We start from the raw sequence: 57671 nt of genomic DNA on the forward strand, positions 1-57671 counted from the left end.
TCCGCGCGCCTGCCCCTCGATACGGCGCAGCCGCTTGAGGTACAGATCCTTCTCGGCGATGTACCCGTGATGGTGAGCGTCGCCGTCGCACGTGCAGTCGGCCGGGTCGGCACTGACGGGCTCGGTGGTCGGTTGGCTGGTCATGATTCTCCTGTCGCCGTCGGCGATACCCCCCTATGGTATCGCCGATTGGTCACTGCGGCCGCTGGCGAAGCGCGATCGCCAAGTTCTCGAGCGCCGCCGAGAGGTCCACCAGTGCCACCACCACCGGATCGGACTCGTCCAAACCCCGCAGGCCGCCAGCCGATGCGGGGGCCTGGGCCTGGGCGCTCGGCCTGGCGGACTCGGCCACCCTACGGGGCTCGGGTGCGGCCGGCGGCGGCTCGGGTGCCGGCGCGGCCGTGGGCCCGTCCGTGCCGCGGGTCTCGACGACGGACACGTCGACGATCGCGGCGTCGACGATGCCGGGGTCGTCGACGCTCGAGACGTCGACGACGGGTGCATGGGTCAGGTGTACGCCGTTCACCGCGCGTCGCACGGCCGGCCCGGTTCCCGGCCGACCGGTGGCCGCCGACGGCACCGACTCCGGGGCCGCATAGAAGTGCAGGCCGCCGTGACCGGCGAAGAGACCGCAGCCGACCCCGGAGGCGTTGCGCATCGGGCACGGATCACCGCCGACGACGCGATGGCGCCCCGACGACGAGTTGTCCCAGAACAGCCAATTGCGGCGCAGGCCGAATTGTCCGGAGCCGCCGTCAGTCGCGTGCTCGCCCATGTGGCCGTCGGAGAGGCGGCACGTCACGATCCAGTTCGCACCGGGACCGAGGCCCAAGGCGACGCGCTCCGATTCGGTACTGACCGCCGTCGACCAGCACGCACCCGTCATCTCACCCATCCTTAGCCCCGCCGATCCTCTGCGAGGGTAGTCGGGATCGACCGCGAGAGCGAGACCGTGTTTTACAGGGCGAGACTGCGCTCGACCGGTTCCCCGTCGCGCTCGAAGCGAAGGTCGTCCGCGTCGCCGGCCATCCGCAGGCCGACCGAGCGGGCCTGCGCGGCATCCGTCTCCGGGTGATCCGCCCGATGATGTGCACCGCGCGATTCGGTGCGCCCCAGCGCCGCACTCGTCACCGCCGCCGCGACCAGGGTGAGGGCCGCGTCCTCGTAGTCGGCGCGGCCGCGTAGCTCGCGGATGGGAGCGGCCGCCAGCGCGGCCAAGGTCGCACGCAACCCCTCGTCGTCGCGTTGCAACGCGACCTCGTGGCTCATCAGGTTCTGCAGTTCGGTGCGCGGGAGGACTCTCGCTCGAGTCGAGTGGTCGCGACGAGGGGACAGCTGGCTCGAAACCCCGCGGTTTGCGACAGACCCGACACGTGAATCCTGTGGGGTTTGTCGCGAAGTGCCGGGTTTGGGAGCCGCTCGCCGGATCGCCTCCGCCGCGGCGCGCCCGCCCATGACGAGGCCCTCGAGAAGACTGTTCGACGCGAGCCGGTTGGCACCGTGCAGCCCGGTGCGCGCGACCTCGCCGGCGGCCAGCAACCCCGTGACGGTGGTGTTGGCGTGCTCGTCGGTGACCACGCCGCCACACAGGTAGTGCGCGCCCGGGACGATCGGGATGCGCCCGTCGGAGATGTCGACCCCGGCCGCCTCGATGCCCGCCCGCACGGTCGGGAAACGGGTCGCGAAATCGGGCATGCCGCTGATATCGAGGTAGGCACAATCGGCGCCGGTGCGCTCGATGGCCGCCTCCACCGCGCGGGCCACCACGTCGCGCGGCGCCAGATCGCCCATCGGGTGGACGCCCTCGGTGACCGAGTTCCCCTCGGCGTCGACCAGCCGCGCACCCTCGCCGCGCAGCGCCTCGCTCACCAGTGAACGCCGGCCACGGGCACCCGGGACGTACAGCATCGTCGGGTGGAATTGGATGAACTCGAGGTCGGCCACCTGCGCGCCCGCGCGCAGTGCCAGCGCGATGCCGTCGCCGGTCGCGCCGCCCGGATTGGTCGTCGCCGCATACAGATGCCCCGCGCCCCCGGTGGCGACGAGCACGGTCGGGGCGGTGATCGTGCCGTTGCCCGTCGACTCCCCGTCGTCGACGAGGTAGGTCACGCCGGTGACCTCCCCTTCCGCCGACTGCAGAATCTGCGTCGCCATCGCATGGTCGACGCACCGGATGTCGCACCCCTCGGCGATGGCGGCCGTGGTCGCCCGTTCCAGGCTGCGCTGGACGTGCGCACCCGTGGCATCTCCACCGGCGTGGATGATCCGCCGCACGCTGTGCCCGCCCTCGCGGGTGCGCAGCAGCCGACCATCGGCGTCACGGTCGAACTCGGCACCGTCGTCGATGAGCGCCGACACCGCATCCCATCCGTCGGCGACGATGAGTTCGGTCGGCTCCGGCACCACCAGTCCGGCGCCGGCCGCCAAGGTGTCGGCGACGTGGAGCCCGATCGAGTCCTCCGCGTTGTCGGGGAGGACGACGGCGATCCCGCCTTGCGCGTAGAAGGTCGACGACGGGCGTTCGGCCGCACCGGAATCGGCACCGGCACCCTTGTTCAGGACGACGACGCTCAAACCACCGCGCGCGGCGCGCAGGGCAGCGGTCAACCCCGCCACCCCGGCGCCGACGATGACCAGATCGGCCCGGGTGGGCACTTCGGCGATGACTGCCATGATCGCCCCTCTCGAAGTTTTCGACTGTTAATCGAAAACTCTACTCCTCCGCGCGCGATAGCCGCGGTGCCCACTCGGTGTGCTTGAGGTGCCCACTCGGCAGGGTTTGGGTGCCCACTCGGCGCATGTGGGTGGTCGAGTGCCGTAGATGGTGGTCGAGTGCCGGCGAGGCGCTAGCCGAGTCGGTGTATCGAGACCGCGCTAGACGCGTTGGTCGAGTGCCGCAGACGGTGGTCGAGTGCCGGCGAGCCGCTAGGTGTACTTCCCCGACACGTTGTGAACGGGTGAGGTGAGGCGAAGACCTCCGGGCAGGATGTGGGTTACCACACTCACCATCTCGCCACGGAGGTCTTCATGACCCACGCTAATGCACCTCTGACTCCTACGGGCCGTCGACGTCTGGCTGTGCTGGTTGTTGATCAGGGGTGGTCGTTGCGGCGTGCTGCTGAACGGTTTCAGTGCTCACCGGCAACGGCCAAACGCTGGTCTGACCGCTACCGGGCGGGGTTGCCGTTGACCGATCGCAGCTCCCGACCCCAGTCCTCACCGCGGCGGCTGGCACGCAAGGTCGAACAACGAATCATCGGTCTGCGGTTCACCCGCCGGTGGGGGCCACATCGGATCGCCTATCACCTGGGCCTGAACAGATCGACCGTCGAGCAGGTCCTCAAGCGGTACCGCATGCCGTTGCTGGCCCATCTCGATCAAGCCACCGGACTCCCGGTGCGCCGCCCGGCCCCGGTCCGATACGAAGTCGACCGGCCCGGGCGGCTGGTGCACATCGACATCAAGAAGCAAGGTCGAATCCCCGATGGCGGTGGTTGGCGCGCCCATGGCCGAGGCTCGATACAAGACCGGGCCGCAGACACCGCCCGGGAAAGAGCCTGCCGCGCGGGGGCGAAAAGCTCGCGCGGCTACCGCTATCTGCATCACGCCGTCGACGACTACTCGCGGTCGCCTATTCCGAGATCCTCGACGACGAACGTAAAGAGACCGCCGCAGGGTTCTGGTTACGGGCCAGCGAGTTCTTCGCAGGTATCGGCGTCACGGTCACCGCGGTGATGACCGACAACGGTGCCTGCTACCGCTCCCACGCCTTCGCCGACGCCCTGGGACCCACGATCAAGCACAAGTGGACCCGCCCGTATCGACCGCAAACCAACGGGAAAGTCGAACGATTCAACCGCACCCTGGCCGCCGAATGGGCCTACGCCCGGCCCTACGCCAACGAAACCGAACGCGACGCCGCCTACACCGCCTGGCTACACCACTACAATCACCACCGACCCCACACCGGCATCGACGGCCAAGTCCCCTCAGCCCGCGTTCACAACCTCACAGGGAAGTACAGCTAGGCGAGTCGGTGTATCGAGACCAGGCGAGCCGAGAAGGTGTATCGAGACCAGGCAAAGTCAGCGGAGAAAGGCGGCGGCGCGGTCGCCCCAGGTCGCGAGTTCGGCGGGGGTGTTGGCGACGACGAGCTCGGCGTTGGGCAACGCGGCCGCCAGGGCTTCACCCGACGACACCGGGTGCGTACCGTCGCCGGTCCAGCTCATGACCAGCACCGGCAGCGCCAGGCCGGCCAACTTCTCCCGCGGCGGGAAATCGGTCTGCGCCGAGCCGCGGAACACTGCGGGCAGTCGTCGCGCCGAGACCCGGATCGGATTGATATACCGCTTCGCGTCGACCAGCGCCGGGGAGGCGGGCGCGTCGACGCTCAACGCCTCGAGTGCGGCCACCCCCTTGTCCTGCACCAGTTGCGCCGAGCCCAGCCGCATCCCGTTGGCGGCCGGACGCGTCTCCCAGCAGGTGGGCGGGGTGGTCAGCACCAGCCGGGAGAACCGCTCGGGCCGGTCCAGCGCGGCATACAGGATCGACGCCGTGCCCATCGACGACCCGATCGCGCCGACCTTCTGCGCGCTGGTCGAGTGCGGTGTATCGAGACCCGGCGAGAGCGGCGGCCTCACCGCGTCGAGCAGGCCGAGCAGATCCTTGCCGAGTTCCGGCCAGGTGTACTCGACGGGATCCGTGCCACCCGTCGAACGCCCGTGGCCGCGCGCGTCGTAGCGGATCAGACGGTGCTCCGCAGAGACCGGGCGCCAATCGAAGTTCCCGGCTCGTTCCTGGGTGTAGGTGGCCGACGTCATGCCGTGTGCCCACACCACCGGCGAGCCTTTGCCGGTCGAGTTGTAGGCCAGTTTCGCGCCGCGCACCTCGGCGAACTGGAATGCCGGAGTCATGTGGCGCAGCATACGGGATTCGAAATGGTGCATCAGTCCTCGTAGAATCACCTCCGGTGAGCACTACGAACAGCAAGAACAACAAGCGCGCCGTCCCGACACGACGTCGCGCCACGCTGCCGTCGGTATCACCGCTGAACGAGGTGGGCCGCGCCGGTGTCACCGCGGCGGCCGCCGCGGCCGGTGTCGGACGGTTCCTCGTCCACACCGCGACCGACGCGCTGCGCCTGCGCCTGCCGACGCGCGGCAGCATCGCCCACGAGGTCCGCACCACCTTCGAGCACCTCGGTCCCACCTACGTGAAACTCGGCCAGCTCATCGCGTCGAGTCCCGGCGTCTTCACCGAGGAACTCTCCGCCGAGTTCGAGTCGCTTCTCGACCGCGTGCCCCCGGCCGACCCCAAGGCCATCACCGACCTGTTCGTCGAGGAGTTCGGCGCCAAGCCCGACGAGGTGTTCGCCGCCTTCGACCCCGAGCCCATCGCCTCGGCGTCCATCGCCCAGGTCCACACCGCGACGCTGCACACCGGCGAAGACGTCGTCGTCAAGATCCAGCGTCCGGGGATCGCGCAGGCCCTCGCCCCCGACGTCGCGATCTTGGAACGCGCCGCCGGCCTGGTCGAGATCAGCGAATACGGCCGCATGCTCTCGGCCCGCCACATCGTCGAGGACTTCGCCAACGGTCTCGACGACGAGCTGGACTTCCGCAACGAGGCCGCCGCGATGCGCGAGTGGTACGCCTGCCTCCAGCCCAGCAAATACGGCAGCCAGGTCCGCGTGCCCACCGTCTACGACGACTTCACCACGCAGCGCGTCCTCACCATGGAGCGCATCTACGCGACCCGTATCGACGACGCCGATGCGGTGAACGCAGCCGGGCACGACGGCGTGCAGCTGTGCCGCACCCTGTTCCTCTCGCTGCTGGAATCCGCCTTCCACGGCGGCCTCTTCCACGGCGACCTGCACGCGGGCAACGTCCTCGTCGACGACGACGGGAAGCTGGTCCTGCTCGACTTCGGCATCGTCGGCCGCTTCACCCCCAGGACGCGCCGCATCCTGCGCCAACTCGTCGTCGACCTGATCGTCCGCAAGGACTACGAGTCGGCCGGGCGCGCCATCTTCCTCCTCGGCGCCGTTCACAAACCGGGATCCTCGGCCAAGGGCGGTGCCGACATCAAGCAGGTCGCCATGCCGCTGACCGGAACCGAACTCGGCGAGATGTCCTACACCGACCTGGGACGGCAGATGGCCGCCGTCGCGAAGGCCCACGACGCCCGGCTCCCGCGCGAACTCGTCCTCGTCGGCAAACAGCTGCTCTACGTGGAGAAGTACATCAAGCTGCTCGCCCCGCGCTGGAAGGCGATGGCCGACCCGGAAATCTTCGGGTACATGGCGTCGATCATGAAAGAGGCCGAGCGCGACCGTCGCGCCGACAACGCCACCAACGGCTGAGCCGTCGCAGGGCGTGATCCCGTTAAGCTGGTCCGCATGAGACGAATCGTCCTCGGTGCGCTGGCCATCCTCGGCTTCGCGTGCCTGACCGCCGCCGTCGGGACCAAGCTGTTCCTGGTGCCGCAGCTGCGCGTCGTCCCGCTCGACCTCGACATCACCACCGTGGCGACCACCGTCGCACCCGAGGGCCAGGCCGGCGACCGCTTCCCGGCGACGCTCTTCGACCGCTGCTCGATCAAGGAGCGCACCGCCAAGACCTTCGGCGCCCATCTGACCCAGCAGCGCCGGTCGCGGATCATCGAGCCCTCCGACCGTCGCCAGGCCACCATCCAGTCGGCGCAGACGGTCCGTATCGACCACATCCGGGAGAAGGACGGCAAGGTCGTCGACCCGGCGATGGCGAAGGCCGGCGAAGAGCGCACCTGCAACGACGCCCTGCTGACCGCGAGCATCGACCGCGTATCGGTGAGTCGGAAGACGTCGGTGCCCAACGGCGCGGTCAACTCGATCCAGACCGAGGCGGTCGCCGACGGCGACAAGGTCAGCGACGCTTCCGTCGTCGCCAAGCGCCAGGGCTTCCAGTACAAGTTCGGCTTCAACGTCAAGAAGCGGGACTACCTCTACTACGACCTCACGACCCGCGAGGACACCCGCGTGAAGTTCGTCGACGAGAAGGTCATCAACGGGGTGAAGACCTACCACTTCGTCACCGAGGTGCCCGAGACCGACCTCTCCACCCTTGAGACGCCGTCTGGCGACGCCGCGTTGGGCACGATGCTCACGATGCCGGCCCACTGGTGGGGGATCACCGGCAAGGGGGTGAAGCCGGGGGACAAGATCTCGATGCACCGGTACGCCAGCTCCACCCGACACGTGTGGGTGGAGCCGCAGACCGGAACGATCGTCGACGGGCGCGAGGACCAGAACCAGTACTTCAAGTCGCCCGACCAGAGTGAGGACACGCCCAAGCCGGTCCGCGACTTCACGCTGACCTCGTTGAAGGCGACGTTCCAGTGGACGCCCGACACCGTGTCGGCCCAGGCTGGACGCGCGCAGAAGTACCTGAACCAGCTGCGGTTCGGTCAGGATGTGCTCCCGCTGATCCTCGGCGGCGCTGGGATCGTCCTGCTGCTCGCCTGGCTCGGCGGGGTCTTCCTCACCGGACGAGGCGGCGGCTCCCCGTCGCGGCACTCCGTCGACGGTGCCGGTGTCGGCGCGGGCGTCGGGTCCGGTGTTGGCGAGGGACCCGCCGAAGCTCCCGCGACTGCGGCGACGACCGTCCTGACCACCGAGCCACCCGCACCCCCGTACGGGTCGCCCGGATACGGCGCGACCGATCCGACGGTGCCCGAACCCGCGTGGCGCGAGGTCGACTCGCCGTGGCATTACAACGCGCAGGGTCAGTACGTGGCCGACGAGAACGATCCGTCGATCCGACCGACCGACAGCTGACTCAGCGTCGCGAAATCTCGTGCTCGGCGGGCTGCGCCTGCTGGACGGGCAACGGTGATCGGTCACGTAGAGCGGGGTCACGTGGAGCGCGGTCACGTCGAGCGCGGTCACGTCGAATCACCACCGCGCCGGCGACCAGCAGCGCGCCGGCAATCACGACGGTGACGAAGACGAGTTCGGCGCTGGCGCCATCCAGGCCGGACCAGAGCAGCCACACCGCGAATCCGAAGAACAGTGCCGCGGCACCCCGACTGATGACCTTCGGCGGCAGGTGGCGCACCACCGCGGACCCGAGCACGATCGCCAGCGCGTCGGCGGCGACCATGCCCAGGGTCGAGCCGATCCAGACCCCGAGCCAGTTGTTGTCAGTCGCCAGGGCGATCGTCGTGAACATCGTCTTGTCGCCCAGCTCGGCCAGGAAGAACACGCTGGTGACGGCGAAGAAGGCCGAGGCCCCGACACGCGCCGGCCCTGCCAAACCCCCGTCGACGGTGTCGCCGCGGATCGTCCATAGTCCGAAGACGATCATCGCGAGACCGGCCACGACCGACGTCAGATGCATGGGGATCGACGCGCCGAGGTAGTGACCGACGGCGACGGAGAACAGGTGGATTCCGGCTGTCGCCGTGGTGATCGCGGCGATGACCATCCACGACCGGTAGCGCATCGCGAACATCATCGCCATGAGCTGCGAACGATCACCCAGTTCGGCGACGAATACCACGCCGAAACTCAGGACCAGGGCAGAGAGCATGGGATCGACGCTAGATCGCCCCACTGAGTGCGCGCAACAGATGGGCTGGCCGTATTTCCGCAGGTAGGGGGCATAAAACTGTGCTTTCGGCGGCCCCTAAACAAGGACTGGGGACACCGGTCAAAGGAGAGCGGGAATGGCCAACAAAAGACTCGGGGCCACCGGCTCTCGCCGATGACCCCGAGTCTTAGTCAAGCTGTCGGATTAGCTGCCGCTACCCGTACTGCCGAGGCTGCCGTTACCCGCACCGGCGGGCTGGAGGCTCGGGCCGCCGAAGAAGGCGGGCTTGTAGGTGGAGTACCAGGACTCCTTGAAGCGGCGCTGCCAGTAGTCCCACCAGTGTCCGCCGTCGGGCGAGATGTGCGTGGTGAGGTGGACCGGCAGGGTGCGCAGACGGGCGATGTACATCTGGCTGCTGATCGACGCGGCGGTCTCCAGCGGAACCATCTGGACGAAGCGGGTCGGGTCGAAGTTCGGGCTACCCGGGTTGATCGCGCTGTCGTACTTGCTGGTGATGCCGGTACCCGCCGAGACGTACACGTACTTACCCGCGAGGTTGCCCGCGGAGAGGAACGGGTCGTTGGCGAACCACTCGCCGGCCGGGTAGACCCCCCACATGTTGTTGGGGTTACCGCCGACCTGACCGACCGACACCTGGATGCCCTGGGTGAAGCCGGGCATGGTCACCGTCGGGTAGCCGCTGTAGGAGGCAACCGCCTTGTACATGCGCGGGTGGCGCGACGCGATGTTCAGCGCCGAGGTGCCCGACATCGACAGACCGCCGATGGCGTTGCGACGACCGTCGGCGCGGTACTTGGACTTCATGTAGCGCGGGAGCTCACGGGTGAGGAAGGTCTCCCACCGGTTCAGACCCAGCTTCGGGTCGCGCTTCTCCCAGTTGGTGTAGAAGCTGCCGGCACCGCCGAAGGGGAGGACCACGTTGACGCCCTTGCCGCGCATGAAGCGGGCGACGTCGGTGTTGATCAGCCAACCGGTGTCGTTGTTCGGCGCGCGCAGACCGTCCAGCAGGTAGATGGTCGGTGCGTTCGGCCGATTGGCCGACACCACATACACCGGGATGCTCCGGTGCATGGCGGGCGAGTAGACGCGGTCGGTCGCCGCACGGGCCTCAGCCGACGGGGCGGTGACGGCGGTAGCCAGTCCCGCGCCGACCATCAGCGTCATGGCACCAGCGAGGAGCCGCGAGCTTGCTCGGTTCAACATTCGTTGTAGTCCTTTGATTGGTCAGCCAGCGTTCCTGACGGATGAACCGGGCTGCTTCGTCTTCTGGAATGGAACGGAACCCGCGTCATGAGACAGGGTTCCAATCGCAATCAAGTGTAACGGCTCGATAACGAGCGGGCAAAAGCTCGCGGCCCCCAACGAGCCCGATGAGCACACAACGGTTCACTCGCTCACCGTATGACATGCGGATATGCGCCCCACATCGGACTGATCACAGATTCGCCACAACGAAACTCTGGGCACATTGGCACCAGATGTCACCCGGTGCCACCCCGCACTTCCTGCCGGGTCGCCCATGCGGTTGGATTGAGCGCGACGCAGGGCCCCGGCGATCCCGGGGCCATCGACTCAGCAGGGAGCAGCACAATGAAGAAGGTCGGAGTTATCGGCGGCGGCACGATGGGCGCCGGAATCGCCGAGGTCGTGGCGCGCGCCGGTTCGACGGTGCGCGTGGTCGAGCGCGAGGAGGCCATCGAGGCCGCCCAGCAGCGGATCGAGAAGAGCCTGGCCCGCGCGGTCAAGTCCGGCCGCCTGAGCGAGGACGACGCGAAGGCCGCCCTCGACCGGATCACGATCACCGCCGACCTCTCGACCTTCGCCGACTCCGAACTGGTCATCGAGGCGATGCCCGAGATCGAGGAACTCAAGGTCGAGTACTTCACCAAGCTCGACGAGATCGTCTCGCCGGACGCGATCCTGGCGACCAACACCTCGTCGATCCCGGTCATCCGCATCGCCAACGCCACCAAGCACCCCGAGCGCGTGCTGGGCATGCACTTCTTCAACCCGGTGCCGGTCATGGCCCTGGTCGAGATCGTGACCACCCTCAAGTCCGACCGCGCCATCGTCGACAAGGTCGCCGCCTACGCCCGCGACGACCTCGGCAAGAAGACGATCGAGTCGAAGGACCAGGCCGGCTTCATCGTCAACGCGCTGCTCATCCCGTATCTCACCCACGCGATCCGCATGTTCGAGTCCGGCTTCGCCAGTGCGGAGGACATCGACGAGGGCATGGTCAGCGGCTGTGGCCACCCGATGGGCCCGCTGCGCCTGTGCGACACCGTCGGCCTCGACATCTGCCTGGCGGTCGCCGAGTCGCTCTACGCCGAGTTCGGCGAGGCGCACTACGCCCCGCCGGTGCTGCTGCGCCGCATGGTCGATGCCGGCTACCTGGGCCGCAAGACCGGCCGGGGCTTCTACACCTACTGATCCCGCCGCTCGACCCCGAGTGGGCACCCCAACACCGCCGAGTGGGCACCCAAAACGCACCGAGTGGGCAGCCGGCGCTAGCGCGTGACCCGTCGAACGAAGGCGATCGACTCGTTCAGCGCCCTCTGCCCGGCCGACGTGCCGAGTTCGAACTGGAACTCGTGGCCGAGTTGCTCGGGAGTGCTCGCGTCGTAGATCAGCGTCGAGACGTCGACCCCCCGTTGTCGCAAGGCGGACGCGAAGGGCACGCTTTGCGTCGCGGTCAGCGGGTCGACGTTGCCCGCCCCGATCCACGTCGGCGGGTAGGTGGCGGTCAGGTGGCGGATCGTCGACATCTGGTCCCGACCCAACGACGGCGACCGCCGCTGCCCGGTATAGGCCCAGAGCGTGTTGTCGACGCCCCAGCTGAGCAACCGGGTCACGGTGCTGCGCGGCTGGTCCTGGGGTTTGAGCGCATAGGCGTCGTACACCCCGCAGTTCAGCAGTGCGCCGCGCAGTTGCGACGGTGAGAGGGCCGGCACGACGCCGACCTCCCCGGCGAACGCTGGGTTGCTGATGATCGCCGACAGCTGCGACGCGAGGTTGGCGCCGGCCGAATCCCCGGCGAGCACCAGTCGGGCGGGGTCGATGCCGTATTCGCCGGCATGCGCGACGAGGAAGCGCAGGGCCTCGTTGAGTTGCCCGATCGCCAACGGGTAGCGGCGTTCGGGCGCGAGCGAATAGTTCAGCGACACGACGGTGAACCCGGCCCCGGCCAGGCGGCTCAAGTAGTGCGCCGGATCGGCCTTGTCACCCGACACCCATCCGCCGCCGTGGATCCACACGATCGTCGGCGCCGGGAGCGGGCTCGACTGCTGCGGCGACGGCGGGCGGTACACGTCGAACTCGGTGTCGCTCGGCGATTTCCCGGCGAGCGGCGACCCGACCGGGAGGTATCCGACGTCGCGAGTGACCCGGACGGCCGGGTCGGCGAACTGCGCGTTGCGCGCCCGCATGGCAACCGCCCCGTCGTCGAAGACCCGACGCGTGAGAAGCGCGCCCGGCGTCGGGGTGACGTGGAGGACGAACAGTGCCGCCACCAGGAGGAACACGACGAGAGACGCGAACCACCACAACCATCCGCTCCGCAGTATTCGACGCATGGCGTCTAGCTTGCCGCACTACGGCAAATCCCGGGTCGCGCCCATCGCAATTCGAGGCAGTGCCGCGATATGGTCGAGGACATGGATTCCTCGCAGGATTTCGCCGCCGACGCCATCGTCGTCGGGTCCGGCCTCGCCGGTCTCGTCGCCACGTATGAGCTGCAGAAGGCTGGCAAGAAAGTGTTGGTCGTCGACCAGGAGAACCGGAAAAACCTTGGCGGCCAAGCATTTTGGTCGTTGGGCGGACTGTTCATGGTCGACACGCCGGAGCAGCGCCGTCTCGGCATCCACGATTCCGAAGAGTTGGCGCTGAACGATTGGATGGGGTCGGCCGGCTTCGACCGCGACGACGAGGACTACTGGGGTCGCCAGTGGGCGCGCGCCTACGTCCACTTCGCCGCGACGGAGAAGCGCGGCTATCTGCACGACCTGGGCCTGCGGATCACCCCCATCGTCGGCTGGGCCGAACGCGGCGGCGGCAGCGCCGACGGGCACGGCAATTCCGTCCCCCGCTTCCACCTGACCTGGGGAACCGGGCCGGAGGTGACGCGCATATTCGTCGAACCCGTGCTGGACGCCGAGCGGCGCGGCCTCGTCAAATTTGCCTTCCGCCACCGCGTCGACGACCTGGTCGTCGACGCCGGGACGGTCGTCGGGGTGCGCGGCTCGGTGCTGGCGCCCAGTGACACCGAGCGGGGCGTCGAATCGTCGCGAGAGGTGGTGGGGGACTTCGAGTTCCGCGCGCCGCAGACGATCGTGACCACCGGTGGCATCGGCCACAACCACGAGTTGGTGCGCGCCAACTGGCCGGTGGACCGGCTCGGTCCGGTGCCCGAGCACATGATCGCCGGGGTGCCCGCCTACGTCGACGGTCGCATGCTGGGCATCGCCGAGGCGGCGGGAGCCAATCTCGTCAACCGCGACCGCATGTGGCACTACACCGAGGGGATCCACAACTGGGACCCGATCTGGCCCGACCACGCCATCCGCATCATCCCCGGCCCGTCGTCGCTGTGGCTCGACGCGAACGGCGAGAGGCTCGCGGCGCCGAACTTCCCCGGATTCGACACGAACTCGACGATGAAGGCGATCCTCGCCACCGGGTACGACTATTCGTGGTTCATCCTGACCCAGTCGATCATCGAGAAGGAGTTCGCGCTCTCCGGCTCGGAGCAGAACCCGGATATCACCGAGAAAGACCTCAAGGTCACCGCGAAGAGCCGGCTGGCCAAGGGTGCCCCGGGCCCAATCCAGGCCTTCCTCGACCACGGCGAGGACTTCGTCACCGCGCCGACGCTGGCCGGGCTCGTCGCGAAGATGAACGCGATCAGCCGCGGCCCGACCCTCGACCTGACCCAGATCGAGCGGGTGGTCTCGGCGCGCGACGCACAGCTGGACAACAAATTCTCCAAAGACGCCCAGCTCATGGCCGTGACCAACGCGCGTCAATACCTCGGCGACAAGATCGTGCGCGTCGCGAAGCCGCATCGGCTCACCGACCCGAAGCACGGGCCGATGATCGCGGTGCGCCTCAACATCCTCACCCGCAAGACGCTCGGCGGCATCCAGACGAACCTGGATTCGCAGGTGATCGGCGCCGGCGGCTCGCCCGTCCCGGGACTGTATGCGGCCGGTGAGGTCGCCGGCTTCGGCGGCGGCGGGGTCCACGGCTACAACGCGCTCGAGGGCACCTTCCTCGGCGGCTGCATCTTCTCCGGCCGGGCCGCCGGCCGGGCGGCGGCGCGTCAGGCCTGAGGTCGTACGGCCCGAGCCGAGTCCACTGTCCGACCCGGGCGCTACCGTGCGGGGCATGGACGACTTAATGGCCAAGCTGGGGGCCGCGCTCACCGCCGCCCCGGAGGAACGCAAACCCGCGCTCACCGCGCTGTGGGCCGAGATCGACGAGCACGACCACGCCGCGCGGTGCATCGCCGCGCACTACATCGCCGATGCGCAGGACGATCTCGGCGCCGAGGTGGCCTGGGACGAGACGGCGCTGGCCGAGGTCGCCCACGTGTCCGATGCCGAGCTCCAGGCGATCCACCCGACCTTGACGGTGGCCGGATTCCTCCCCTCGCTGCACCTCAACCTGGCCGACGGGTATCGGCGCCAGGGCCGCTTCACCGAGGCGGCCGACCGGCTCCAGACGAGCCGCGAATTCGACTTCGCACTCGAGGGCGCCGCCGACCCGGCCTACGCCGCGGGGATCCGCGACGCCCTGGAAGGGGTCGCCGCGAAGATCGCCGCGGGCGACCCGACCTGAGCAGTCACGCGACGGGGCGGCGAGCCGGGACTTTCTGCCCGGTAACCCTCATCACCCTTCTGCCCAGACGACGGCGCGCCGGGGCCTGTTCCACTAGCCTTGGAAGACGTGGCCACGCCGCAGATCATCCTCACCCGCAAGCATCAGCATGCCTTCTTCCTGGTCCTGACGCTCTCATCCGACGCCGACCTCAGCGAGGTCTCCGACGCCATCTCCGGATTCACCGGCCGGGTTCGGTCGGTTGCCTCTCGGGCGCCGGCGGCGAATCTCGTCGGCATCATCGGGTTCGGCTCGCAGGCATGGGACCGTCTCTTCAGCGGCCCACGGCCCACCGAGCTCCACCCGTTCATCGCGTTGCAGGGCAAGCACACCGCCCCGTCGACCCCCGGTGACATCCTGTTGCACCTCAAGGCCGACACGACCGACCTCTGCTACGAGTTGGCCACCATCGTCCTGGGCGATTTCGGCGCCAACGTCACGGTTGTCGACGAGGTACACGGGTTCCGCTATTTCGACATGCGCGACCTCATCGGCTTCGTCGACGGCACCGAGAACCCCGCGGGAGCCCAGGCGGTCGAAACGATCACCTGCTACGACGAGGCACCCACGCTGGCCGACGGCAGCTATGTGACGGTGCAGCGCTACGTCACCGACATGGTCAAGTGGAATGCGCTGGCCGTCGACGCGCAGGAGGATGCCATCGGCCGGTCGAAGTCGGAGAACATCGAGATGTCCGACGACGCCAAGCCGGCCAACGCGCACATCGCGCTCAACGTCGTCTACGACGACGAGGGCAATCAGTTGCAGATCTTCCGCGACAACATGCCGTGGGGTTCGGCCGAGGGCGAGCGCGGAACCTATTTCATCGCCTACTCCTCGTCGCCGGCGATCACCGAGCGCATGCTGGAGAACATGTTCATCGGCGATCCCGTCGGCAATACCGACCGGCTGCTCGACTTCACCACCGCGGTCACCGGTAGCCAGTTCTACGTGCCGCCGGTCGAGTTCGTCGACGATCCGCCACCGGTGCCGGATGTCATCGAGCGCACCGACGGTGACGACGACGAGGCTGCCCCGGCACAACCGATCACCTCGTCGGACGGATCCCTCGGCATCGGTTCACTGCACTAGTCGCCCGGCACCAATCGACCCATCCCGTTCAGGAGGACACCATGAACAACCTGCACCGCCACCTCGCCCCCATCTCCGACGCGGCGTGGGAGGAGATCGAAGCCGAGGCATCGCGCTCGTTCAAGCGCAACGTGGCCGGGCGGCGCCTCGTCGACGTGACGGGTCCGCTCGGGTTGACCACCGCCTCGGTCGATACAGGTCACCTGACGAAGATCGACGCACCCGACGCGAAGATCTCGGCCTCGCTGCGCCAGTCGCAACCCCTCGTCGAACTCAAAGTGCCGTTCACCCTGAACCGCGCGGACATCGACGACGTCGACCGCGGTTCGAAGGACTCCGACTGGGACCCCGTCATCGACGCGGCGCGTGAACTCGCCCTGGCCGAGGACCGCGCCATCTTCGAGGGCTACGCGGCGGCCGGGATCGACGGTCTGACCAAGAACGCGCTGGGACCGATCAAGCTGCCCGACAACGTCGCCGACTACCCCACCGCGCTCGCCGAAGCGCTCAGCGCGCTGAAGATGGAGTCGATCGACCACCCGTATTCGGTCGCGGTCTCGGCCGACCTCTACAACGCGATCAGCGAGACCTCCGACCACGGCTATCCGGTGCGCGAGCATCTGCAGCGCCAGCTGGTCAACGGCGAGATCTTCTGGGCGCCCGCGATCTCCGGCGCGTACGTCGTGTCGCAGCGCGGCGGCGATTTCGAGCTGGTGCTCGGCCAGGACGTGTCGATCGGCTACGACTCGCACGACGCCGACGTGGTGAACCTGTACTTCATCGAGTCCTTCACCTTCCTCGTCTACACCCCCGAGGCTGCCGTCGCACTGAGGTAGGCGCCTCCTCCCGCACAAATCCGTTCCTCCCGCAGAAGCTTCGTCGGGAAGAACCAAAAAGTGCGGGAGGAACCGGGACCGAACAATCGCGTGGCATCTGCGCCGCCGGACAAGTACCGTCGATGCGGTGCTGACCAGCCTTCTGCGCATCTACCTCTCCCGATACAAGAGCCATCTGGTGCTCGTCGTCCTGCTGCAGCTGGTGGCGACGGCGGCGATGCTGTACCTGCCGACGCTCAACGCCGACATCATCGACAAGGGCGTCGCCAAGGGCGATACCTCCTACATCCTGCACACCGGCGGAATCATGCTGGTGATCACGTTGGCGCAGGTGATCGGCAGCGTCGTCGCGATGTACTTCGGCGCCCGTGCGGCGATGGGCGCCGGCCGGGACATCCGCCACGACCTCGCGCACCGGGTCAATTCCTTCTCCCAGCGCGAGGTCGGGAGGTTCGGCGCACCGTCGCTCATCACCCGCACCACCAACGACGTGCAGCAGGTCCAGATGCTCGCGGTGATGAGCGTCAGCCTCGTCATCATGGCGCCGATCATGTGCGTCGGCGGCCTCATCATGGGCATCAAGGTGGCCCCCGGCATGTGGTGGGTCCTGGCCATCGCGGTACCGCTCCTGGGCATCTTCATGGCGCTGATCATCAGCCGGATGATCCCCGGGTTCCGAGCGATGCAGGAGCGCATCGACGGGGTCAACCGCGTGCTGCGCGAGCAGATCACCGGCATCCGCGTGGTGCGCGCCTTCGTCCGCGAGCCGGAGGAGATCGCCCGCTTCGGCGTCGCCAACACCGACCTGGCGCAAACCTCGCTGCGCGTCGGCCGCGTCTTCGCCCTCATGTTCCCGACGGTCATGGGGATCACCAACATCACGATGGTCGCGATCATCTGGGTCGGCGGCCACCAGATCGTCGACGGCCACATGGAGATCGGCGCCCTCTCGGCGATGATGAGCTACGTCATGCAGATCATGATGGCGGTCATGATGGCCTCCTTCCTCGCGATGATGGCACCGCGCGCCGCCGTCTGCGCCGAACGCATCATGGAGGTTCTCCAGACCGACACCAGCGTCACCCCGCCCGCCGATCCGGTGGCGTTCCGATCCGGTCCCGCGACCGTCGCCTTCGAATCCGCCGAGTTCTCCTACCCCGGCGCCGACGAGCCGGTCCTCGCCGACCTCACCTTCGATTGCACGCCGGGCACCACCACCGCGATCGTCGGCTCCACGGGCTGCGGCAAGTCGACGCTGCTCTCGCTGATCCCCCGCCTCATCGACACGACGGCCGGCGCGGTCACCGTGGGCGGAACCGCCGTCGATGAACTCGATCCCGACCTGCTGCGCTCGGTCATCGGATTCGTCCCGCAGCGGCCCTATCTGTTCTCCGGCACGGTCGCGTCGAACCTCCGCTTCGGCAACGCCCGGGCCACCGACGACGAGCTGTGGGAGGCGTTGCGCATCGCGCAGGCCGAGGACTTCGTCTCGGCGATGCCCGAGAAGCTCGACGCCGAGATAGCGCAGGGCGGCACCACGGTCTCCGGCGGGCAGCGCCAGCGCCTCGCGATCGCCCGCGCCCTGGTGCGCAAACCGTCGATCTATCTGTTCGACGACTCGTTCTCCGCGCTCGACGTCGCCACCGACGCCCGGCTGCGCGCCGCGCTGCGACCGGCGACCGCCGACGCGACGGTGATCATCGTGGCGCAGCGCATCTCGACGATCGTCGACGCCGATCAGATCATCGTCTTGGACCGCGGGCGGATCGTCGGCCGAGGACGCCACGACGACCTGCTGACCACCTGTCCGACCTACGCCGAGATAGCCGAGTCGCAACTGGCGGTCAACGCCTCGAGCGCGGAAGGGAGTGCCTCATGACCGGCCCGCGCGGCGGAATGATGGGGGCGAGCGGACCCGAATCGAAGGCCCGCGACTTCGGTCCGTCCATCAAGCGGCTCATCGGCCTGCTGGCGAACTACCGGATCGCCATGATCGTCGTCTTGACGGCGATCGTCGGATCCGTCGCCGCGACGGCGGTCGCGCCCCGAATCCTCGGGCACGCCACCGACCTCATCTTCAACGGGATCATCGGCTCGCGCCTACCCAAGGGCGCCACCAAGGAGCAGGTCGTCGAGGGTCTGCGTGCCCGCGGCCAGGGCACCTTCGCCGACATGGTCTCCTCGATGAACCTCACCCCCGGCGTCGGCGTCGACTTCTCCGCCGTCGGCCACGTGCTGGTCATCGTGTTGGTGCTGTACCTGGCGTCGGCCTTCCTCACCTGGCTGTCGGCGTATCTGCTCAACATCGTCGTCGTGGGCACGGTGACCCGGCTGCGCTCCGACGTCGAGGACAAGGTCCACCGCCTGCCGCTGCGGTACTACGACGAGGAGCAGCGCGGCGACCTGCTCAGCCGTGTCACCAACGACCTGGACAACCTGTCGCAGACGCTGCAGCAGACCATCATGCAGTTCCTCAACTCGGTGCTGATGGTGATCGGCATTCTGATCATGATGCTGTGGATCTCCCCGCTGCTCTCGATCATCGCCCTGCTGACCATCCCCGCGGCGGGTATCGCGACGGCCGTCATCGCCAAGCGCTCCAAGCCCCACTTCACCAAGCAGTGGTCGTCGACCGGCAAGCTCAACGCGCAGATCGAGGAGGCGTTCACCGGCCATGAGCTGGTGACCGTGTTCGGTCGCCAACGCGAGGTGATGGAGTCCTTCGACACTCGCAACGAGAAGCTCTACGACTCAAGCTGGCGGGCCCAGTTCATCTCCGGGATCATCATGCCGACGATCATGTTCCTGGGGAATGTGAACTACGTCGTCGTCGCCGTCGTCGGCGGGCTGCGCGTCGCGTCGGGGTCGTTGAGCCTGGGCGAGGTGCAGGCCTTCATCCAGTACTCGCGCCAGTTCACCCAGCCGCTCACGCAGATCGGGTCGATGTTCAACCTCATGCAGTCCGGCGTCGCGTCGGCCGAGCGGATCTTCGACATCCTCGACGCCCCCGAGGAGACGCCCGACCCGTCGGCGCCGGATACCCCCGACGTCGATCGCGGCCGCATCGCCTTCGACGACGTCTCCTTCCGCTACCTGCCCGACGTCCCGCTGATCGAGGACCTCTCGCTGGTCGCCGAACCCGGGCACCTCGTCGCCATCGTCGGCCCGACCGGCGCTGGTAAGACGACGCTGGTCAACCTCATCATGCGGTTCTACGACATCGACGAGGGCACCATCTCGCTCGACGGGGTGGACACCCGCGCGATGTCGCGGCGCGACCTGCGGTCCCGGACCGGCATGGTGCTGCAGGATTCGTGGCTGTTCGGCGGCTCGATCTACGACAACATCGCCTACGGGAATCCGGCGGCGAGCCGCGAAGAGGTCATCGAGGCGGCCAAGGCCAGCCACGTCGACCACTTCGTGCGCACCCTGCCCGACGGCTACGACACGATCATCGACGAGGAGGGCGGCGGCGTCAGCGCCGGCGAGCGCCAGCTCATCACGATCGCCCGGGCCTTCCTGGCCAAGCCGACGATCCTGATCCTCGACGAGGCGACGAGTTCGGTCGATACCCGCACCGAGCTGCTGATCCAGCAGGCGATGGCGGCGCTGCGCAGCGACCGCACCTGCTTCGTCATCGCCCACCGGCTCTCGACGATCCGCGACGCCGACACCATCGTCGTGATGGAGCACGGTCGCATCGTCGAGCAGGGCACCCACGACGAGCTGCTCGACGCCCAGGGCGCCTACTACCGGCTGTACCAAAGCCAGTTCAGCGCCGCCCTGGACTGAGGCGACTAGACCTCGTCACCGCTGTGTGAGATCAGGCGATCTCGGGTCATCTCGACGAGGCTGTGTTGGTCGAGATACTCGACAATCCCTTCGAGATGCTGTGCGAGTCCCCAACAACAGGTGCGAATCGCGAAAGTCGCGATCCTTGGTGACGACGACGCGCCCAGCCGAGTCTGCTTCGTCGCAAATCACCGAGTCCGTGGTTCGATTTCCAGCAGCAAGCGAGCCTGTGTGCACTGCGTCGTGCCCCGATTCGCACAGCACAGCGGCAAGCTTGGCCGGCAGCTGTGCGTCGACGAGGAACTTCACGCCGCGTCGAACGGAAGCGAGTGGCGCGGTCCGACCGCCAACGCCGCGTACTGGAGCACTGCCGTCAGGTCTTCAGGTTCCAGATCCGGGTAGTCGGCGAGCACCTCCTCCGACGTCATCCCCGACGCGAGCAATTCCAACACCATCGTCACCGGATAGCGAAGACCGCGCACGACCGGTTGGCCGTGGCAGACCAACGGGTCGGTGACGATGCGCGCGAGATTGGACATGCTCTGATGATATGCCCCGCCACAGGGCGGGGAAGGCACTCGCACTAGACGCCGAACTTACCGCCGAGTAAGGTTACCGTCATGGCAATTAACACCGAGCTCCCGGAGAAGCTGGATTCGACGGTCGAGCAGGCCCACCTCGCGGCCGAGCACATCTTCCGCCCCATTTCCCGCAAGTACGACAAGGCCGAGCACGAGTACCCCGTCGAGCTCGACGACTTCGCCAAGCTCGCCAAGCAGGCGGCCGAACGCGACAAATCCGAGGCTGCCGCGACTAAGCCGGCCGCGGGCGAGAACGTCAACAGCACCAACATGCGCGGTGTGCTCTCAGCCGCCGAGATGAGCTGGGGCGACGTCGGACTGATGCTGTCCATCCCGGGCCGCGGGCTGGGCAACGCCGCGATCGCCGCGGTGGCCAACCCCGAACAGCTCGAGCGCTTCGGCGACGTGTGGGCCGCGATGGCGATCACCGAACCCTCCTTCGGCTCCGACTCGGCCGCCGTCTCCACGACCGCGGTACTCGACGGCGACGACTACGTCATCAACGGCGAGAAGATCTTCGTGACCTCGGGCTCGCGCGCCAGCCACGTCGTCGTGTGGGCCACCCTGGACCGCTCGATCGGCCGCGCCGCGATCAAGTCCTTCGTCGTCCCGATGGACACCCCGGGCGTCTCCGTCGCGCGCCTTGAGCACAAGCTCGGCATCAAGGCGTCCGACACCGCAGTTGTGCTGTTCGAGAACGTGCGGGTGCCGAAGGAGAACCTCCTCGGCTCGCCGGAGATCGACACCAAGAAGGGCTTCGGCGGGGTCATGCAGACCTTCGACAACACGCGGCCCGTCGTCGCCGCGATGGCCGTCGGACTCGGTCGGGCTGCCCTCGAAGAGATGCGCCGCCTGATCGAAGAGGCCGGGCACGAGATCGACTACGACAAGCCCGCCGCCGCGCAGCACGCCGCCGTCGCCGAATTCATCCGCCTGGAGTCGGACTGGGAGGCCAGCTGGCTGCTCACCCTGCGCGCGGCCTGGATGATGGACAACCGCGAGCCCAACTCGGTCGAGGCGTCGATGTCCAAGGCGAAGGCCGGGCGGACCGTCAACGACATCACCAATAAGGCCGTCGAGGTCGGGGCGAGTGCCGGTTTCGCCGAGACGATGCTCTTGGAGAAGTGGGCCCGCGACGCGAAGATCCTCGACATCTTCGAGGGCACCCAGCAGATCCAGCAGCTGATCATCGCGCGCCGCATCCTGGGCAAGTCCAGCGCCGACCTGCGCTAGGTGCCCACTCGGCGGGCTTGAGGTGCCCACTCGGCGGGCTTGAGGTGCCCACTCGCGGAATCGTCGCGCAGTAGCTAACCGAACAGGGCCGACTGCAGCTTCTGGTTGCGGGCGATGCGCTCGGCGTCGCGACGGTAGCGCTCGGCCGCGATGGCCGACAGCACCCGTACCGGTTCGGCCGGCGGCGGCATCGGCGAGACGTAGCGCATGGCCTGGTTCACCAGGTGTTGCCCGGTGACCGCCTGCACCTGCGGCGTGAACGTCGAAAACCGCATCAGGTAGCCGCGGATTCCGTTTGCCAACGTCGGCGGCATCGGTGCCAGGTCGGCGCTCGCCGCCCACTCGGCGAGTTCCGGGGGCATCATCACGTGATTCGCCTCGGGAATGGCCGTCCGATCACGGATGACGTAGGTGCCGGCGAGGAGATCGCCGAGCCGCTTGTGCTTGGCGTTGATCGCCGCGGCGACCAGCGCGGGGATGCCCAGGAACGGGTACAGCTCGGGCACGCCGATCAGAGCGCGGGAGAAGGCCTGTCGCGAGGTGATCGGCCCGGCGTCGTCGTTGACGGTCCGCAACCCGCAGATCCAGTGGCCGAGCGACTTTCCGCGCGTCAGCGTCTCCACCAACCACGGCAGGCCGATCAGCGCGATCACCGTCCACAGCGTCGACAGGCCGTTGCGGAAGGCCGAGTCGAGCCGGACGTAGTCGTTGATCGTCGGCATGATGTACGCGAACCAGAGGATGAACAGCGCCCAGCCGACGGTGACGTCGATGATGCCGGACACTGCCCGCAGCGCCAGGTTCGCGGGCGGGAGGTCGAGGGCGACCGCCTCGCCGGAGACGAAGTCGTCGCGGCCGACGCCCCGGGTGCCGCTGTGCGACGGGTTGACCGGCGGCGGTAGCGGGCGCATCGGCGGCCGCGGTACGACGGCGTACGGCATGGGTCGAGACATAGGCACGACTCTAGTAAGGATTCGGGCAACCGACACCGTCCGCGCCCGCTGACTATGGTGAGTGCGTGGACCTAGACGCCTATCTCGACGCGCACCGAGCCGAGTGGAACCGCCTCGACGCCCTGGTGAGGACCCGTTCGTTGAACGGTGCCGAATCCGACGAACTGCTCAACCTCTACCAGCGGGCCGCGACGCACCTATCGGTCATTCGCTCGACCGCCCCCGACGCCCAAACCGTCGAATATCTCTCCACCCTGGTCGCCCGGGCCCGCTTCCGCGCCGCCGGTGCGCGGACGTTCAGCTGGGCCGTGGTGGCCACCTACCTCACGCGCACGCTGCCGGGCGGCCTCTACCGCCTGCGCTGGTGGTGGGGATCGATCATGATCGGTTCCGTCCTCGCGATGGTCGTCATCACCGTCTGGTGCTTGAACCACCCGAATACCATGCGCTGGCTATTCGCCCGGGCCGGCGGCACGGAGTACGTCGACCACGCCTTCGCCGAGTATTACTCCGACCACCAGGCGCAATACTTCGCCTTCCAGGTGTGGACGAACAACTTCCGCTTGGCACTGCTCGCGCTCGCGTTCGGGGTGTTCTTCTTCCCCGTCGTCTGGGTGCTCTACTCCAACGTGCTCTCCGTGGCGCAGGTCGCCGCCGTGATGATCGACAACGGCAAGGGCGACATGTTCTTCGGCCTGATCCTGCCGCACGGCATGTTGGAGTTGACCTGCCTTTTCGTCTCGAGCGCCGTCGGACTGAAACTCTTCTGGACGTGGGTGTCCCCCGGGCACCGCACCCGCACCGCCGCTCTCGCACAGGAGGGGCGCACCGCGATGTCGATCGGCCTCGGCCTGGTCGTGCTGCTGTTGATCTCCGGCATCATCGAGGCCTTCGTCACGCCGTCACCGCTGCCGACGTGGGCGCGGGTCGGAATCGGGGCCATCGTCTGGCTCGCGTTCATGGCCTACGCCCTGATCCTCGGCCGCAAGGCCTACCGCGAGGGAGCCACCGGCGACCTCGAGTCCGCGATCGACCGCGGTACCGAAGCGCCCGCCGCCGCCTAGTGTCGCCTCTCAGCCTTCCCATGACCGATTCTTAGGGCACACAGCGGTCAGCCGAGCCGGCGCCAGATAACCCTCGCCAACCCTGGTCGGCAATCGGGGTTCACCAGGATCGTCGTCTCCACTCCATTGACGGGCTCAGCGCCAACTTCATACGCAGTCATGGGGGCATTGAAGTCAAACGTGCCCGCCCCTCCCGGACACTCAATGGTCTGGCGGCCACAGGTTTGGCCCACTCTGCTCCGCGAAGGCGACCCAGCCGGGGCATGGTTCCGTGCCAGGAACCCCTGCCACTGGTCATTTGGCAACAGGAACTCCAGCGACGTGCACCTGCCTTGCGAGTCGTTCATATCGAGTGCATGCACGTGGGTGGCCGAATTAGGAAGAGTGACGCCAAGCCCTTTTGCGGCGTCGCCGGGATTGTCACCAGCCAAATAGGGCTGGATGAGCGCAAACCAGACAGCTGCAGAAGCTACGCCGACAACGCCTATCGCTTTCCATCGCCTCGTCATTGCTTACGTCAACCGATCTGCCGCCACGTGATCCGCGCCAGTCCCGGCCGACAGTCTGGATTGACGAGGATCGAGGTCGCTACACCATTTTGCGGTTCAGAAACGACTTCGTATGCAGTCTTAGGAGCATTAAGTCTGACCGGCGCCTCCTCTCCGTCACACTTGATAGTCGTCAAATCGCAGGAATAGCCCAGTTTACTTGCCGACGGCTCCCCTTCCTGTACTCTATTTCGAGAGAGGAACCCTCTCCATTCAGCATTGGGAAGTAGAAACTCCAGAGATGCACACTTGCCCTGCCAGTTGTCGTACTTGACGGCGTGTGTGGACATCACCGATTTCGGTAGCCTGAGTCCAAGCTTAGCCGCTACCTCATCTACATTGGCGGCGGTCCGGTCCTGCCAATGGCACGTAAACCACATGCAGGCAACCAACACGGCTACCGCCATCCCGAAAATCGCACCTGCCGTCCACCGGGCGCTTGACCTCATTGGACTGGGACCGATCTCGGCGTCTCAACCCCGATGGTATCGAAGTTCTGTGCCCAACCAGCCCTATGCATTAATCCCAAGTCCGAGGGGTGTATGTGCCAATGTGGATCGGTGGAGTTGAAATTGTAGTAATCGTAAATTGCTGTACTCGCACGAACAACTCCCTTTCCGTTGGAGTCGGTGTAGTAGACACCACTCTCCTGGGACTGAAACTCGCCTAACGCGTAGTGGTAGTCTGCGCCCTTTACCTTCGGTACGATTCGCGACTCCCAGCCTGTCTGAAACGCAACCGGCCCCTCGTATCCTTCGGGCATTGACTGCTTCGCTCTGGTCAATCCGCGATCAAGCTGCTGATTAGCAGCGGCTGAAAACTCCGGCAGGTCTTGCTTCATCTAGTCGACACTGACGCGACCACCGCTAATAGTTCAACCGCCCACCCTCGGGGCAACTACAACAACCCGCGGGATTTGAGCGAGAGGTAGTGGTCGGCCAGTGCGGGCGGGAGGTCTTCGGGGCCCCGGTCGATGACGCCGACCCCGAGGCGGGCCAGCACGGCGGCGGTCTCCTCGCGCTGGGTCAGCGTGCGCGCGGTGGCCGCGGCGCGGTAGGCCGACGGGACGTCGGACCGTTCGGCGAGCATGTCGTCGAGCTCGGGGTCGGAGACCGAGGCGATGACCACCTGGTAACGCTGGGACAGGTATGCCAGCGTCGGCAGCAGTGACTCGGCGATGGCCGCGGGCTCCAGCGGCGTCAGCAGTACGACGAGCGCGCGCTGCCCGACGGTCCGCGCGACCTCGGCGCCCAACAGACCCCAATCCGCTTCCAGCAGCGCCGATTCCAGCGGGGCCATCGCGGTCACCATCTCGTTGAGCAGGTTCACGCGTCGGGTGGCCCGCACCTTCTTGTGGATGACGCGGTCGCCGGCGATGAAGTCGACGCGGTCACCGGCGTGCGACGCCAGAGCCGCCAGCAGCAGCGCGGCGTCCATCGCGGCATCCAGCCGGGGCTGATCCCCGATACGCCCGGCCGAGGTGCGCGACGTGTCCAGTAGGAGCACGACGTGGCGGTCGCGCTCGGGCTGCCAGGTCCGCACCACCGTCGAACGTCGACGCGCCGTCGCGCGCCAGTCGATCGACCGCACGTCGTCACCTTCGACATAGTCGCGCAGCGAGTCGAACTCGGTGCCCTGCCCGCGGGTGCGCACCGCCGAACGGCCGTCGAGCTGGCGCAGCGCGGCGAGGCGCGACGGCAGGTGCTTGCGCGAGTCGAACGCGGGCAGCGCACGCACCGAACCGGGCAGGAACAGCGACCGTTGCCGGCCCGACAGCCGCAGCGGACCGTAGCGGCGCAGCGTGAGTCGGATGGCCAGTCGGTCGCCGCGACGGGTCGGGCGCAGACCCACGGAGAAGAACTGTCGCTCGCCCGGCGCGACGACAAGATCCTGCCGATTCGATTCCGGACCCGGTTGGTGCGGATCACCGGACAGTTCGCGCCGGAACTCCGCCCACCGGTTGGCGAGGTCGGCGTAGAAACCGGGATCGCGGGCCTCGCGTCGGGTCGGATCGGCCGGTTCACCGGCACCCGCCGAGGGCTGCCAGCCGTCGCGCAGACGCCCGACGAACCGTCGCCCGGAGGTGTTGACCACCGACAGCGTGGTCGTGGTGTGCTCGCCCAACCGGATCGGCGCGGTCTTCGCCCGCGTCACCTGCAACGCCGTCGTCGGACCCGCGATCAGCATGTCGAGGAGCATCAGCGCGAAGGCGAACGCGACCCACGCCAACACGGTCCACCCCGACGGCCAGATCAGCACGGGGATGACGCCGAGCGCGACGAGCAGCGCGAAGCGGCCGGTGACGAACATCAGCGCGGAACGGGCACGGAGTTGATCGCGGCGTCGAGGACGGCGGAGACCGAGACGCCTTCCAGTTCGGCCTCGGGCCGCATCCCCAGCCGGTGGGCCAACGTCGACTGGGCGAGCGCCTTCACGTCGTCGGGGGTCACGAAATCACGCCCGGACAGCCACGCCCACGCCCGACTGGTGGCCAGCAGGGCGGTCGCACCGCGGGGGCTGACGCCCAGGGAGAGCGACGGCGACATCCGCGTCGCCCGTGCGATGTCGACGATGTAGGTGAGCACCGCGGGCGCGACCGAGACGGCGCGGACCGCCGAGACCCCCGCGGCGATGTCGGCGGGCGAGGCCACCGCGGTGATCCCGGCGCCGGCCAGGTTGCGCGGATCGAATCCGGCGGCATGTCGCGACAGGATGTTGACCTCGTCCTCGCGCGAGGGCAGCGGCAGCGTCACCTTCAACAGGAAGCGGTCGAGTTGCGCCTCCGGCAGCGGATAGGTGCCCTCGTATTCGACGGGGTTCTGCGTCGCGGCGACCACGAACGGCTCCGGCAGCGGATGCGGATGCCCGTCGATCGAAACCTGGTGCTCCTCCATCGCTTCCAGCAGCGAGGCCTGCGTCTTGGGCGGCGTGCGGTTGATCTCGTCGGCCAGGAGCAGGTTGGTGAAGACCGGGCCCTCGCGGAAGGTGAACTCCGACGTGGCGTTGTCGAACACCAACGATCCGGTCACGTCACCCGGCATGAGGTCGGGGGTGAACTGGACGCGCTTGGTGTCGACGTCGAGCGCGGCGGCGACCGAGCGCACCAGCAGCGTCTTCGCGACGCCGGGCACGCCCTCCAGCAGGATGTGGCCGCGGCACAGCAGGGCGATCAGGATGCCCGCCACGGCGGAGTCTTGTCCCACAACGGTTTTCGCGACCTCGGCGCGCACCGCGGTCAGTGCCGCACGGGCGCGGTCGGAATCGGGCAGGGTGTGCGATGGTGTCGTCATAGTACGGGTCGGACTTCCTCTTCAAGGGTGGACAGATCGGTGGCGAAGCGGACCAGGCCGGCGTCGTCGACGGGCAGCGGACCGACGAGAAGGGCGTGGACGACGGCCGGGTCCCGGCCGGTGGCACGGGAGACCGTCTCGACGATCTCCTCCACCGGCGCGTACCGGGACACTCCCAGGCGACGCGGAATGGTCCGCATCGCGTGTTCGCGCAACTGGGCCGCGGCGCGGGGCGCATCCCCCGACGCCTGGTAGAGCCGTCCGCGGGATTCGGTGGTCTCGGTCGCCTTGACCACCGCCGGCAACGGCTCGGAGATGAGCTGGCCGAATCGTCGTCCGCGCCACAGCATGAGGGCGAAGAGCACGAAGGCGCCCAGGCTGATCGACGGCCAGACCCAGCGCGGCACGTCGGGCTTCACCGACGACTTCTTCTCGTACTTGTGGTCGTTGTCGTTGTTCCGGTCGAAGACGTCGGGGGCGAACCAGTTCACGTCGGATCCGGCTCCCATCATCCGCACGCCGATGCCGGCGTTGTCGCGGTCGAGGATGCCCTCGTTGATGAACCAACTCTGCGGGGCGACCACGACCTCGGGCCGATCGCCGCGCGCGGGGAACACGACCAGCGAGGAGACCCCGATGGTCGTGAAGCAGGAGATCGCATCCGTTTCGAAGGGGAGCAGGCCGATCTCGCTCGAGCTCGCCGCGTCCGTGGGTGCGATCATCCCGGGCACCGTGCAGCCCGCCGTCGTCGCCGACGAGAAGTTGGTGGGTGTGTCCGTCGGAACGTCCCACGCCGCCAAGGCCTTCGGGCCCGGCGCGAGCAGCACCACCCGCTTCGCGTTGCGCGAGCGCTCCCGGAGGATCTTCGACGTACTCGTCGACGCGTTCTCCGCGTAGGAGACGACGACCACCGTCGACGAGGAGGCCGTCGGCAGCTTGCGCACCCCACGCTGGTCGCGGGCGATGCGGACCGTGACTCCGTGGGACTTCAGGGTTTCGGCAAGTGCCCCGCCGCCGTTGGAGTGGTAGTTGCCCGGGTCCCCGAGCTGCTTGTTGTCGGCCGGCTTGTCGAGGCTCTTGCCCCCGACGGCGAGGCCCAGCAGGACCAGGAGTCCGGCGAGCAGGGCGACCACCACGACCGCGACGGCCACAATGGTGCCGACGTTGCGCTTGGGCTGGCCACCGGAACCGGCGGCGGGCACCGCGGGCGCGGGTGGCGGCGGGGCGATCGGGGCGCTCATCGGCTCACCGGGGGAAGCAGGGGCAGCGACATCTCGGACTGCTCGTCGTTGACGAAGCCGGTCGGCTTGGCGTCGGCCAGGTCGGCGTCGAGGGCGACGAGCGCTGCCGCGGCATCTTGGCTCGCGTGCCGACCGCCATAGGCGACGGCGTCGAAGGCGTCGGCCGCGGAGTGCATGCCGGCGACATGGTTCGGGAACACGTGCCGGAGACGGCGGGCGATGTCGTGGGCGGTCGCCGACTTCGCGCCGACGAGCAGCTTGCGGTCCGACGCGGTCTGCGCGACCGCCCGCATCGCGTTGACCACCGCCTCGTCGTAGTTCCCGGCGGCGAGGGCGGCCCGCGCGGCCTCCCGGAACTGCTCTTGGGTGCCGACGATGCCGCCGAGCACCGCACCCGTTCCCTCCGCGATCGACGAGGAGTCGCCGGTGGTGACTTCGCGTCGCACGCGATAGGCGATGTAGGCCGCCGCGATGACCAGCAGGATCAACAGGATGATCCCGATTGTCTGCGGAACCGAGCCGCCGAACAGGTTCGACAGCCAATCGATCCGGTGCGACTCGTGCGTCTTGGGCGGCTCCGGCGGCTTCTCCTGGTAGCGGGGTTTGGCCAACTCGTCTTGCAACCACCGCCGGGCGGTCCCGTTGTCCGGGTCGAGCGCGAGGATCATCCGGCTCATGCCGTTGCCTCCTGGGCTAGCAACTCCACGTCGTAGGCCTCCGACCTGATCCGCGCGTCGACGTAACACAGCACCGCGAAGCCGGCGACGAGCGGCGAGACGATCGCGACGGTGATCGGCATCATCGCCGTCGCGGCGAACCCGAAGAAGAAGGCCGGGAACATGAACAGCGCGAAGGACACCGTGGCGAGGATGAGCGCCATGAGCGCGGTGGCACCTATCTGGCGCACCAGGTGGCGGCCGTACAACTGCAGGGCGCGGGGCACGGCGAGCCGCAGGGGTTGGGGCTCGATCCCCACCACGGCCTGAACCATGAGGATCGGTCCGGCGAGCATGAGATAGACGAAGACGGGGATACCGAGCACGACCGGCATCAGGATGACCAGCAGGGCGCTCGAGACCAAAGCCTTCATCAGCGCGACGGCGACGAGTCCGAGCAGGACCGCGGGGGCGGCGAGGACGAGTAGGCCGACGACATCGACGGCCGCCAACGCGCCCAGGCGTCGCCCGATCTGCTCCACCGCAACCGTGAACCCCATCGGGCGGCCGATCACCCGGCCGTGCAGCGGTGCGGCGAGTAGCCCGGCGAGCACCACCGGCGTGACGAAGGCGACGATGCTCCCGACGATCAGGCCGGCTTGGTCGCCGAATCGGGCCGCGACCGGCGCGAGGATGAGACCCGGGGTCCACACCACGACCCAGGCGAGGGCGGTGATCCCCAGGTTCGAGAGCAGCGCGGTGAACGACCCCGCGAGGAGGTCCATCGTCCGCAGCGGCCGCAACGGCACGCCGCCGGGTTTGTGTGCGGCCAGGCCGGCGGCCACGGGCGGCCCTTCCGGCGCAGGCAGCGACGTGGGGAGGTCGACCCCGGCCAGCCGGCCGATGCCCTGGACCGTGGGGGGTTGGTCGCCGGGACGGTGCCCGGGCGCGGTGCGCGGTGCGTTCGACACCTGCTGCCAGTCTTGGCCCGGTGCGGCGGCGCTGGGAACGGCGGCATCGATATTCGGGGCGGTCCACCGGGGGTCGTTCGACGCAGCGCCGGGCACCGACATCATGACCACCCCCTCGTCTCCCGTTTCACCGCGCGAGCTCCGACGCGCATGCGGCAAGACTCTGATCAGCCCTCTAGAACCGCGAACCTACCAAAGCAAACACCATCCGGCTGCTAGCGTGACTAGAACACGTTCTAGTTTGTCATTCAAGGAGAACACCCATGGCCGAGGCCACCGACCTGACCGCGACGATCAACGGGGTCGTCGACACCTACATCAACCTGCTGACCGATGGGACGCCCGAGCAGATCGCCGATCTGTACGCCGACGGCGCGAGCGTCGAGGATCCGATCGGCGCACCGCTGCGGACCACGCGGGCCGAACTCGTCGAGTTCTACGGACTGATCTGCAACCTCGAAGAGCACAAGGCCACGTTGAAGTGGAAGAAGGTCGTCGGCGACACCGCGGTCTTCGAGTTCCACCTGTTCACCAAGGCCGGCGACGCGGGATTCGAGATCCAGCCGGTCGACATCATGGTGTTCAACCAGGACGGCAAGATCAAGTCGATGCGCGCGGTCTGGGACCCCGCCACCGACCTCAAGCAGGTCTGACCTACCGTCGCCCGGTCGGCCGCAGCACGACGTCGACGGGATGGGCGTCGGCCGGGGTGAGCACGGCCTGGGCGACGGCAGCTGCGACGGTCGTCGGGTCGAGGAACTTTTCGGGTCGGTACTCGTTGCCTTCGATCGCGACGATGTCGCGCTGCATGTCGGTGTCGATGCGGCCCGGGAAGATCGACGTCACCCGTAGCCGCGGCTCCTCGGCGCGCAGCGCCTCGGCCAGCGCGCGCAGACCGAACTTGCTGGCCGCGTAGGCCGCCCAACCCGGACTGGCCCGCATCCCGGCCCCCGAGTTGATGAAGACGACGTGGCCACCCGCTGCCCGCAGCGCCGGCAACAACAGCCTGGTCAATTCGGCGACCGCCACGAGATTGACGTCGAGGACGTGGCGCCACTCCTCGACCGGCGTATCTGCGATCGGCTCCAAGCTCGACGCGACACCTGCGTTGTGGACCAGGACGTCGAGTTCGGTGATGGCCTCGGTCGCGTCGGCGACCGCGTCGAAATCGGTCAGTTCCACATCGAAGGTCGCGGCGCCGTCCAACGAGGTGGCCAGGGCGTCGAGTTCGGCCGAGGGACGGCCACCGAGCAGCAGGTCGTGGGTGGGGGCCAGAGCGCGGGCGATCGCCGCGCCGAGGCCGCGACTGGCCCCGGTGATCAATGCGGTGGGCATTCCCCGACCCTACTCGGCCGACGAGATGGCCAAGATCGTCCGATCTGGCGGACGCCGAGGGCAGATTGCCGTCCGCACCTGCTATTTCGGACGAATTTGGCGAACCGTTGGCGGATGATGGGCGCATGGCAGACAGCGCACCGCTTCCCAACGGCGTCGAGTTCTCCGCGGCCGGTCAGACCCGAAATCCCCGCGCCGACCGCATGCTGCTGGCCGGCCTTCTCCTCGGCCTGGTCCTGATGGGCGTCTTCGGGCCGTTCGCCTACGACCACAAGATCCTCGTCTACGAGTTCACCGGCGACCCCGAGGGGCGTGCCGCCGTCCTCGACCGTGCCGTCTGGGCCGATTTCGGATTCATCGCCGGTTACACGCTGGTGCTGGGCTCGATCGGGTTGTATCTGCGTTCCCGTGCCTTCACCGGCACCTTCCGCCAGGTGACCACGGCACTCGTCGGGATGCTCGTCGTCGCGGCCCTCGCCGACGTCGGCGAGGACATCGGACTGCTCTTCCACAACGGGCACGTCTCAGCGCCGTTCGCGACGCTCAAGTTCGTCATGATCGTCCCGGTGGTCTTCCTCGTGCCGACGGCGATCGCCATCGCGATCCGCTCGCGAATCTCCACCCGATGGTGGAACCAGCACCGCGAGCGGTTGGGGCAGGCCACGTCGGTCTTCGCCGCCCCCGTTCCCGACGAGGATCCCGACCAATACCGCTGGCGCCGGGCGTATTGGACACCGACCGTCGCCGACCCGATCACCACGGATACGACAGCGGTGTGCCTGTCCGGCGGCGGCATCCGTGCCGGAAGCGTCGCGCTCGGAGCGATGCAGGCGTTCTCCGGGAGCACCGACGCGAATGCCGCGCAACGCGGACCCGACCTTCTCGCCGACGTCGACTACATCGTCTCGGTCTCTGGCGGCGGTTTCCTCTCCGGCGCATTCCTGCAGGCCGCCCACGCGATCCCCGACGAGTCGGTGTGGCCGCAGGGGTTGAGCGAGTCGCTGGGCGCCGCGACGCCGGCGGCCGTCGACACCCAGGCGCTGCCGATCGACGAGGCGTTCAAGCAGGGTTCGGTCGAATACGACAGGGTGCGCCGGCACGCCAGCTACATCGCCGACTCCCCGCGCGAACTCGCCTACGCCTTGGCCGTCGTCGCGAAGAACATGGTGCTGACCCTCGCGTCGGTGTTCGTTCCCGCGGTGGTCCTCGGCCTGGTCCTCGGCATCCTGTATTCGCAGATCCCGCTCTCGGCGGTCGAGCTTGAGCCGGAGTGGGGCCCGATCACCCGAACGCTGAACACGACGCCGTCGCTCATCGTGATCGGCGCACTCGTCGTCGTCGCCTTCCTCGCGCTGGTCGGCGCGAATTGGGCAGAGACGAAGGGCGCCGACGCCGCGCACGCCAACCTCAAACAGAACCTCACCGTCGTCGGACAGATCAGCGCGGGCGGTGCGGCGGTGGTCGCCCTGGCCACCGTCGGAATCCCGTGGGCGATGCGCGAGGTCTGGGCGTGGCAGGGTGACGCGGGCGGTTCGCTCGTCGCACCCGCGTCGGGCGTGCTCGTCTTGAACTACCTCGCCGTGCTGGCCGCGATGCTGTGGCGCAAGCGCGGATCGGTCGGCGGCGTCATCTCCCGGCTGAGCGGAAAGGGCACGACCCAGAAGCAGGCGTTGCCGCAGGGAGCGCTTCAGCTCGTGATCGTGCTGGTGACGCTGCTGGTGCTGGTCGCCGCCTGGCTGCTGACCGTCGCCTGGACCGCCGGGTGGGCGGTGCGCGCCGCGTCGCCGAAGTCGGAGCAGCACGGCGCCATCGCGATCGCCCTCGCCGCGGCACTGGTCCTACTCCTCGCCGTCTCCCGCTTCGACGTGACGTCGACGAGCCTGCACCCGTTCTATCGCCGACGCCTGGCAAACGCCTTCGCGATGCGCCGCGTCCAATTGCCCGACGGCCAGCTGCGCGCCCAGCGCTATCCCGATTCGGAGTCGACCGAGTTCTCGCTGTTCACCGAGCCCCGTCGCACCGGCTTCACCGGCGCGACGACGGCGAGAGGCAAGACCCCGGTGTTCGTCTTCGCGGCTGCCGCCGCGGTCTCCGGCGAGGACAAACCCGCGAGCGGTCAGAACGCCTCGTCATATGTGTTCAGCTCCGACTACGTCGGCAGCCCAGACCTCGGCTGGATCGCGACCGACGGCTTGGCGCAACTCCTCCCGCACCGGATCGAGCGCGACATGACCGTCCAGGCGGCGGTGGCCATCAGCGGCGCGGCCTTCGCGTCGGCGATGGGCCGCGCTGCCCGCGGCTACCAGAGCCTGTTGGCGGTGTCGGGCGCCCGGCTCGGCAGCTGGCTGCCCAATCCCCGATTCCTCCACCAGTCCCGGTTCGAGGGCGACAATCCGGCGTGGCCGCACGGCTTCCCGTCGTATCGCGGACTGGGCTACCTGTTCCGCGAGGTCTTCGGCCTGCACTCCAGCCACGGCCGATTGGTGCAGATCACCGACGGCGGACATTACGAGAACCTGGGTCTCGTCGAGGCACTACGACGCCGGTGCACGACGATCATCGCCGTCGACGCCAGCGGCGACACCCCGCCGAGCCTCACCACCTTCGCCGAGGCGATGCGCCTGGCCGAGGCGGAGCTGGGCGTCGAGTTCACCGTCAACCCCGACGACGATCCGCGGTATTCGCCGACGCAGCTCGCGCCCGGCACCGCGCCCACCGTCGACGACGCGAGCATCACCGCGGGTATGCAGACCCGGCTCGCGGCTTCGTCGATCGTCCGTGTCGCGTTCACCTACCCCGACGCCGTCGGCGGTCGCAGCGGCACGCTGATCCTCGCGAAGTCGGTCCTCACCGCCGACCTCCCGTCGTGGCTGCTCACCTACGCCGACAACCACTCGGTGTTCCCGCACGACTCCACGTCGGACCAATGGTTCGACGAGGGGCAGTTCGCCGCCTACACCGAACTGGGCCGCCAGATCGGGGCGAAGGCGGCGGCGACACTGCGCGAACCGCCGGGTGCCCGAATCGGTCGGCCGAACGATCCCGGCCACGACGGCGCTTAGCCTGACCGGGTGTCTCCCCGACTTCAGCTCAACGGCCTCGTCCTGCTCTACGCCTACCTGCAGCGGATCTTCGTCTACGACAAGGTCCTCGCGACCATCCCCGCTCCCGACCCGCGCGACGATGGGGAGTCCGCGCCGCTCGCGGAACTCCCCGGGCTGCTGGACCGGACCGGCGCCGCGATCGCCGGATTCGACACCGAGACGGGGTTGGCTGACGCCGAGGTCGGGGAACTCGACGACATCCTGCTCGCCGCGCGGGCCGCGATGGCACGACGCGCCGCCGGCACGGACGCGCCGCTGCGGATCCAACTGGCCGCGGTGGCCGGCGGCCGCTTCCACAGCCAGCACCTCAACGACGGGCTCGTCTATTGGGGGGACAAGTACGACGCGGAGACCGCCGACCGCTACCGACAGCGGACCCTGGCGCTGCGCGACGACTCCCGCGAGATGACCGGTCTGGTCGCCACCGCCGCCCACGGCGGACTCGCCCAGGAGCAGGTCGCCCAGGTCGGCCGGTGGTACGAGAGCGTCGTCCGCGCCACCCCGCGCATCGACGGCGACATGGCCCTCATCTCGAGCCTCCTGCACGGCATCGACCCCTGATCGGCGTCTGGTGGTGAGGGTCACCAGCCGGCGCACTTTTATTTCGTAAGCCTAAGTATTATTCTGGACCGGTGAGTGAAAGCGATGACCTGGCCCGGGACCTGCGCCCCGCGGTCACCCGTTTGTACCTCGCGCTGCGCCGCCGGGCCCCCGTCGCGGAACTGAGCGCCGCCCAGGCGTCGGCGCTCTCGACCTTGCTCCTGCACGCGCCCCTGCGGATGGGCGCCCTCGCCGAACGTGAGGGCATCCGGATGCCGACGGCCACCGCCCTCGTCGACGGGCTGATCAAGATCGGGCTGGTGCATCGCGCACCCGACCCCGACGACCGGCGAGCCGTCATCGTCGACCTCACCGAACCGGGTCGCACGGCCATCGCCAAGGCGAGCCGACGCCGCGCGGACGTCCTCGCCGCCGCTCTCGCCAAGCTCTCCGACGAGGAGCGCGCCTCGCTCGTCGCGGCGATGCCCGCGCTGCTGGAACTGCAGCGCCAGCTGGAGGACCCCAAGATTTCGCCCGTCGAAAAGACGGACGGCAATGAAGAAGAACTAACCAAGTAGTCAGAAGGCAATAGTGACCACAACCATCGACGAGGCTGCCGCCCAACCGCAGCCACCAGCACCAGAGCCGACGCTCGCCGCGTCCTCCGCCGACCACGACGAGCACCCCTCGCTGATGTCGGTCTTCCGCCAACAGCCGCGCGCCGTGTGGGTCACCGCCTTTGCCGCGGTCATCGCCTTCATGGGCATCGGTCTGGTCGACCCGATCCTCAACACCATCGCCGAGGCTCTACACGCCCCGCCGTCGAAACTGACCCTGCTGTTCGGCGTCTACCTGGGCGTCCAGGTCGTCGCCATGCTGATCACCGGCTGGTCGGCCTACCGATTCGGCCCGAAGAAGACGCTGACCGTCGGCCTGGCACTGATCGTCTTCGCCGCCGGCGTGAGCGCCTTCGGCACCAACATCGACCAGCTGATCGCCCTGCGCGTCTTCTGGGGCTTGGGCAATGCCCTGTTCATGGCGACCGCGCTGGCGTTCATCGTCGGGCAGGCCAAGGGCGGTCAGAAGGGCGCGATCCTGCTGTACGAGGCGGCTCTCGGCGTCGGGCTGGCGGTCGGGCCGCTCCTCGGTGCTCTGCTGGGCACCTTCACCTGGAAGGCCCCGTTCGCCGGCACCGCGATCCTCATGCTGATCGGCGCCATCCTCTGCGCGTGGATGCTTCCCCCCGACGGGCCGCGCACGACCCGCACCCCGGTCGGCTTCAGCGCCCCGTTCCAGGCCCTGCGCAACCACACCCTCCTCGTCACCGGCATCGGTTCGGCCTTCTACACCGGCGCACTGTTCACCATCGTGGCGTGGGCGCCGATGGCGCTGTCCATCGCCAACAAGGCGAGCGGCCACGGCGGCGTCGGTCCGATCGGCGCCGGGCTGGTGTTCTTCGGCTGGGGCGTCCTGACCGCCGTGTCCGGCGTCTTCCTCGCCCCGCGCATCGCCGACGCAGTCGGCCAGAAGGCCGGCGTCATGGTCGCGATCGGCGTGTACAGCGTGGTCATGGCCCTCGCCGCCTACGGCGCGATCGAGCACTCGGTGATCATCATCGGCCTGGCCGTGATGCTGTCCGGCTTCCCGTCGGGTGTGCTGAACACGCTGTTCACCAGCGTCGCGATGTCCAGTGGTGACGCCGGCACTCCGCGCTCGGTTTCCAGCGCCGGGTACAGCTTCCTGCGCTGGATGGGTGGCGCGGCGTCGGCCATCATCGTCGCCCACCTCGCCGAGTGGTTCGGCGCCCCGGCCCCGTTCTGGTTCGCCGCGGCCTACTGCGTGATCGCCATCGGCGCGGTGTCGCTGGTGCGGACCGGAAAGCACGACCACGAGCCGGTCGCGCAGGACGCTGCCCTCATCGGCGCGGAAGAGCTCTAGGCGGCTACCCCTTGAGCGGGTCCAGCGTCACCTTCACCGACGTCCCGCGCTCGTCGCGTCGCGCCACCGCCTGACCGGTGCGGGCAGTTCCGTCCAGGTGCAGCGTGATGGGACCGCCGTCGGGGTAGAAGTTGCGCCACCACGTCTTCTGCTCCGGCGCGGCGACGCCGATGACCACTTCGTCGCCGCGTCGGCGGTAGGAGACGACGAGATGGACCGGCTTGCCGCTGCGCCTGCCGGTGTAGGACACCTCGACCATCGACTTGCCCAGGGCGTTGCCGACCACCGGAGCCGAGAGCAACGGTGTGACGATCCGGTTGGCCGTCGCCATGACTCGCTGCAGTGCGCTCATCTCTCCCCCTCTGCCTACTGCTGCGATGCCCAGCAGTTCAACGGACCGCCGGAACTCGTCCCGGAGGTGACGACCTGCCCATCGACGATGATCTGGCAGGTCACGGTACCGCGGACGACGATGCCGGTCAGGCGCAGATCGCCGCCGTCGGCGGTGGAACTCACCGACCACGGCGCGCGCACGGTCGCGATGATGCGGTTCCTCCCGTTGTCGGTGTAGTTCACGCCGATCAGATCGCCGTCGCCGGTGAGCTTGTACTCGACGGCACCCGTCTGCTGCTGCGACGTCGTCTCCTCCGATGTGGAGGGCTCGGTGGAGGATTCCTCCGACGAGCTCTCGTCGGTGGTGCTCGTCGTCGTGGAACTCGACGCCGGGGCCGGGGTGTCGCCGCCCTTGTGCCCGGTCACCGAGATCAGGAAGGCGATGAGGATGATCGCGACGATCGCGGCGACGATCGCGGCGATGAGCATCTTGGTGCGGTTGTGCCCGCCGCCCGCACCACCGGACTGGTAGTCACCGGCCTCATAGCCGCCCGTCTCGTAGTGGCTCGATTCCGGCGCGTACTGCTCGGTCGCGGGGAATTGCTCGGGCGAGTACCCGGTGGTCGGGTTCTCCGGGTCGAACCGTCGCGTCGAGGACTGGAACGGGTCCTGCGGACCCTGCGGATTGCTCATGGGAACATTCTGCCGGAATCCCGCCACCCCCGGCGCTACTCCCCGGCGATGGCGTCCAGCGGATTGGTCCGGGCCGCCCGAATCGCCGGCCAGACCGCGGCGACCACGCCCACCACGGCAGCCCCGACGAGCGTCGTCACGATCAACGACCAGGGCAGCACCGGACTACCGATTCCCCACTCGCGCAACGTGCGCACCAGCGCGACCGCCAGCCCGCAACCCAGGACGACGCCGAGCAACGCGCCGAACACGGCGATCAGCACCGACTCCAGGTACACCATCCGTCGCACCTGGCCGCGGACCATGCCGATCGCGCGCTCCATCCCGATCTCCTGGCGGCGCTCCACCACCGAGAGGGCCAGGGTGTTGATGATCCCCAGGACGGCGACCACCAGCGCGAGTCCGAGCAGCGCGTAGAGCACGCCGAGCATCTGGTCGATCAGCGATGAGACCGAACTCTTGTACTGCGCATTCGTCTGCACCTGCACCGTCAGGTACTTCGCGGTGGAATCGGCCAGCCGCTGATCGAGCCCGGCACCCTCCTTGCCCGGCGCGGCCCGGACGAACACCCCGGTCAACATCTGGGTGGAGGGCGGCACCACCTTCTCGTACGCGGAGCTGCCGAGTACCCACTGGCCCAGTGCGTTGTTGTTCTCGAAGACGCCGACCACCGGCACGTCGACGGTGACGCCGTCGGGACGAGCGAAGGCCAGCGTCTTGCCGACCGTCCACCCTTTATCCGTTGCCGTCCGCTCGGCGACGATCATCCCGTCTGGCGTCAGGTCGGTTCCGTCGGTGATCGTGTAGCGCACGACGTCGCCAAGCTTGCCGCCGACCGCGGCCCCGCCGATGACCTGGTGTCCGTCGACGTTGCTGATCACCATTCCCGAGCCGGCCACGTGCGCGACGCCGGGGGTGTCCCGCACGGCGCCCAGCACGGCGGGCGGAATGGGGCCGTGGTTCACGCCGGTGACGAAGTAGTCGGCGAGGACCGCGCGGTCCAGCGACGAGTCGACCGTGGCCTTGAAACTCGACCCGAGCGTGCCGATGATCGCGACCAGCATCAGGCCGATGGTCAACGCGAACGCGGTCGCCGCGGTGCGACGAGGATTGCGTGCGGCGTTGGTCCGCGCCAGTTGGCCGACCTTGCCGAACGGGCGGGTGATCACTCCCAGCGCGGAGACGACGGGCAGCGACAGGGCTGGCGCGCCCAGGACGACCGCCACGATCACGAGGACGGCACCGAGCCCGACGAGCAGCGCCGGACCCACTCCCTGTTTCAGGGCGCCGAGGATGGTCAGGGCGATACCGAGTGCGCCGACCACGGCACCGGCGACGGTCCGCGCCCGCAGCGACCGCGGTTCGGCCATCGTCGAGCGCATGGCCTCCACCGGCGCCACCCGCGCCGCCCGCCGGGCGGGCAGCCAGGCGCTGAGCATGGTGACGACGACGCCGACCGCCAGGGTGGCGATGACGGCCGTCGGCGTGACCCGCAACGGCCCGGACGGCAACCCCGACGAGGCGATGGCGATCGCACGCAGCGCCGCGGCCAGGCCGATCCCGACGACCAGGCCGACCGCCGACCCGAGCAACCCGACGATGAATGCCTCGGTCAGCACCGACCGCGACACCTGGCTGCGATTGGCGCCGATGGCGCGCAGCAGAGCGAGCTCGCGATTGCGCTGGGCGACGATCATCGCGAACGTGTTGTAGATGATGAAGGTGCCGACGATGAGCCCGATGCCGGCGAAGGCGAGCAGGATGTAGGTGAAGATCTGCAGGAACTTGTTGACTGCCTCTTTGCTCTCGGCCCGCACCTCGTCGCCGGTTTGGATCTTGAGCTGCGTCGGCCCCAGGAGGTTCTGGACCCGGGTCTGCAGTTCGGTGTCGGACACCCCCGGCTGCGCCGAGAGGCTGACGGTGCCCGCGTGCTCGCCGTCGGAGAACAGGTGCCGGGCGGTGTCCTGGTCGAAGGCGACGTTGACGAAGCCGCCGACCTCGAACGGCCAGTCGAGGACCCCGACGACCGTCACGTCCTGCGGTTCGCTGTTGCCCTGTCCGGCGACCACCCTCGTCTTCGACCCGACGTGCAGTCCGGCCTTGTCCGCGGCGGTCTTGTTGATGGCGATCTCGCCGGCTCGCTGCGGCCCGCGGCCGCCGGGCAGGATCTTGTTCTCCCCCTGTGCGACGGCCTGGTCGGGCGGGATGAAGGTCGTTCCGATGCTCGGGGCGTTGCCGGTCTGCAGCGCCTTCCCGTCGGCCGCGGCAACGGCGACGAGGCCGTTGTAGTTGACGTTGAGGCGGTCGAAGCCGAGGCGCTCGCGGCTGGAGCTCAGCTGCTGCACCACGGCGTTCGGCACCCCCGGGCTCGCCTGTGCCCCGGTGGCCGCCATCTGCGACGGGTTCTTCGGTGCGAGCTGGACGGCGACCCCCTGCGCGGTCTTGTCGAAGATGCTGGTGAAGGCGTTCGAGACGCTCGACGTGAAGACGATCGAGCCGGCGACGAAGGAGGTGCCCAGCACCACCGAGAACACGGTGAGGAACAGCCGGACCTTGTGGGCGGCGAGGTTGCGCACCGATACCCGGCGCATGACCGAGGCCATCGCTACTCGTCCCCGGCCGGCGCGGTCGCGGCGTCGGCCGGCGTCTCCTCGACGACCCCGACCTTCTCGTCGAGGTTGCGCATGACTTCGAAGACGCCATCGGCATCGGGGTCGCGCAACTCGTGGACGATCCGCCCGTCGGCGAGGAACACGACCCGGTCGGCGTACGACGCGGCGCGGGGGTCGTGCGTGACGATCACGACGGTCTGGTCGAACTCGTCGGTGGCGGCGCGCAGGATCGAGAGCACCTCCCCCGACGAGCGGGAGTCGAGGTTGCCCGTCGGCTCGTCGCCGAAGATGATCGCGGGCCGCCCGACCAGCGCCCGGGCGCAGGCCACTCGCTGCTGCTGGCCGCCGGACAGTTCGCTCGGCCGGTGATCGAGGCGGTCGGCGAGGCCGAGGCGATCGGTGACCGCGGTCATCCACTGCTCGTCGACGTCGCGCCCGGCGATGTCGCACGGCAAGGTGACGTTCTCGCGAGCGGTGAGCGTCGGCACCAGGTTGAACGACTGGAACACGAAGCCGATCCGGTCGCGGCGCAGCACCGTCATGGCCTTGTCGTTCAGCCCGGCCAGCGAGGTCTCGCCGATGCGGACCTCCCCCGACGACGGGGTGTCGAGCCCGGCGAGGCAATGCATGAGGGTGGACTTCCCCGAGCCCGAGGGCCCCATGATCGCGGTGAACTCCCCCGGCGCGAAGGCGACGCTGACGCCGCGCAAGGCGTGCACCGCGGTGTCGCCGGAGCCGTACACCTTGGTCAGATCGGCCGCGCTCGCGGCGGGTGCTTCAACGGAGGTTGTCGACATGGCTCCACGGTGCCATATCCGCGCGGCCCGTGCTCGGATGACGTGCTCGGTCGGCACCCCGTCGGTGGTCGAGATCTCGATACGACCGCTCCTTCGTCGCGATCACTCGATCCGGCGGCGGATACGGGGGTGGTCGAGCGGATACGGGGGTGGTCGAGTGGATCCGAGCCGCTAGGCGAGGAACCGTATCGAGACCGCCGCTAGGTGTACTTCCCCGACACGTTGTGAACGGGTGAGGTGAGGCGAAGACCTCCCCTCACCCGTTCACAACGTGTCGGGGAAGTACACCTAGACGCTAGACGCCCTCTCCGCAAACCCTGCAGAACGAGACAAACCCGACCCCTTGCGGGTGTCGGGTCTGTCGCGAACTGCTGGGTTTGTCTCGACGGTCAGTCGTCGGCGAGGCGCTTGGTCAGCGCGTCGAGTTCGGCGCTCAGCTGCGCGGGCAGCTTGTCGCCGATGAAGTCGAACCACTCGTTGATCGACGGCAGCTCGTCGCGCCACTGCGCGTTATCGACGGCCAACGCCTCCTCGACATCGGCCTTGTCGACGTCGAGCCCGTTGAGGTCGAGCGAATCGGCCGTCGCGGTGATGCCGATCGGGGTCTCGCGGCCCTCGGCCCGACCCTCGATGCGGTCGATGATCCACTCCAGCACCCGGCTGTTCTCGCCGAATCCGGGCCACAGGAAGCGCTTGTCGGCGCCGCGGCGGAACCAGTTGACGTAGTAGATCTTCGGCAGCTTGTCCGCATCGGCCTTCGCGCCGATGTCCAGCCAGTGCTGCAGGTAGTCGCCGACGTGGTAGCCGATGAACGGCAGCATGGCCATCGGGTCGCGGCGGACCTTGCCGACGGTGCCCTCGGCGGCTGCGGTCTGCTCGGAGCCGACCGTCGCGCCCATGAACACGCCGTGCGCCCAGTCGCGCGCCTCGGTCACCAGCGGGATGGTCGTCTTGCGGCGTCCGCCGAACAGGATCGCCGAGATCGGCACACCGGCCGGGTCGTCCCACTCGGGGGCGACCGACGGGCACTGCGACAGCGGGGTGCAGTAGCGCGAGTTCGGATGGGCGGCAAGGGTCTCGGTCTCCCGGAGGTACCAGTCGTTGCCCTTCCAGTCGATCAGGTGATCGGGCTCGCCCTCCAGGCCCTCCCACCAGATGTCGTCGTCGTCGGTGCGCGCGACGTTGGTGTAGATGGTGTTGCCGGCCTCGATGGTCTTCATCGCGTTCGGGTTCGACTGGTGGTTGGTGCCCGGCGCGACGCCGAAGAAGCCGAACTCGGGGTTGACCGCGTACAGGCGGCCGTCCTTGCCGAAGCGCATCCACGCGATGTCGTCGCCGACAGTCTCGGCGCGCCAGCCGGGGATGGTCGGCTGGATCATCGCGAGGTTGGTCTTGCCGCAGGCGCTGGGGAAGGCGGCGGCGACGTAGTAGGCCTTGTCCTCCGGGCTGATCAACTTGAGGATCAGCATGTGCTCGGCGAGCCAGCCCTCGTCGTGGGCCATCGCCGACGCGATGCGCAGCGAGTAGCACTTCTTGCCGAGCAGCGCGTTACCGCCGTAGCCCGAACCGTAGGACCAGATCTCCCGGGCCTCCGGGAAGTGGGTGATGTACTTCTCGGTGTTGCACGGCCACGGCACGTCGGCCTGGCCGGGCTCCAGCGGGGCACCCACCGAGTGCAGACCCTTGACGAAGAAGCCGTCGTCGCCGAGGGCCTCGAGGACCTTGGGGCCGACCCGGGTCATGACCCGCATGGAGAGCACCACGTACTCCGAGTCGGTGATCTCGATGCCGAGCTTCGGGTCGTCGCTGCCGAGCGGGCCCATGCAGAAGGGGATGACGAACATCGTGCGCCCGCGCATGCAGCCGCGGTACAGCTCGGTCATCGTGGCCCGCATCTGGTCGGGGGCCATCCAGTTGTTGGTCGGACCGGCGGCTTCCTCGGTCTCCGAACAGATGAAGGTGCGCGACTCGACCCGGGCGACGTCGGCCGGATCGGACAGCGCGAGGTAGGAATTCGGCTTCAACTCGTCGTTCAGCTTGACCATCGTGCCGGCCTCGACGAGCTGGGCGCTCAGGCGCTCCCACTCCTCGTCGCTGCCGTCGGACCACACCACCCGATCGGGTTGGGTCAGCTCCGCCACTTCGGCGACCCAGGCGAGCAGGCCGGCATGTTTGGTGGGCGCGCTGGCGGCATCCAACCCGGGAATCGTGGCAGAGGTCATGTGAAGCATCTCCTGAAAGGTCTCGACCGCCTGCTAAGCGGTCAGTCTTTTCTCAGGATACGCGATTGACCTGCTCGATCGGGAGTTGGGTTAGCCACTTCCGCATGTATCTGCTCCGACGTCGCCGCTCACGCCGGTGCCGCGGTGATACGCGAACGGTCGGGGCCAGCCACCCCCCGATACGGCTGGCCCCGACCACGCCTCGCGCTAGTGGATGCGGCCCGGCCGCAACGAACTCCACCGCCGCGTCGCCGCGTCGTAAACCGACGACGTCACCGACCCGTCCGCCCCTACCCTGGTGATCAGATCGACACATCCGTCGTGGTCGGAATCGGTGAAGACGGTCATACCGTCGGCATCGTTGCGGGAGAGGCTGTCGTACAGCCCGTCCGCATCGGTGTCGGCGGTGGCCGGCCCCAGATCCCACAGCCGTTCCTCCTCGGCCAGCCACAGGTGGTTGCCGACGTCGCCGGGATCCGCACCGTCGTCGAAGATGTCCATCAGTTACTTAGACGCAGCCCGCGGGCAAACGGTTCCATCAATCCGGATCCGGTTGGCGTTTGCGCCGGATACCGGACACAACACCATCCGGATCGGCCGCCGCGAGGCGACGCACCCGGGCCGCGACCGCAGGCTCGGCACCGTTGACGAGTGCGGCGACGCGCCACTCGGTGCGGGCCCGCGCGTCGGCGACGACCTCGCCGGCCCACGTCCTCGCCTGGTTGCGCAGCAGGACCCGTCGGCGCAATCCGACCGCACCCGCGGCGACGCCCAGCCCGATCGCCACGGCCAGGGCCAGCGCGGTCCAGCCGGGAATCCACCCGGCCAGCGACCCGGCGGCGAGCCGTCCGATCCCCAGCCCGGTCGACGCGCCGAGCAGCACGATCACCGCGTCCTCAGCTCCCCACCCGCGCGGCGACCAGTGCACCGGGCGGGCGGGCGGCGATTCGACGGCCGGGGCGGGCACGGGGACGCGGGGACCCTGACCGGCCGCCGCGACCGGGCCGCAGCCCACGAGCGCGGTCGCCCACAGGTGGGCCGTCTGTCCGGCCACCGCCCCGACGACCCGCTGCTCGAACGCCGCGGCGCTCTCGGACAGCCAGCGGGAGAAGACGGCGACGTCGGCGGGTCGCAACGCCGCGGCCTCGGTCGCCCCGGCCGCGGCGAGTTCGCGAAATCCGGAGTGGATGCGCCCGCCCGCCCAGGCGCGGATGGCGCTGGACCCGACCCGCAGGCCGGCCAGCCGCTCGGCCGCGTCCCCGCGCGAAACCTCGCGCGCCGCCCGCGCCGCCGACTCCTCGTCGACCCAGTCGACGAGATCGGCCAACCCCGAATCGGCCCCGCTGACTCCCGCGATCCCCAGCGCGACGGCGAACAGCGGCAACCGGGCCGAGGCGGCCGATGTCGCGGACCACCGCGTGAGACGCGCGGGCCAGTCGGGGCACTCCTCGATGCCGACCCCGACGAAGGCCACGAGCGCGGACCGGTCGCGACCGCCGAACACGACCTCGGCATCCGGCGGATCGGCTCCGACGTCGAAGAACCACACCACCGTCCCCGGCGCCTGCCGCTCCTGCACGCGCAGCCCGCGCCCGGCGAGCGCGGCCACCACGACCGCGCGGTCCGGCCCGTCGGGCGCCGCCGGTCCCGCCAGCGCGACCCGGCTCCAGCGCGCACCGCGATGCTCCACCATTGACCCCCCGATCTCGTCGATGACCCCCGTTGTCGACGACCCCATGTAATCAGGTGAGACCATGGTCGGGTGAGCGATACCGTCGATCAGTCCCGCCTGTACCCGCGGGTGACCAGCTTCCGGTTCCGGCGCGGCACCCTGACGCCGGGGCAGCGCCGCAACTGGGAGAACCTGTGGCCGGTGCTGGGCCGTGATCTGCGCACCAGCCCCGACGCCGACGGGCGCGTCGTCGAGCCGCCGCTGCACGCGCAGGAGTGGTTCGGCCGCAAAGCCCCGCTCATCGTCGAAATCGGTTCCGGCACCGGCATCTCGACCGCGGCGATGGCCGCCGACGAGCCGGAGTTCGACGTGGTGGCCGTCGAGGTCTACCAACCGGGACTCGCGCAACTCGTCGGCCTCGTCGACCGCGGCGGCCTGACCAACGTGCGCATGATCCGCGGCGACGCCGTGGTGGTCCTGGACGAACTGATCGAGGACAAGAGCCTGCAGGGCATCCGCGTCTTCTTCCCCGACCCGTGGCCCAAGGCCCGCCACCACAAGCGACGGCTGGTGCAATCGGGCACGTTGGCGACGATGGCCGAGAAGCTCGTCGACGGCGGCGTGCTGCACATCGCCACCGACCACGCCGATTACACCGAATGGATCCGCGAACTGCTGGACAATCAGGACACCACCGGGACGCACCTGGTCCCCCTGACCGGGGAGAGTCCGATCTCGCTGGCGCGTCCGACCACGAAGTTCGAGGGCCGTGCCGCCGACGAGGGGCGCGTGGTCACCGAATTCGTCTACACCCGCGCGGAGGGTCGCCCATGAGCACCGACACGAATAGCTCGACGGGCAGCCCGTCGGTGGGCGACACCATCTCCGGTCAGTCGACGGCCCGCCGGGTGCTGCTCGTGTGGGACGCACCCAATATGGATATGGGCCTCGGCGGAATCATCGGCGGCCGCCCGACCGCCGCGCATCGCCCGCGCTTCGACGCCGTCGGCCGCTGGCTGCTGGGCCGCACCGACGACATCCGGCGGGAGAGCGGCGGTTCGTCCGTCGAGCCCGAGGCCACCGTCTTCACCAACATCAGCCCGGGCAGCGCCGACGTCGTGCGGCCGTGGGTCGACGCGCTGCGCAACGTCGGCTACGCGGTATTCGCCAAACCCAAGATCGCCGACGACACCGACGTCGACGAGGACATGCTCAACCACATCGAGCTGCGCAGGCACACCTGCGGGCTGGCCGGGCTCATCGTCGCCTCCGCCGACGGTCAGGCGTTCCGGGAGCCGCTGCTGGAGGTCGCCGCCGAGGGCGTCCCGGTCACCGTCATCGGCTTCCGCGAACACGCCAGCTGGGCGCAGGGCGTCGACGAATTCGACTTCCTCGACCTCGAGGACATCCCCAACGTCTTCCGGGAGCCGCTGCCGCGGATCACCCTCGACGCCCTCCCCGACGACGGTGCCTGGCTGCCGCCGTTCCGCGCGCTGTCCTCGCTTCTGCGCTGACGACGCGGGATCCGCGCGGCTTGCGCACCCACGACGCGCCGCGGGGAAATCCGCCCTGCTCAGTTTGCATTCAGGCGATACCTGGAAGAATGGCCCGACGTGGGTTGTGCCGGCTGGCGCTCCCGGCGCCGGGCCAGCAGCTCGTCGGGTGACGAAAGGAACCGAAGGTGTTCGGATGGATCGGCACGTTCGCATATCGAATGCGATACACCGTCATCGCCGTGATGGTCGCTTTGATGGCCGGTCTCGGCCTCTACGGCCTTGACCTCTCGAAGCACCTCTCGCAGAGCGGTTGGTTCGACCCGACGTCGCAATCGGCGAAGGGATCGGTGCTCGCCGACAACTCCTTCGGCCGCGACCACAAGTCCGACATCGTCCTGCTGATCACCCCGCCCGACGGCACCAAGGTCGACGACCCCGCCTTCGGCGCCAAGGTGGAGAAGTTCGTCACCCAGCTGACCACCGACCCGGAGACGAAAGACCTCGTCGGCCGCGACACCAGAGCCGCCAGCGGTGACGATCCAGGCAGCCCTGGCATCATCGACCCATTCGTCCAGCTTCCCGAGAACCCCTCCCCGGCCGCGCTGCTCGCTCGGGCCACGGTCCGCGAACACACTTTCAACGAGGACAAGACCAAGGCGTTCATCAGCATCGGCGTGCAGGGCAACGACGACACGTCGATCCTCACCAACTACAAGAAGCTGCGGCCGGCATTCGACAACATCGACACCAAGTTCGGTCTCGAGGGAACCAAGTTCGAGTTGGCGGGTCTGCAGCCGATCGCCAACTCGATGGCCATCGGCATGGAGCACGACATCAAACGCGCCGAAGTCATCGCGCTCCCCGTCGTCGCACTCATGCTGTTCTTCGTCTTCGGCGGTGTCGTCGCGGCGGCGCTGCCGGTGTTCATCGGCGGCCTGACCATCGCGGGCTCGCTGGGAATCATGAAGCTGTTGACCCACGTCACCGAGGTCAACGTGTTCGCGCAATCGGTGGTCACGCTCATCGGTCTCGGCATCGCCATCGACTACGGCCTCTTCATCGTCAGTCGATTCCGAGAAGAGTTAGCCGAGGGATATACGACGAAGGCCGCGGTCCGAAGAACCGTGATGACCGCCGGTCAGACGGTGTGGTTCTCGGCCACGATCATCATCGCGGCCATCGCCTGTCTGCTCATCTTCCCGCAGGCATTCCTCAAGTCGGTGGCCTACGGCGCCATCGCCTCGGTGGCGCTCGCCGCCTTCCTGTCGATCACCGTCCTGCCGGCCATCCTCGGCATCCTCGGACCGCGGATCGACGCCTTCGGATTCAGCTTCCTGCGCAAGACGAAGACCAAGCAGGAGGTCGAGGACGGCTTCTGGGGCAAACTTTCCGGCTGGGTGATGAAGCACCCGCTGAAGACTGCCATCCCGACGGTCCTGCTCCTGCTGGCCCTGATCATCCCCTTCGGCAACATCGAGTTCGGTGGGATCAGCGAGAAGTACCTGCCGCCGGACAATCCGACCCGCCAGTCGCAGGAAGCCTTCGACCAGGCCTTCCCCAAGGAGCGGACCGAGGCGGTCAAGATCGTCGTCGTCTACCAGGTCGACAGCGACGAGGATCAGAACCGCCTCGTCGCGCTGCAGCAGGCCGCCAATGCCCACGATGCGGCGGCGGCCCCGGGTAAGCAGTTCTTCTCCAAGCCCTTCTCCTTCGAAGAGACGGACGGTGGCCTGTCCGGCGAATACCCGGGTCGTTCGGACATCGGTGTCGTCCAGATGTCCGCCGGCTTCTCCGACTGGCTCAAAGACCCGAAGAACAAGGAGGGCCCCCGGCTGCAGACCGAGGCCATCCGGTACCTGCAGAACCTGGACAAGCAGGGTCTGCGGGTCTACATCGCCGGCACTCCGGCGCTGACCCAGGACTCGATCGACGCGCTGCTCACCCGACTGCCGTTCATGACCGTCATGCTGGTGCTGATCACCGGGTTGCTGATGTTCCTGGCGTTCGGCTCGGTGATCCTGCCGATCAAGGCGGCGCTCGTCTCGGCCTTGGGCCTGGGCGCGACGCTGGGCATCCTGACCTGGATTTTCGTCGACGGCAACGGTGCGACGCTGCTCAACTTCACGCCGGGTCCGCTGTTCGCCGCGGTGCTGGTGCTGATCATCGCGATCGTGTTCGGCCTGTCGACCGACTACGAGATATTCCTGCTCTCACGCATGGTCGAGGCCAGACAGAAGGGTGCCTCGACCACCGAGGCGATCCGCGTCGGCACGGCGCACACCGGCCGCATCATCACCGCGGCCGCCGCGATCCTGGTCGTCGTCACCGGGGCGTTCGCGCTGTCGGACATCGTCATGATGAAGTACATCGCCTTCGGCATGATCGCCGCGCTGATCCTCGACGCGACGATCATCCGCATGCTGCTGGTGCCGTCGACGATGAAACTGCTCGGCGACGACTGCTGGTGGGCGCCGCAGTGGATGAAGACCGTCCAACGCAAGCTGGGCCTCGGCGAGACCATCCTCGAGGTGGAGCCCGACGAGATGGTCGACGCCGACGTGGCGGCCTCCAAGTCGATGTCGGCCGGCGCGGTGATCGCCACCGCTCCGACCTCGGCTTTCCGCCGTCCCGGGTCGCGCCGCCGCACCTCGGCGCCGACCGCCGACGAGCAGGAGGCCCCGACGGTGGCCGTGCAGACACCAGCCGCGCCGCTGCCCGAGGCTCCGCTGCCCGAGGCACCCGCGCCCGCGCCGGCCTCGGTGCCCCAGCGTCCCGCCGGGCCGCAGTATCAGCCGCCGATCCGCCGTACCGCGAGTTCGGTGAACCCCCCGGCTCCCGCGGCACCCGTCGCGCCCACGGCACCCGTCACGCCCACGAGCCTCGTCGTACCGGCCGCACCCAGGCCGGTGCCGGCCGAGACCGACGACGCGCCGGACACCGGGGCGTGGCGACTGGGCAAGGGCGGCATCCGCTTCGAGGCCGGCGGGTCGAGCGCGTCGGGTCCGACGCCCGCGGTGCGCCCCTCCCAGCCGCCGGTCGCGCCGTCGAGCACCGCCGCGCCGAACTCCGACGACGACGGCAAGCGGGCCGCGGGCAACCGCGACGAGGAGATCAGCGTCCAAGACTTGATGCGCCGCGCCCGCGGGCAGGACCCGCAGGGCTAGTCCGGCGGCGCCTCGTCGAGCCCGTGCTCGATCGCGTAGCGGGTCAATTCCACCCGGTTGGCCAGCTGCAGTTTGCGCAGCGCCGATTGGACGTGGTTCTCGACGGTCCGATGGCTCAGGAACAGCTTGGCCGCGATCTGCTTGGCGGTCATCCCCTTCGCCACGTACCGCAGCACCTCGGTCTCGCGCGGGGAGAGCACCGGCTTCTCGTCGCCGCCCGGACCGTCGGCCGACATCCGGCGGAACTCGCCCAGGACCAGCCCGGCCAATCCGGGGGTGAACACGGCCTGACCGTCGGCCGTCGCGCGCACCCCGGCGACCATCTCGTCGCGGGACGCGCTTTTCACCAGGTATCCGCTGGCCCCGGACTTGACCGCCTCCAGCACGTCGTCGCGCTCATCCGATGCGGAGAGCACCAGGATCCGCGACGACGGCGAGACCGCCAGCACCTGGGCGGTCGCCTCCGCCCCCGTCCCGTCCGGCAGCTGCATATCCATCAAGACGACATCGGGTCGCACGGCGGCGGCCCGGCGTACCGCGGCGCCCACCCCGTCGGCCGTGGCCACCACCTCGAAACCCTCGTCGACGAGGTCGCGCTCGATCCCGTCGCGCCACATCGGATGATCGTCGACGACCATCACGCGAATAGTCATCTGCCCTCCTCGGCCATTGGCTGTTCGGCACCGCCGTCGACGCGGTGAACCGGAATGGTGAACTCCCAGTCCGTCCCCGCGCCGGGCGCGGAGTCGAGTTCCGCGCGCCCGCCGAGCGCGCCGATCCGACCGACGATCGACTGCGCGATCCCCAGTCGGCCCTCCGCTGCCGCCGACGCGACACGGCCGGGCGCTATCCCAACCCCGTCGTCGCGGACGCCGACCACCAGCTCGTCGCCGAGATCCTCGAGCAGGACATAGGCCCGCGCCTGCGGACCGGCGTGCCGCAGAGTGTTGTCCAGCGCGTTGCGCACCGCGGCATCGACCTCGGTGCCGATCTCGACCGGGACCGGCACGGGTTCTCGCGGGGCGCTGACCGAGACCCGGGCCCCGACATGGGCGCGCAGCAGCGCCGCCAGGTCGACCCGCCCGGCGGCGCCGTCGGGTGCGGCGTAGTCCGCGTCGGCCCGGTCGGTGAGGAAGCGGCGCAGCGCTCGTTCCTGCTCCCCGGCGAGTTCGGCGAGGGGCGCGGTGTCCCCGGCGATCTCGCGCCCCCGGCGGGCTATCAGGGCGAGGGCCTGCAACACACCGTCGTGGACGTGGCGGGCCAGCCGGTCGCGCTCCTCCTCCGCCGCGGCGTAACGCGCCGCCTGGGTGAGCAGTTCGTGGTTGGCGCGGGCGCTCGTCGCGGCCCACCCCACGACGAGGCCCAGGAAGACCAGCTGGATGAGTTGGGCGTTCTTGCCGAAGTTGAGGTCGACGTGGCCTTTGACCAGTACCGACGATGCCCACACCAGGAGGCCGACGGCCGCTCCCCCGGAGGCGCCGCCGAGGATTGCGGCCGAGATCACCGCGTTGCAGGCCCACAGCGTCGTCGGCCATGCCTGGTTGTGCGCGATCCAGTCGGCCGACGCCACGTAGGAGGTGGACAACAGCAATCCACAGGTGACGACGATGTCGGCGGAAACCCACATCCAGTTGCGCCCGAAACCGCCGAGGTAGGCGGCGGCACACGCCACCGTCCACGCGACGAGTACCGCGCCCAGCACGATCGTGATCCGTGGCCGCTGCAGATCGTGGTTCGCCGCGATCTGGAAGCCCACCGAGTAGATCAGCGAAAGCGCCCGGAACACCTGGGCCGCGCGCCACAACGGCGCGGCGGCATCCTCGTCGACGCTCTTGAGCGCCTTGGCCAACCAGGCGCGGCGCGCATCCCGCGACCCGCTTCGCTCGCCGACGGTGCCGCCTCGGGGGACCGTCATCGGCTATCCCAGGTCGGCGGGTCGGGATCGGCGTCGAGCACCACGCCCCCGATGAGGTCACCGGTCCCGGTCGGTTCGGCGACCGCCCCCGGATAGGCGTGGAGTTCGCGGATGGCCGTGTTCAGGAAGGCGATCAGCGGCACCGACAGCAAGCCGCCCGCGATACCTGCCAGCACGATGCCGCCCGCGATACCGAGCACCACCGCGACCGGATGCAGGCGCACCGAGCGGCCGAGCAGGAACGGTTGCAGCACGTGGCTCTCCAACTGCATGACCCCGACGACGATGCCCAGCGCGACCAGCGCGGCCACCCAGCCGTTGGTCACCAGCGCGACCACGACCGCGACACCGCCGGTGACCAGTGCGCCGACGATCGGGATGAACGCGCCGAGGAAGACCAGCGAGGCGAGGGGCAGCGCCAGCGGGACGTTCAGGATCGCCAACCCGATCCCGATGCCCACCGCGTCGACGAGGGCGACCGCGACGGTGGCCCGGACGTAACCGACGAGCGTGCCGAAACCGGCGTGGCCTGCGGCGTGGACCCGTTCGCGATGCGGCGCCGGCACCAGCTTGGTGAGGAAGGTCCAGATCTGACCGCCGCCGTAGAGGAAGAAGATCATCAGGAACAGCGTGAGGAAGGCCCCGGTGATGATCTCGGTGGCCGTGGTCGCCGTCGCGAGGGCTCCGCTGGTCAGCTTCTCCTGGTTGTGGTTGATGAAGCGGACGATGTCCGCGCCGACGTTCTCCACCTGCTTGTGGTCGAGGTGGAGCGGGCCGTCGATCAACCACTTCTTGACCGAGTCGATCGTGCCGGTCACCTGCGTGGTCAGCGCGGGAAGTCCGTTGATGAACTCCCGCACGACGAAGGCGAGGACCAAGCCGAGCACGCCGAGCATGGAGACCATCGACGTGACGACGGCCAACGACCGCGGGAATCCGGCCCGGTCCAGGACGTCGACGATCGGCACCAATCCCGCCGTCCCGAGGATCGCGATGGCGACCGGCACCAGCACCGTCTTGAAATGCATGAAGGCCAGGAACACGACGACGGCCAGCGCTCCGATGACCAGGAGGCGCCATGCCCATTCGGCGGCGGCCCGCACCCCTGGCGGGACCGGATGTTGCGCATGCGGATTGTCCTGGTTCACGAAACCAAGAGTAGGCAGGCGAAAGCCGTTTTCGCTTTAGGTACCCTGACCGGCATGGCATTTTCGCCGCGCGAGTTCTGGCGCAGGAGTCGGAAATGGCTCCGTTGGGTGCTGATCGTCGCGGTCGTGGCGGTTCTCGTGGTGGAGGGCTACCTGGTCCGCGACCAGTTCCACACCGCCTGGGGCCGCATCGGCGATGTCCATTGGGGCTGGTTGTCGGCCTGCTTCGTCGCGTCCATGCTCAACCTCGACAGCTTCGCCCGCGTGCAGCGCGCGCTCCTGCGCTCGGCCGGGGTGATGGTCTCGTGGTGGCGCTCGATGTCGGTGGTGCTCGCCGCGAACTCGCTCAGCCAGACGATGCCGGGCGGGCAGGTGCTCGCCCCCGCCTTCACCTTCCGGGAAACCCGCCGGTGGGGCGCGAATCCCGTCGTCGCGTCGTGGCAGGTCGTCATGTCCGGGCTGCTGGCCGGCGTCGGCCTGGCCACCCTGGGCATCGGCGGCGCGGTACTCGCCGGTGCCCGCACCAACCCCTATTCGACGATGTTCTCGATCCTCGGATTCATCGCCTTCGTCGCCGTGCTGCAGTACCTGTCCACCCATCCCGCGACCGTCCACCAGATCGGCACCCGGGTCCTGCACTGGTACAACGAACTGCGCAATCACCCCGAGGACGCCGGTCAGGAGCGCCTGACGCAGCTCATCGACCAGCTCGCCGCCGTGCAGCTGAAACGACGTGACGCCGCCGTCGCCTTCGGCTGGACGCTGTTCAACTGGATCGCCGACGTGTGCTGCCTGATGTTCGCCTGTTGGGCGATCGGCGCACGTCCGTCCATCGCCGGCATCGCCGTCGCCTACGCCGCGTCGAAGGCCGTCGGCACAGCGGTGCCGCTGCTGCCCGGCGGTCTCGGATTCGCCGACGTCGCGATGGTCGCCGCACTGGTCCCCGCGGGTATGGCGACCGGTGACGCGGCCGTCGCGGTCATCCTCTACCGGCTGGTCAGCTGGGCGCTGGTATCGCTGGTCGGCTGGGGCGTCATCCTGGTGATGTTCCGCACCCGAATCCGCTCCGAGGTGGGCGCCACCGACGAATTCGAGGACAGTCTCCGCGAAGCCTCCCCGGCCAATCCCGACCGCCCGCTACTCGACTTCACCGACGACCAGCGCCGACTCATCCTCGGGCATCCGCTTCCCGACGCCGCGCGCGAGGGCGACGAGGAGAACCCCGACGACGGGGCCCCGCCGCAAGACGACGCGTGGAAGCTACCGTGAGAACAATGACCTCTTCGACGACGAGCAGCCAGTTCCGACTCCCCCTCGTGGCGACCGCCTTGGCCGACGCGGTGCTGATCGTCGTGTTCGCGACCGTGGGGCGGATGAGCCATGCCGAGGGGATAACCCTCCTGGGCGTCGCCGACACTGCGTGGCCGTTCCTGGCGGGCGCCGCCGTCGGCTGGTCGCTGCTGTACGTCTACGCCCGCGTGGGGTCGTCGGACTGGTTCGGCGCCCGCAGCTTCCGGCCCGAGCGCGTCATCCCGTTCGGGGTGGCCGTGTGGCTGTTCACCGTCGTCGTCGGGATGGTCCTGCGCCGGGTCTCGCACCAGGGCACCGCGACCTCGTTCATCATCGTCGCGACGATCGTGCTCGGCCTCTTCCTACTCGGCTGGCGCATCCTGGCCAGCCGCCTGTATCAGCTGTCCAAGCGCTGATCAGCGCACCTTCAGGTACTTCTGTGCCGCCTGCAGCGCGGCGGTTCCCGATTTCGGTCCCTCGGTGTAGATGACGATCACCTTGTTGTCGACGAGGCCGAGGAACCATCCGGGACCGTCCGGACCGTTCGTCCCGACGAGGGCCCGCAGACCCTTCTTGTCCGTCAGGTCGCTGGCGTCGCCGGCGCGGACCGTGCGCACCATCGCACGCAGGATCGGCGCGGACAGGCCGTCGTCGACGGTGCCCAGCTTGCCGTCGTGGATCCCCGTCGGCTGGCCCTTGATGACGAAGGGCGCGACGGATGTCTTCGCGCCGGATGACGCACGGGACAGCGCCACGCCGAGGGCTCCGACGTTGAGCAGCGAGGCGCGGATCTCGCCGGGGCGGAAGTCCACGTCGTTCACCGAGGCGCCGGTGCGCTCCGGTGTGGAGGCGCCGGGGACGGTGAACACCACGCCGAGGCCGAGGCGGTCGAGCAATTCCTCCGCCGGGGTGTTGCTGGCCTTGGAGTACGCGGTCACCGCGTCGAAGACGGCGGAGAGCGTCGATCCGGTGATGTAGTCGCCGTCGATGCTGATGCCGCGGTCGGTGGCGGCCGCGTTGCGGCCCATGCCGAGGATTCCGCCGGTCCTGGCGTCGAGGGTGAGCACGGTCGTCGGCTGGGCGACCTCGATGGCGGCCAGCCCGGCGGCCCGCTGCACGCGGGGGTCGATCGACGTGCCGATACTCGGCGCGGCCGGACCCTGCGCGCTGTCGAGGCGCTCGGGTGCCTGTCCGGGCTGGTCGACGACGATCTGCCAACCCGCGGTGACGTCGCGGACCGCCTGCCAATAGTTGCTCAAGCCGTCTTCCAGCGGGGAGTCGAGTTGGCGGTCGACCATCACCAGCTTGTCGTGTTTGCGCACCGTTACGCCACGGATCTTGCCGGGGTCGGTGGTGAGGACCCGCATGTCGGGATCGCGCAGCGACACCGCCACGACCGGCTGGCCGGGGTTCGCGGCAATCTTCGCGAGGATGACCTCGGAGGTCACCTGCGGCGCCATCGGGGCGATCGCGCGGGCGACGGCGCGGACCGTCGCTCCCAGGTCGGCGCTCTGACCCGGATCGACGACCACGTCGTTGACACTCTGCATGACCATGAACGGCTTGCCGGTGCGGGCCAGGACCCGCGGTGCGGGCCTGGCGTCGGTGCGCATCTCGTGGATGCGCCCACCCGGGCGCAGACCCGAGTAGATGACAGACGGCTCCCAGAGAACCCGCCACCCCGATGAGAGTCGGCGCGCGGAACCCTGCGTCTCGGTGGCGAACTGTCGGCCGTTGTCCCAGTGGTAGACGGTCTTGAGCGTGAACCCGGCGGTGCCGTCGCTGTAGCCGACGGTGTGCTTCACCGTGGCGTCGACGTTCATCGCGTGCATGCCGTCCATCGTCGCGGTCAGCGCCTCACTCGCCTGGCCGGGAGCGGTCGTCAGCGCCGAGGCGCGCTCGATGTTCTGCTGCGAGATCGCCTTCGCGTAGTCGCGGATCACCCCGTCGGCCTCGCTCGACGACGACGAGCAGGAGGTCACCGCGGCACAGCAGGCCAACGTGCTGACTGCGGCGACGGCGACTCGGGGCGACCAAATCCTCATAAGTCACAATTTTCACACCAGTCACACGGGGTGTCGATCCTCCCCGGCACCGGGTCCGTTACAACCCCGTCACGCCTCAATAACGCAGGCCCCCGATCCGCCGACTGGGCACCTCCAGCCCACCGAGTGGGCACCCCAACCCCGCCGAGTGGGCACCTCCAGCCCACCGAGTGGGCACCCCAACCCCGCCGAGTGGGCACCTCCAGCCCGCCGAGTGGGCACCTCCAGCCCGCCGAGTGGGCACCTCCAGCCACCGAGCGTCGGGTCGGGTGACCGCTACTCCCCGAGCGTCTTGTCCATCACCCAGACCAGGGCTTCGGCAGTCTCGTCGGAATCCCCGACGAGGGCAACTCCGCCGATCTCGACCCCGCGGATGGCGTCACCGACGGTGAGCCCCTCGTCGTCGAAACGTATCGCCCCGTCTGTGACGAGCAGATATACGTACCGGCCGCGCGGCACGAGCACCCGTTGCCCCTTCCCCAGCCGCGCCACCCACAACGTCGCCGACCGGTTCGCGATGCGGATGGCGGAGTCGGTTTCGGGGTTCCCCGACGCGATGGGTATCAGCCCTCCGGCGGCCAATTCGGATGCGACGTCGGCCTGGTCGTAGCTCGGCTCCAGACCGAACTCGTCGGGCATCAC

The 57671-nt window shown here is 68.6% G+C and carries 50 protein-coding genes and 1 pseudogene (2 of these 51 cut by a window edge); 22 read left to right on the forward strand and 29 right to left on the reverse strand.

Annotated features, from left to right (window positions below):
- The 3 genes from HUN08_RS17795 to nadB all read right to left on the reverse strand — a co-directional run.
- Nucleotides 1-144: the 5' portion of a metal-sensitive transcriptional regulator gene (locus HUN08_RS17795; protein WP_124247539.1), read on the reverse strand. The gene continues 207 nt to the left of window position 1, outside the view; only the first 144 of its 351 coding nucleotides appear in the window; its start codon is at nt 142-144; its stop codon lies beyond the left edge, outside the window.
- A gap of 49 nt (nt 145-193) precedes the next feature.
- Nucleotides 194-895: a hypothetical protein gene (locus HUN08_RS17800; protein WP_129624311.1), complete on the reverse strand. Its 702-nt coding sequence runs from the start codon at nt 893-895 to the stop codon at nt 194-196.
- Nucleotides 896-957: 62 nt separating this feature from the next.
- Entirely contained in the window at nt 958-2673 is a 1716-nt protein-coding gene (nadB, locus tag HUN08_RS17805; RefSeq protein WP_124247537.1) for an L-aspartate oxidase, read from the reverse strand.
- Between the two features lie 354 nt (nt 2674-3027).
- On the opposite strand from nadB, the pseudogene HUN08_RS17810 reads away from it, so the two are divergent.
- Nucleotides 3028-4028: pseudogene (locus tag HUN08_RS17810) on the forward strand (IS481 family transposase).
- 57 nt (nt 4029-4085) lie between these two features.
- Here the strand turns inward: HUN08_RS17810 and HUN08_RS17815 are convergent.
- Nucleotides 4086-4913 carry an alpha/beta fold hydrolase gene (locus HUN08_RS17815; protein WP_301546795.1) on the reverse strand — a complete coding sequence of 276 codons (828 nt, stop codon included), beginning with the start codon at nt 4911-4913 and terminating at the stop codon, nt 4086-4088.
- A gap of 116 nt (nt 4914-5029) precedes the next feature.
- Here HUN08_RS17815 and HUN08_RS17820 point away from each other — a divergent pair, with 116 nt between their 5' ends.
- Together HUN08_RS17820 and HUN08_RS17825 are read left to right on the forward strand one after the other, a co-directional pair.
- A complete protein-coding gene (locus tag HUN08_RS17820; protein WP_124246278.1) occupies nt 5030-6364 on the forward strand; it encodes an AarF/ABC1/UbiB kinase family protein in 1335 nt (444 codons plus the stop codon).
- 36 nt (nt 6365-6400) lie between these two features.
- On the forward strand, nt 6401-7816 hold the full coding sequence (locus tag HUN08_RS17825; RefSeq protein ID WP_124246208.1) for a DUF3068 domain-containing protein: 1416 nt from the start codon (nt 6401-6403) through the stop codon (nt 7814-7816).
- A 1-nt stretch (nt 7817) separates the two neighbouring features.
- Here HUN08_RS17825 and HUN08_RS17830 read toward each other — a convergent pair whose 3' ends face one another.
- Both HUN08_RS17830 and HUN08_RS17835 read right to left on the reverse strand, forming a co-directional pair.
- Nucleotides 7818-8570 carry a TMEM165/GDT1 family protein gene (locus HUN08_RS17830; protein ID WP_124246207.1) on the reverse strand — a complete coding sequence of 251 codons (753 nt, stop codon included), beginning with the start codon at nt 8568-8570 and terminating at the stop codon, nt 7818-7820.
- A gap of 204 nt (nt 8571-8774) precedes the next feature.
- A complete protein-coding gene (locus tag HUN08_RS17835; protein WP_124246206.1) occupies nt 8775-9794 on the reverse strand; it encodes an alpha/beta hydrolase family protein in 1020 nt (339 codons plus the stop codon).
- A 387-nt stretch (nt 9795-10181) separates the two neighbouring features.
- On the opposite strand from HUN08_RS17835, the gene HUN08_RS17840 reads away from it, so the two are divergent.
- A complete protein-coding gene (locus tag HUN08_RS17840) occupies nt 10182-11024 on the forward strand; it encodes a 3-hydroxybutyryl-CoA dehydrogenase (RefSeq protein WP_124246205.1) in 843 nt (280 codons plus the stop codon).
- A gap of 77 nt (nt 11025-11101) precedes the next feature.
- Here the strand turns inward: HUN08_RS17840 and HUN08_RS17845 are convergent, their stop codons facing one another.
- Complete coding sequence (locus HUN08_RS17845) at nt 11102-12166, reverse strand: alpha/beta hydrolase (protein WP_124246204.1); 1065 nt, start codon at nt 12164-12166, stop codon at nt 11102-11104.
- Between the two features lie 81 nt (nt 12167-12247).
- Between HUN08_RS17845 and HUN08_RS17850 the strand changes: the two genes are divergently transcribed.
- The 6 genes from HUN08_RS17850 to HUN08_RS17875 all read left to right on the forward strand — a co-directional run bounded on the left by HUN08_RS17850 (nt 12248) and on the right by HUN08_RS17875 (nt 20188).
- Complete coding sequence (locus HUN08_RS17850) at nt 12248-13921, forward strand: FAD-binding dehydrogenase (protein WP_124246203.1); 1674 nt, start codon at nt 12248-12250, stop codon at nt 13919-13921.
- Between the two features lie 55 nt (nt 13922-13976).
- A complete protein-coding gene (locus HUN08_RS17855) occupies nt 13977-14429 on the forward strand; it encodes a hypothetical protein (RefSeq protein WP_124246202.1) in 453 nt (150 codons plus the stop codon).
- A 108-nt stretch (nt 14430-14537) separates the two neighbouring features.
- Nucleotides 14538-15560: a Dyp-type peroxidase gene (locus HUN08_RS17860; protein WP_124246201.1), complete on the forward strand. Its 1023-nt coding sequence runs from the start codon at nt 14538-14540 to the stop codon at nt 15558-15560.
- Between the two features lie 41 nt (nt 15561-15601).
- Nucleotides 15602-16396: a family 1 encapsulin nanocompartment shell protein gene (locus HUN08_RS17865; RefSeq protein WP_124246200.1), complete on the forward strand. Its 795-nt coding sequence runs from the start codon at nt 15602-15604 to the stop codon at nt 16394-16396.
- 127 nt (nt 16397-16523) lie between these two features.
- Nucleotides 16524-18275, forward strand: a complete 1752-nt coding sequence (locus HUN08_RS17870; RefSeq protein WP_124246199.1) for an ABC transporter ATP-binding protein — start codon at nt 16524-16526, stop codon at nt 18273-18275.
- Complete coding sequence (locus HUN08_RS17875; RefSeq protein ID WP_124246198.1) at nt 18272-20188, forward strand: ABC transporter ATP-binding protein; 1917 nt, start codon at nt 18272-18274, stop codon at nt 20186-20188. Before HUN08_RS17870 ends, HUN08_RS17875 begins: the two co-directional genes overlap by 4 nt.
- A gap of 15 nt (nt 20189-20203) precedes the next feature.
- On the opposite strand, the gene HUN08_RS17880 is transcribed toward HUN08_RS17875, so the two are convergent.
- On the reverse strand, nt 20204-20497 hold the full coding sequence (locus HUN08_RS17880; protein ID WP_124246197.1) for a DUF5615 family PIN-like protein: 294 nt from the start codon (nt 20495-20497) through the stop codon (nt 20204-20206).
- Nucleotides 20494-20727: a DUF433 domain-containing protein gene (locus tag HUN08_RS17885; RefSeq protein WP_124246196.1), complete on the reverse strand. Its 234-nt coding sequence runs from the start codon at nt 20725-20727 to the stop codon at nt 20494-20496. Before HUN08_RS17885 ends, HUN08_RS17880 begins: the two co-directional genes overlap by 4 nt.
- A gap of 81 nt (nt 20728-20808) precedes the next feature.
- Between HUN08_RS17885 and HUN08_RS17890 the strand changes: the two genes are divergently transcribed.
- On the forward strand, nt 20809-22002 hold the full coding sequence (locus tag HUN08_RS17890; protein WP_124246195.1) for an acyl-CoA dehydrogenase family protein: 1194 nt from the start codon (nt 20809-20811) through the stop codon (nt 22000-22002).
- Nucleotides 22003-22076: 74 nt separating this feature from the next.
- Here the strand turns inward: HUN08_RS17890 and HUN08_RS17895 are convergent, their stop codons facing one another.
- Nucleotides 22077-22955 (reverse strand): RDD family protein, encoded by an 879-nt coding sequence (locus HUN08_RS17895; protein WP_301546796.1) that lies wholly within the window; start codon nt 22953-22955, stop codon nt 22077-22079.
- A gap of 65 nt (nt 22956-23020) precedes the next feature.
- On the opposite strand from HUN08_RS17895, the gene HUN08_RS17900 reads away from it, so the two are divergent.
- Nucleotides 23021-24019 (forward strand): stage II sporulation protein M, encoded by a 999-nt coding sequence (locus tag HUN08_RS17900; RefSeq protein WP_124246194.1) that lies wholly within the window; start codon nt 23021-23023, stop codon nt 24017-24019.
- 993 nt (nt 24020-25012) lie between these two features.
- On the opposite strand, the gene HUN08_RS17905 is transcribed toward HUN08_RS17900, so the two are convergent.
- From HUN08_RS17905 to HUN08_RS17930, 6 genes are read right to left on the reverse strand one after another with little or no spacing between them, the layout of a single operon-like run.
- Entirely contained in the window at nt 25013-25408 is a 396-nt protein-coding gene (locus HUN08_RS17905) for a hypothetical protein (RefSeq protein WP_124246193.1), read from the reverse strand.
- 56 nt (nt 25409-25464) lie between these two features.
- On the reverse strand, nt 25465-26877 hold the full coding sequence (locus HUN08_RS17910; RefSeq protein ID WP_124246192.1) for a DUF58 domain-containing protein: 1413 nt from the start codon (nt 26875-26877) through the stop codon (nt 25465-25467).
- Nucleotides 26877-27857: a MoxR family ATPase gene (locus HUN08_RS17915; RefSeq protein WP_124246191.1), complete on the reverse strand. Its 981-nt coding sequence runs from the start codon at nt 27855-27857 to the stop codon at nt 26877-26879. The genes HUN08_RS17910 and HUN08_RS17915 overlap by 1 nt, the downstream gene beginning before the upstream one ends.
- Complete coding sequence (locus HUN08_RS17920; protein ID WP_124246190.1) at nt 27854-29098, reverse strand: DUF4350 domain-containing protein; 1245 nt, start codon at nt 29096-29098, stop codon at nt 27854-27856. The genes HUN08_RS17915 and HUN08_RS17920 overlap by 4 nt, the downstream gene beginning before the upstream one ends.
- Nucleotides 29095-29775, reverse strand: coding sequence for a DUF4129 domain-containing protein (locus HUN08_RS17925; protein WP_124246189.1), 681 nt, complete (start codon nt 29773-29775; stop codon nt 29095-29097). Before HUN08_RS17925 ends, HUN08_RS17920 begins: the two co-directional genes overlap by 4 nt.
- Nucleotides 29772-30830 (reverse strand): hypothetical protein, encoded by a 1059-nt coding sequence (locus HUN08_RS17930; protein ID WP_124246188.1) that lies wholly within the window; start codon nt 30828-30830, stop codon nt 29772-29774. The genes HUN08_RS17925 and HUN08_RS17930 overlap by 4 nt, the downstream gene beginning before the upstream one ends.
- Before the next feature lie 158 nt (nt 30831-30988).
- Here HUN08_RS17930 and HUN08_RS17935 point away from each other — a divergent pair, with 158 nt between their 5' ends.
- Nucleotides 30989-31378 carry a nuclear transport factor 2 family protein gene (locus tag HUN08_RS17935; protein ID WP_124246187.1) on the forward strand — a complete coding sequence of 130 codons (390 nt, stop codon included), beginning with the start codon at nt 30989-30991 and terminating at the stop codon, nt 31376-31378.
- Nucleotide 31379: 1 nt separating this feature from the next.
- Here the strand turns inward: HUN08_RS17935 and HUN08_RS17940 are convergent, their stop codons facing one another.
- A complete protein-coding gene (locus HUN08_RS17940; protein WP_124246186.1) occupies nt 31380-32060 on the reverse strand; it encodes an SDR family oxidoreductase in 681 nt (226 codons plus the stop codon).
- A 125-nt stretch (nt 32061-32185) separates the two neighbouring features.
- Here HUN08_RS17940 and HUN08_RS17945 point away from each other — a divergent pair, with 125 nt between their 5' ends.
- The 4 genes from HUN08_RS17945 to HUN08_RS17960 all read left to right on the forward strand — a co-directional run bounded on the left by HUN08_RS17945 (nt 32186) and on the right by HUN08_RS17960 (nt 37642).
- Complete coding sequence (locus HUN08_RS17945) at nt 32186-35122, forward strand: hypothetical protein (protein ID WP_124246185.1); 2937 nt, start codon at nt 32186-32188, stop codon at nt 35120-35122.
- Between the two features lie 9 nt (nt 35123-35131).
- The gene (locus tag HUN08_RS17950; RefSeq protein WP_124246184.1) at nt 35132-35725 is read left to right on the forward strand and encodes a hypothetical protein; all 594 of its coding nucleotides are present in this window, start codon (nt 35132-35134) and stop codon (nt 35723-35725) included.
- 71 nt (nt 35726-35796) lie between these two features.
- Nucleotides 35797-36282 (forward strand): MarR family winged helix-turn-helix transcriptional regulator, encoded by a 486-nt coding sequence (locus tag HUN08_RS17955; RefSeq protein ID WP_124246183.1) that lies wholly within the window; start codon nt 35797-35799, stop codon nt 36280-36282.
- Nucleotides 36283-36397: 115 nt separating this feature from the next.
- Nucleotides 36398-37642, forward strand: coding sequence for an MFS transporter (locus HUN08_RS17960; protein ID WP_124246276.1), 1245 nt, complete (start codon nt 36398-36400; stop codon nt 37640-37642).
- Between the two features lie 4 nt (nt 37643-37646).
- Here the strand turns inward: HUN08_RS17960 and HUN08_RS17965 are convergent, their stop codons facing one another.
- From HUN08_RS17965 to HUN08_RS17995, 7 genes are all read right to left on the reverse strand, one after another.
- Nucleotides 37647-37994, reverse strand: coding sequence for a hypothetical protein (locus HUN08_RS17965; protein ID WP_124246182.1), 348 nt, complete (start codon nt 37992-37994; stop codon nt 37647-37649).
- 14 nt (nt 37995-38008) lie between these two features.
- Entirely contained in the window at nt 38009-38668 is a 660-nt protein-coding gene (locus tag HUN08_RS17970; protein WP_124246181.1) for an MmpS family transport accessory protein, read from the reverse strand.
- A 35-nt stretch (nt 38669-38703) separates the two neighbouring features.
- Nucleotides 38704-41271, reverse strand: coding sequence for an ABC transporter permease (locus tag HUN08_RS17975; protein ID WP_301546797.1), 2568 nt, complete (start codon nt 41269-41271; stop codon nt 38704-38706).
- A gap of 2 nt (nt 41272-41273) precedes the next feature.
- Nucleotides 41274-42077 carry an ABC transporter ATP-binding protein gene (locus tag HUN08_RS17980; RefSeq protein ID WP_124246180.1) on the reverse strand — a complete coding sequence of 268 codons (804 nt, stop codon included), beginning with the start codon at nt 42075-42077 and terminating at the stop codon, nt 41274-41276.
- Nucleotides 42078-42466: 389 nt separating this feature from the next.
- Complete coding sequence (locus HUN08_RS17985; protein ID WP_124246179.1) at nt 42467-44299, reverse strand: phosphoenolpyruvate carboxykinase (GTP); 1833 nt, start codon at nt 44297-44299, stop codon at nt 42467-42469.
- Nucleotides 44300-44506: 207 nt separating this feature from the next.
- Complete coding sequence (locus tag HUN08_RS17990; protein ID WP_124246178.1) at nt 44507-44800, reverse strand: DUF6802 family protein; 294 nt, start codon at nt 44798-44800, stop codon at nt 44507-44509.
- A gap of 37 nt (nt 44801-44837) precedes the next feature.
- A complete protein-coding gene (locus tag HUN08_RS17995; RefSeq protein ID WP_124246177.1) occupies nt 44838-46037 on the reverse strand; it encodes a hypothetical protein in 1200 nt (399 codons plus the stop codon).
- Nucleotides 46038-46061: 24 nt separating this feature from the next.
- On the opposite strand from HUN08_RS17995, the gene trmB reads away from it, so the two are divergent.
- The 3 genes from trmB to HUN08_RS18010 all read left to right on the forward strand — a co-directional run bounded on the left by trmB (nt 46062) and on the right by HUN08_RS18010 (nt 50631).
- Nucleotides 46062-46805 (forward strand): tRNA (guanosine(46)-N7)-methyltransferase TrmB, encoded by a 744-nt coding sequence (gene trmB / locus HUN08_RS18000; protein ID WP_124246176.1) that lies wholly within the window; start codon nt 46062-46064, stop codon nt 46803-46805.
- Nucleotides 46802-47485, forward strand: coding sequence for an NYN domain-containing protein (locus HUN08_RS18005; RefSeq protein WP_124246175.1), 684 nt, complete (start codon nt 46802-46804; stop codon nt 47483-47485). Before trmB ends, HUN08_RS18005 begins: the two co-directional genes overlap by 4 nt.
- Before the next feature lie 167 nt (nt 47486-47652).
- Nucleotides 47653-50631, forward strand: coding sequence for an MMPL family transporter (locus tag HUN08_RS18010; protein WP_124246174.1), 2979 nt, complete (start codon nt 47653-47655; stop codon nt 50629-50631).
- Here HUN08_RS18010 and HUN08_RS18015 read toward each other — a convergent pair.
- Genes HUN08_RS18015 through HUN08_RS18025 form a run of 3 tightly spaced genes read right to left on the reverse strand, consistent with a single transcriptional unit; the run spans nt 50628 to nt 53694 of the window.
- Nucleotides 50628-51284 (reverse strand): response regulator transcription factor, encoded by a 657-nt coding sequence (locus HUN08_RS18015; RefSeq protein ID WP_124246173.1) that lies wholly within the window; start codon nt 51282-51284, stop codon nt 50628-50630. The genes HUN08_RS18010 and HUN08_RS18015 overlap by 4 nt on opposite strands.
- On the reverse strand, nt 51281-52546 hold the full coding sequence (locus HUN08_RS18020) for a MacS family sensor histidine kinase (RefSeq protein ID WP_124246172.1): 1266 nt from the start codon (nt 52544-52546) through the stop codon (nt 51281-51283). Before HUN08_RS18020 ends, HUN08_RS18015 begins: the two co-directional genes overlap by 4 nt.
- A complete protein-coding gene (locus HUN08_RS18025; RefSeq protein ID WP_301546798.1) occupies nt 52543-53694 on the reverse strand; it encodes an AI-2E family transporter in 1152 nt (383 codons plus the stop codon). The genes HUN08_RS18020 and HUN08_RS18025 overlap by 4 nt, the downstream gene beginning before the upstream one ends.
- Before the next feature lie 54 nt (nt 53695-53748).
- On the opposite strand from HUN08_RS18025, the gene HUN08_RS18030 reads away from it, so the two are divergent.
- Nucleotides 53749-54963 (forward strand): YbhN family protein, encoded by a 1215-nt coding sequence (locus tag HUN08_RS18030; RefSeq protein ID WP_124246170.1) that lies wholly within the window; start codon nt 53749-53751, stop codon nt 54961-54963.
- A gap of 5 nt (nt 54964-54968) precedes the next feature.
- Entirely contained in the window at nt 54969-55400 is a 432-nt protein-coding gene (locus HUN08_RS18035; RefSeq protein ID WP_124246169.1) for a DUF3054 domain-containing protein, read from the forward strand.
- Here HUN08_RS18035 and HUN08_RS18040 read toward each other — a convergent pair whose 3' ends face one another.
- A complete protein-coding gene (locus tag HUN08_RS18040; RefSeq protein ID WP_124246168.1) occupies nt 55401-57029 on the reverse strand; it encodes an NTF2-like N-terminal transpeptidase domain-containing protein in 1629 nt (542 codons plus the stop codon).
- Between the two features lie 276 nt (nt 57030-57305).
- A protein-coding gene (locus HUN08_RS18045; RefSeq protein WP_124246167.1) for a pirin-like bicupin family protein crosses the window boundary here: on the reverse strand, nt 57306-57671 show its 3' end. The gene runs 393 nt beyond the window's last position; only the last 366 of its 759 coding nucleotides appear in the window; the start codon falls outside the window, past its right edge — the gene reads right to left on this strand; the stop codon is at nt 57306-57308.

This window comes from Gordonia sp. X0973, from assembly GCF_013348785.1.
Taxonomy (GTDB): Bacteria; Actinomycetota; Actinomycetes; order Mycobacteriales; family Mycobacteriaceae; genus Gordonia.

Excerpts from the sequence above, each read along its gene's own strand:
- HUN08_RS18020 (WP_124246172.1), bottom strand. The coding sequence starts at position 52,546 with ATGACGGTCCCCCGAGGCGGCACCGTCGGCGAGCGAAGCGGGTCGCGG.
- HUN08_RS18040 (WP_124246168.1), bottom strand. The coding sequence starts at position 57,029 with ATGAGGATTTGGTCGCCCCGAGTCGCCGTCGCCGCAGTCAGCACGTTG.
- nadB (WP_124247537.1), bottom strand. The coding sequence starts at position 2,673 with ATGGCAGTCATCGCCGAAGTGCCCACCCGGGCCGATCTGGTCATCGTC.
- HUN08_RS17920 (WP_124246190.1), bottom strand. The coding sequence starts at position 29,098 with ATGAGCGCCCCGATCGCCCCGCCGCCACCCGCGCCCGCGGTGCCCGCC.
- HUN08_RS17930 (WP_124246188.1), bottom strand. The coding sequence starts at position 30,830 with ATGATGTCGGTGCCCGGCGCTGCGTCGAACGACCCCCGGTGGACCGCC.
- HUN08_RS17905 (WP_124246193.1), bottom strand. The coding sequence starts at position 25,408 with ATGAAGCAAGACCTGCCGGAGTTTTCAGCCGCTGCTAATCAGCAGCTT.
- HUN08_RS17965 (WP_124246182.1), bottom strand. The coding sequence starts at position 37,994 with ATGAGCGCACTGCAGCGAGTCATGGCGACGGCCAACCGGATCGTCACA.
- HUN08_RS17970 (WP_124246181.1), bottom strand. The coding sequence starts at position 38,668 with ATGAGCAATCCGCAGGGTCCGCAGGACCCGTTCCAGTCCTCGACGCGA.
- HUN08_RS17910 (WP_124246192.1), bottom strand. The coding sequence starts at position 26,877 with ATGTTCGTCACCGGCCGCTTCGCGCTGCTCGTCGCGCTCGGCGTCATC.
- HUN08_RS17985 (WP_124246179.1), bottom strand. The coding sequence starts at position 44,299 with ATGACCTCTGCCACGATTCCCGGGTTGGATGCCGCCAGCGCGCCCACC.
- HUN08_RS17885 (WP_124246196.1), bottom strand. The coding sequence starts at position 20,727 with ATGTCCAATCTCGCGCGCATCGTCACCGACCCGTTGGTCTGCCACGGC.
- HUN08_RS18035 (WP_124246169.1), top strand. The coding sequence starts at position 54,969 with ATGACCTCTTCGACGACGAGCAGCCAGTTCCGACTCCCCCTCGTGGCG.
- HUN08_RS17865 (WP_124246200.1), top strand. The coding sequence starts at position 15,602 with ATGAACAACCTGCACCGCCACCTCGCCCCCATCTCCGACGCGGCGTGG.
- HUN08_RS18005 (WP_124246175.1), top strand. The coding sequence starts at position 46,802 with ATGAGCACCGACACGAATAGCTCGACGGGCAGCCCGTCGGTGGGCGAC.
- HUN08_RS18015 (WP_124246173.1), bottom strand. The coding sequence starts at position 51,284 with ATGACTATTCGCGTGATGGTCGTCGACGATCATCCGATGTGGCGCGAC.
- HUN08_RS17995 (WP_124246177.1), bottom strand. The coding sequence starts at position 46,037 with ATGGGGTCGTCGACAACGGGGGTCATCGACGAGATCGGGGGGTCAATG.
- HUN08_RS17845 (WP_124246204.1), bottom strand. The coding sequence starts at position 12,166 with ATGCGTCGAATACTGCGGAGCGGATGGTTGTGGTGGTTCGCGTCTCTC.
- HUN08_RS17895 (WP_301546796.1), bottom strand. The coding sequence starts at position 22,955 with ATGTCTCGACCCATGCCGTACGCCGTCGTACCGCGGCCGCCGATGCGC.
- HUN08_RS17850 (WP_124246203.1), top strand. The coding sequence starts at position 12,248 with ATGGATTCCTCGCAGGATTTCGCCGCCGACGCCATCGTCGTCGGGTCC.
- HUN08_RS17815 (WP_301546795.1), bottom strand. The coding sequence starts at position 4,913 with ATGACTCCGGCATTCCAGTTCGCCGAGGTGCGCGGCGCGAAACTGGCC.
- HUN08_RS17800 (WP_129624311.1), bottom strand. The coding sequence starts at position 895 with ATGGGTGAGATGACGGGTGCGTGCTGGTCGACGGCGGTCAGTACCGAA.
- HUN08_RS17990 (WP_124246178.1), bottom strand. The coding sequence starts at position 44,800 with ATGGACATCTTCGACGACGGTGCGGATCCCGGCGACGTCGGCAACCAC.
- HUN08_RS17825 (WP_124246208.1), top strand. The coding sequence starts at position 6,401 with ATGAGACGAATCGTCCTCGGTGCGCTGGCCATCCTCGGCTTCGCGTGC.
- HUN08_RS17915 (WP_124246191.1), bottom strand. The coding sequence starts at position 27,857 with ATGACGACACCATCGCACACCCTGCCCGATTCCGACCGCGCCCGTGCG.
- HUN08_RS18030 (WP_124246170.1), top strand. The coding sequence starts at position 53,749 with ATGGCATTTTCGCCGCGCGAGTTCTGGCGCAGGAGTCGGAAATGGCTC.
- HUN08_RS17975 (WP_301546797.1), bottom strand. The coding sequence starts at position 41,271 with ATGGCCTCGGTCATGCGCCGGGTATCGGTGCGCAACCTCGCCGCCCAC.
- HUN08_RS17875 (WP_124246198.1), top strand. The coding sequence starts at position 18,272 with ATGACCGGCCCGCGCGGCGGAATGATGGGGGCGAGCGGACCCGAATCG.
- HUN08_RS17945 (WP_124246185.1), top strand. The coding sequence starts at position 32,186 with ATGGCAGACAGCGCACCGCTTCCCAACGGCGTCGAGTTCTCCGCGGCC.
- HUN08_RS17980 (WP_124246180.1), bottom strand. The coding sequence starts at position 42,077 with ATGTCGACAACCTCCGTTGAAGCACCCGCCGCGAGCGCGGCCGATCTG.
- HUN08_RS17940 (WP_124246186.1), bottom strand. The coding sequence starts at position 32,060 with ATGCCCACCGCATTGATCACCGGGGCCAGTCGCGGCCTCGGCGCGGCG.
- HUN08_RS17960 (WP_124246276.1), top strand. The coding sequence starts at position 36,398 with ATGTCGGTCTTCCGCCAACAGCCGCGCGCCGTGTGGGTCACCGCCTTT.
- HUN08_RS17840 (WP_124246205.1), top strand. The coding sequence starts at position 10,182 with ATGAAGAAGGTCGGAGTTATCGGCGGCGGCACGATGGGCGCCGGAATC.
- HUN08_RS17830 (WP_124246207.1), bottom strand. The coding sequence starts at position 8,570 with ATGCTCTCTGCCCTGGTCCTGAGTTTCGGCGTGGTATTCGTCGCCGAA.
- HUN08_RS17890 (WP_124246195.1), top strand. The coding sequence starts at position 20,809 with ATGGCAATTAACACCGAGCTCCCGGAGAAGCTGGATTCGACGGTCGAG.
- HUN08_RS17935 (WP_124246187.1), top strand. The coding sequence starts at position 30,989 with ATGGCCGAGGCCACCGACCTGACCGCGACGATCAACGGGGTCGTCGAC.
- HUN08_RS17835 (WP_124246206.1), bottom strand. The coding sequence starts at position 9,794 with ATGTTGAACCGAGCAAGCTCGCGGCTCCTCGCTGGTGCCATGACGCTG.
- HUN08_RS17855 (WP_124246202.1), top strand. The coding sequence starts at position 13,977 with ATGGACGACTTAATGGCCAAGCTGGGGGCCGCGCTCACCGCCGCCCCG.
- HUN08_RS17925 (WP_124246189.1), bottom strand. The coding sequence starts at position 29,775 with ATGAGCCGGATGATCCTCGCGCTCGACCCGGACAACGGGACCGCCCGG.